Raw genomic sequence first — 57,671 nt, 5'->3', positions numbered from 1 at the left:
TCCTGGCCTTCGCCAGTTGCCAGCTAAACGAAACCGGTTTCCTCTAACCCACTCAGAGACGGGCTTCCGCGTGACAACTCGGTATGGATCAAATAGCAGAGGCTGCGGCGCAGCTGCGCGATGGTTAGTGTGGGCCGTCGGGACGGCGCAGCGGGAAGGAAGGCGTCAGACAGGTAGGAGACCCGACGTTCGCCAGCGTGGATGAAAGATGATCGAACAACGTACGCATTCTTAAACGCTAACCACACGTCTTTGGAGTTTTTAAAAAAATGCTTCGGGGTCTCTTCAGACCACGTACCGCCGACCGCACTGCGCGAGCGCGAATCGTATTGCCATTCATAGGTGCGAACGGGCTCTTGCCAAAAGTCCAGCGGTATGTTAGTGGCGGCGTAATTCGCGAACGACTCAGCAAGCTTCAGGTGCCTGAGGTGGCGGTCACCTAGGAGCCGCTCGCGAATCGCAGCGGCCTGACCATGATCGAGATTGAGCTGTGCCATAAATTCGTCCCAGTCACTAGCGCCCGACCAATCAGACCACGCCTTTAATTTCTCCCCGAACCGCTGTGCCAGCGCCTCGATTCCGCCGACCAGAAGTGAGAACGCGCCGGAGACGTCGCTGGGTAAGAGCAAGGTCGCGCAATAGTGCATATGAATAGCAGCGCAAACCGTTTCCATATCTTTTTGACCGAGGCTGGTGATGCGCGCAGCTGCGTCAAGAAATTTGCGGTTCACTTGCCGCCAAGGTGGCAGCGGAGCATCGAGGATCGGGTCGATGCGTCCCCCGACGGGGACAGCCATGATCCCGCTTTCGACTTCAAGAAAGACCTCTGGGACAACCTGACATCGTCGATCAGTGGCGAAGGTGAGCAATGCACCGAGCAGGGCGTCGAACTCGGGCTGATCGAAGTTATCAACCTTTGTCGATGGACGTATTGCACGGACTAGAGTCACGCCGAGAGGGCTCGGAGACCCGGGATGATCGTGACGTGATTGCGCCTCCGCGGCGAGGAATCCGCTACCGTCGGCGGGTGTCAAGCCAGGATGTATCAAGCGCTGTGCCTCGAACCGTGGCTTCTTCTTGCGACTTTGCGTCCTTAACCCTTCCAGCCAAGCCTTGAGTAGCCTCGCGCCGGTAGGGTCATCAGCTTTGATCAACTATCCCGCCTGCCATAGTGGTCGCGGCCACTTTACCGAACTTGGAGAGTCGGCGCAGCCAGCTTTATCGGCACTACGCTTGGCGTCTCACTGCGACCCGTCGACCATCCCGTTGCCACCGGCGTCCCGCACGAGAACACACTGTCCTGGACGGCCGTGACTCCGGCGGGCCTGGCTTTGTAGCCGCCTTCCCCGCCGTACGACATGTCGCGGTTGGCGCCGTGCGCGCTCGTAGCCGCTGGTCGGGCGTCCGCCTCTGCAAAGTTCTTGCGAGCGCGGAGTACCTGGAAACGGCGCTGCCCCGACCTTCCATAGGGAGGCCGGGGCAGCGCTTATCGCGTACGTCAGCTGCAGCCGCTGGTGGAGCCGCAGCCCTCGCAGACGTAGCAGCTACCGGCGGGGCGCATCTTCGTACCGCAGGTGAAGCACAGCGGCGCGTCGGCGGCCTTGCCGATGACAGCCTCCAGCAGTTCGGTGCTGGAGCCCACGCTCGGAGCCGGCTTGGCAGCGGCCACGTCGGCCATCTCCTGGGCCGGCTGGGCGACGGCCTCCGGCTTGGTCGGAGCCTCCACCGGTGCGGACGACGCCATCGCGGTGAGCTCAGCGCCCGTGACGCCTGCTGCTTCCGCGTCGGCCTCGGCCCGCAGCTGGGCGGCCCGCTCGCTGGCGGTGAAGATGCCCAGCTCGGCGCGACGCTCGTAGGGCAGGAAGTCCAGCGCCAGGCGACGGAAGATGTAGTCCATCACCGACGCTGCCATGCGCACGTCCGGGTCGTCGGTCATGCCGGCCGGCTCGAAGCGCATGTTTGTGAACTTGCTGACGAACGTCTCCAGCGGCACGCCGTACTGCAGGCCGATGCTGATGGCCACCGAGAAGGCGTCCATCACGCCGGCCAGGGTCGAGCCCTGCTTGGACATCTTGAGGAAGACCTCACCGAGGCCGTCGTCCGGGTAGGACGACGCGGTGAGGTAACCCTCGGCGCCACCGACGGAGAAGCTGACCGTCTCGGAGGGGCGCTTCTTGGGCAGGCGCTTGCGCACCGGCCGGTACTCGACGACCTTCTCGACCACCGGCGCGGCGGCTGCGGTCTCGACGGCGGCCGGCTCGGTGGCCTTGTTGTTCTTCGCCACCGACAGGGGCTGGCCGACCTTGCAGTTGTCCCGGTAGATCGCCAGCGCCTTGAGGCCGAGCTTCCAGCCCTCGAAGTAGATCTTCTCGACGTCCTCGACGGTGGCAGCCTCCGGCATGTTGACCGTCTTGGAGATGGCGCCGGAGACGAACGGCTGGATGGCCGCCATCATCCGCACGTGGCCCATCGGGGCGATCGTCCGCTCCCCCATGGCGCAGTCGAAGACCGCGTAGTGCTCCGGCTTGAGGCCCGGGGCGTCCACCACGTGGCCGTTGTCGGCGATGTGCTCGACGATCGCCTCGACCTGCTCCTCGGGGTAGCCGAGGCTGCGCAGGGCACGCGGCACCGTCTGGTTGACGATCTGCATCGAGCCGCCGCCGACGAGCTTCTTGAACTTGACGAGCGCCAGGTCCGGCTCCACGCCTGTCGTGTCGCAGTCCATCATGAAGCCGATGGTGCCGGTCGGCGCGAGGACGCTCGCCTGCGCGTTGCGCCAGCCGAACTTGTCACCGATCTTGTTGCCCTGGGTCCACTGCTTGGTCGCCTCGCGGACGATAGCGGTGGCCACCGGGCTGGTGGGCTTGATCTCGTCGTTCGCGGCGGCGTGCTTGCGCATGACCCGCTTGTGCGGCTCGGCGTTGCGGGCGTAGCCGTCGTACGGGCCGACGACGCCTGCCAGCTCGGCCGAGCGGCGGTACGCGGTGCCGGTCATCAGCGAGGTGATCGACGCGGCGACCGAGCGGCCCTGCTCCGAGTCGTACGGCAGGCCGGAGGCCATCAGCAGGGCGCCCAGGTTGGCGTAGCCGATGCCGAGCTGCCGGTAGGCGCGGGACGTCTCACCGATCTTGTCGGTCGGGAAGTCGGCGAAGCAGATCGAGATGTCCATCGCGGTGATGACGAACTCGACGGACTTGACGAACTTCTCCACCTCGAAGCCACCGTCGGCGCGGAGGAACTTCATCAGGTTGAGCGAGGCGAGGTTGCACGAGGAGTTGTCCAGGTGCAGGTACTCCGAGCACGGGTTCGACGCGGTGATCCGGCCGGTCTCCGGGCAGGTGTGCCAGTCGTTGATCGTGTCGTCGTACTGAAGACCCGGGTCGGCGCACTCCCACGCGGCCTGCGAAATGGTGCGGAACAGCTTCTTGGCGTCGATGGTGTCGATCACCGAGCCGTCCAGCCGGCCGCGCAGGTCGAAGCCGCCGCCGTTCTGCACCGCCGTCATGAACTCGTCGGAGACCCGCACCGAGTTGTTGGCGTTCTGATACTGCACGCTCACGATGTCGGAGCCGCCGAGGTCCATGTCGAAGCCGGCGTCCCGCAGCGCGCGGATCTTGTCCTCCTCGCGCGCCTTCGTGATCACGAACTCCTCGATGTCCGGGTGGTCCACGTCGAGGATGACCATCTTGGCCGCCCGCCGGGTCGCGCCACCGGACTTGATGGTGCCGGCGGACGCGTCCGCACCGCGCATGAAGCTGACCGGGCCGGAGGCGGTGCCACCGGAGGAGAGCAGCTCACGGGACGAGCGGATCCGCGACAGGTTGACGCCGGAGCCGGAGCCGCCCTTGAAGATCAACCCCTCTTCCTTGTACCAGTCGAGGATCGAGTCCATCGAGTCGTCCACGGCGAGGATGAAGCACGCGCTCACCTGCTGCGGCGACGGCGTACCGACGTTGAACCACACCGGCGAGTTGAAGCTGAACACCTGGTTGAGAAGCATCCAGGTCAGCTCGTGGGCGAAGACCTCGGCGTCGGCCGGGCTGGCGAAGTAGCCGTACTCCTCACCGGCGGTGCGGTAGGTGGTGACCACCCGGTCGATCAGCTGCTTGAGCGACCACTCCCGCTCCGGGGTCCCCACCGCGCCCCGGAAGTACTTGGTGGTCACGATGTTCGCGGCGTTGACGCTCCACGACTCCGGGAACTCCACGCCGCGCTGCTCGAAGTTGATCGAGCCGTCCCGCCAGTTCGTCATCACGACGTCACGGCGCTCCCAGCTGACCTCGTCGTACGGGTGGACCCCCTCGGTCGTCCACACCCGCTCGATCTTCAGCCCGGCGCTCGCGTTGGCCTTGCTACGTGACCTGCTAGTCGTCACACCATCCCCCGGCATCTCATCCGCCCCCTCGTCCGCGCGGTCATCGCGCCGCACGTCGACCTGTCAAAACACAAACCTCAGTTGGTACGGCCGGCGGTCCCCGCCGCCCCGGCCTCCGCCGCGCCCGCACGGGCGCGGGCGGCGGCACGCAATGTCTCAATTTCCTGCTCGAAGTCGGCGAGCGAGTCGAAGGACCTGTAGACGCTTGCGAACCGCAGGTACGCCACCTCGTCCAGGTCCCGCAAAGGGCCCAGGATGGCCAGCCCCACGTCGTGGCTCGGGATCTCGGCCGCGCCCTTGGCCCGGACGGTCTCCTCGACCTTCTGGGCCAGCAGCGCGATCGAGTCCTCGTCGACCGGCCGGCCCTGGCACGCCTTGCGCACCCCGCCGATGATCTTCGTCCGGCTGAACGGCTCGGTCACTCCGCTGCGCTTGACGACCGCGAGGACCGCCTCCTCGACAGTGGTGAACCGCTTGCCGCACTCCGGGCAGGACCGTCGCCGTCGGATCAACTGGCCGTCGTCGGCCTCCCGTGAGTCGACCACCCGGGAGTCGGCGTGTCGGCAGTACGGACACCGCATCGCCTACCTCCTTAATCATGATCAACCACGGGCGTACCGGACACTTCCGGGCACGACTCGACACGGCGGCGCCACCTGGAACTGGCACCCGCCGTGGTCGGCGTATCGGAGTGCGGTCGGTAGTCGGACCCAACCTGTGGGCAACTTACGCCCATGTCACTACTACATCTAGGGGTTGACCGTATGTCGCCGGCGAACCCGGGTCAAGTTGGCCGGCGTGTCCGGCGCGTCACGGACCATCCGGTCATCCGCACCCGCCGCCCCCGCCGGAAGACCCAACGCCGCGGCCCCGGCCGAGTTACCGGCCACCCGGCCGAAGTCGCCCGGAAAACGGTCGCTGTTCGAACATCAGTGCTACCCGACGTACCATTTATCAGAACATCCGCACGACAGGAGTGGTTTTTCACTCCGACACGCCGGTGAGAGGTCGTACAGATGTTTGAAAATGACCGATCTCACCTATACGGTCAGGAACAGCCGGGCGCGTTGGATCTTCAGCACACCCGGCCCCGCAGCACCGTTTCGGCACCACCGCACGCACCACGAGCCGACGAGGCACCCAGCGCCGACCAGGGAGGACGGACGTGACCGAAGACCGGGCCAGCCGGCCGAAGAGCCCGCAACAGATCACCGAGGCGGGCCCGCCGGCCACCCGACGCCGCAGCGCCGCGCGCAGCCGGACGGGCCAGCCCGCCGTGCGCGCGGTCACCCCGGTGGTCAGCACCTTCCCCGACCCGGCGACGGTCGACCTGACCGCCCGCCAGCGGCGCATCCTGGAATTCATCCGCAACTGGGTGGAGCGACACGGCTATCCGCCGAGCGTCCGAGAGATCGGCGAGGCGGTCGGCCTGGTGTCGCCGTCAAGCGTCGCCTACCAGCTCAAGGAGCTGGAGAAGAAGGGCTTCCTGCGCCGCGACCCCAACCGGCCACGCGCCGTTGACGTCCGCGCCCCCAGCGAGGCCATCGACGACGAGTTGTCCCGCGCCCAGCGACCGACCCCGGCGTACGTGCCGATGCTCGGGCGGATCGCCGCCGGTGGGCCGATCCTCGCCGAGCAGGCTGTGGAGGACATCTTCCCGCTCCCCCGCGAGTTGGTGGGCGAGGGCGAGGTCTTCATGCTCCAGGTCAAGGGCGACTCGATGCTCGACGCGGCGATCTGCGACGGCGACTGGGTGGTCGTCCGCCAGCAGCCGACCGCCGACTCCGGCGAGATCGTGGCCGCCATGCTCGACGGCGAGGCGACAGTCAAGACCTACCGGCGACGCGACGGCCATGTCTGGCTGATGCCGCAGAACCCGGCCTTCGACCCGATCCCCGGTGACGACGCCACAATCATGGGCCGGGTCGTGGCGGTGCTGCGCCGGATCTGACCGGGCCGCGGGTGAGTGCCACCACGGCGCTCACCCGCGCGACCGATCGCGCGTTGCTCCCGGCTCCTATGGGTCAGTAGCGGTCGCCCCGGTGAGGGCCGCGACGACCCCCCGGATACTGCCCGTACGGGTCGACAGGCGCGTCCTCGTCACGTCTGCGAGGCGACCGCTGACCCCGATAGTCCGGGTCCTGCCCGCCGCGCCGAGGAGGCTCCGCCCGACCGCCGCCGGCCGGGCCACCGGAGGGCGGCTGGCCACCTCCGCCGTAGACGCCGCCGCCGGGCCGACCACCGCCGCCACCCGGAGGGCGACCGCCTCCGCCTGCCGGCCGGCCACCGCCACCACCAGCGCCCGGCGCACGACCGCCGCCGCCGTAGACGCCGCCACCGCCAGCACCGCCACCGGCTCCCGGCCGGGGAGCACCGTAGCCGCCGCCGTCAGCCGCTGCGGGCCGCCCGCCGCCGTACACCGCCCCGGCCGCCGGCGCCGGGCCACCACGGCCCGCGCCGGCCCCGTAGACCGCGCCGCCCGCCGGTGCGCCACCGCCGTAAACGCCGCCCCGACGATCATCGGCTGCCGGGCGGCCGTCAACGTTGCCACGACCCACCGGGTCGACGGGCTCGTCGTCCGGGTCCGACCGTTCGGACCCGGCGGTCGGCGGTCGGCGGCGGGCCCGCACGATGCCGAAGATGCCCGCGCCGACCAGCAGCAGGCCGACCACGCCGACGGCACCGACCAGGTAGGTGATCTCGTCGAAACTCAGCCCGTCGAACCAGGACCGCGAGGCGGCCGGCTTGGCGGCGGCATCGGCCGCGAGCGGCACAGCCGTCGAGGTGGACGGCTGGTAGCTGAGGATGTCCACCGGATCGTCCTCGCTGAACTGGCCGCCGTCGGAGACGGTGACGAAGCTCTTGCCGTCCGGGGTGTAGCTGATCGCCTCGCCGAACGGGTCCGCCAGCGGCGTCACCCGGGGCTTTCCGGTCGTGAGCGCGCCGACGATGTCGCCGCCGGCCACGTCGTACTCGAAGGCATCCGCATAGGTACGCAGGACGACCCGCGCGCCGTCCGGAGAGCGGGCCGCGCCGGTGATCGCGACCCGGCCGAACGTGTTGAGCGGGTTGTCGGTCTCCGTGGCGGGCAGTGCGATGTCGCCGACCTTGCGCATCGGCACCGGGTCGGTGTCGCCGGTCTTCAGGGCCGCCGCCGGGGTGTAGATCTCGGCCTTGCCGCTTGTCACCTTGGTGATGATCAACGGCTTGCCGTCGTCGCCGATGAGGAGCGCCTCGGCGTCGTGCGGCTTGCCCTCGGGGTACGAGAGCCTGTGCAACACGGGCTTGCTGGTGCCGGCCACCGGCATCGACCAGAGCGCCACCCGCTTGCGGCGTTCCTTAGCGGTAACGTTGTCACCGGTGTCAGCGATCCAGAGGGTTTTACCGTCTGGGGAGAGCGCCAGATCCTCGGTGTCGAAAGGGCCAGCGCCCGAATACTGGACGGGCTCCCTCGCGATCTTGCACTTGCTGTCCAGGAAGAAGACCCGCTTGCGCGCCGGGATCTCGGTGCTGTCGTTGATGACGATGTAGCCGCTCTTGGTCGCCACCAGCCCGGACAGCTCCCGCAGACGCTCGTCGGCGACCGTGCACAGCTTCTTGCCGGGGGTGACAGCGGGCGGCTCGGACTGCCCGGGAGCGGGAGCGGCAACGGCCACTCCGGCAAGCGCCACGGTTGCCCCAAGCAGGCCGAGGGCAACCGTGACCGAGGAAACGACGCGGCGCATTCGGCCAGTGTCGCATGCCGCACGTTTCGCGTGGATGACGCCGGGTCCGGTCAGGACCGCCCGACGGCTGCCTTGCCCTGCCTCTCGACGTCGAACGGCGCCAGTTCGGCGGCAAGCGCCGCACTGACCCGGACATGCAGCAGAGTGCCCTCCGCCAGGTGCGAGGTGCTGAGCACCTCACCCGTGCGGTGCACCCGGGACACCAGGTCACCCCGGTCGTACGGCAGGACCGCCCGGACCTCCACCGCGGGCTGCGGCAGCCGCTCCTCGATGGCCTCGCGCAGACCGTCGATGCCCCGCCCGGAGTGTGCCGAAACGAATATCGCGTCCGGCCAGAGCCGCTTGAGCCGCAGCAGCGTGTCCTCGTCGGCCGCGTCGGTCTTGTTGACCACCAGCAGCTCGGGAAGCCGGTCCGCGCCCACCTCGGCGAGCACCTCGTGGACAGCCCGGACCTGCTCCTCGGGATCCGGGTGGGTGCCGTCGACGACGTGCACCACCAGGTCGGCTTCCGCGACCTCCTCAAGCGTCGAGCGGAACGCCTCGACGATCTGGTGCGGCAGGTGCCGCACGAAGCCGACGGTGTCGGAGAGGGTGTAGACCCGCCCGTCGGAGGTGGTGGCCTTGCGGGTGGTCGGGTCCAGCGTGGCGAACAGCGCGTTCTCCACAAGCACACCCGCGTCGGTGAGCCGGTTGAGCAGGCTGGACTTGCCGGCATTGGTGTAGCCGGCGATTGCCACCGCGGGGATGGCGTTGCGGGAACGGCGGGCGCGCTTGGTCACGCGTACCGTGCGCATGCTCTTGATCTCGCGGCGCAGCCGGGAGATGCGGTGGCGGATGCGCCGCCTGTCGGTCTCCAGCTTGGTCTCACCGGGACCACGCACACCCACACCGCCGCCAGCGCCGCCGCCGCGACCGCTACCACCGGTCTGCCGGGACAGCGTCTCACCCCAACCACGCAGCCGGGGCAGCAGGTATTGCAGCTGGGCCAGCTCGACCTGCGCCTTGCCTTCCTTGCTCTTGGCGTGCTGGGCGAAGATGTCGAGGATCAGCGCCGTCCGGTCGACAACCTTGACCTTGGTGCGCTGCTCCAGGTTGCGCAGCTGCGACGGGGACAACTCGCCGTCGCAGATGACCGTGTCGGCACCTGTGGAGAGCACCACCGCGCCAAGATCCTCGACCTTGCCGCGGCCGATGTAGGTGGCCGGGTCGGGACGCGAGCGGCGCTGGATCAGCCCTTCGAGCACCTGCGAACCCGCGGTCTCGGCGAGCGCGGCCAGCTCGGTAAGCGAGTTTTCGGCATCGGTGACCGTGCCCTCGGTCCAGACGCCCACCAGGACGACCCGCTCCAGCCGCAGCTGGCGGTATTCCACCTCGGTGACGTCGGTGAGCTCGGTTGACAGGCCCGGGACGCGTCGGAGGGACTGCCGCTCCGACAGCTCCATCTCGCCGGTGGTGACGTCGTCGAGCTCGTCCTCGACCCCGACGAAGCTCTCCTGGTCTCGCAAGCGGTTCTCCTGTCCGTTTTGATAAGTAGAACGTAATCCTGACATGAGACAACAAGCGACGCACCTGCTATATGCCCGTGCTGAGGGTCGCCAAAAGTGGGGGCGACTGCCAGTCGACCTCGTCAACCCGGTAGAAATGCGGGGCGGCGACCGACCGGTCGCACAGCCGTGACGGAGGGACCCCGTGGCCATCACCCGACTGCCGAGCGCCGGATTTTCGATCACCATCCGGATCGCAGTGACCGCAGACGCCTCCTCGATCGGCCGACTCACCACCTCAGTCGGCGAGGCCGGGGCGATCGTCACAGCGCTGGACGTGGTGGACTCGGACCCGACCCACGTGATCGTCGACCTGACCTGCGACACCGCCGACGCCAGCCACGCCGACCAGGTGGTCCAGGCGCTCACGGCGCTGGACGGCGTGGACGTGCGCAAGGTGTCGGACCGGACGTTCCTGCTGCACCTCGGCGGCAAGATCGAAGTCACCTCCAAGGTCGCGCTGCGCAACCGTGACGAGTTGTCCCGGGCGTACACCCCTGGGGTTGCCCGGGTCTGCATGGCCATCGCCGAGAACCCGGCGGACGCCCGCCGGCTGACGATCAAGCGCAACACCGTCGCGGTCGTCAGCGACGGCTCGGCCGTGCTCGGCCTCGGTAACCTGGGCCCCGCCGCGTCGCTGCCGGTGATGGAGGGCAAGGCCGCCCTGTTCAAGCGCTTCGGCGGAGTGGACGCCTGGCCTGTGGTGCTCGACACCCAGGACACCGACGAGATCGTGCAGATCGTCAAGGCGATCGCGCCGGCCTACGGCGGGATCAACCTGGAGGACATCGCCGCGCCGCGCTGCTTCGAGATCGAGGCCCGGCTGCGCGAGGCGCTGGACATCCCGGTCTTCCACGACGACCAGCACGGCACCGCGATCTGCGTGCTGGCCGCGCTCACCAACGCGCTGCGGGTCGTGGGCAAGCAGCTCGCGGACGTCCGGGTGGTGGTCTCCGGAGCCGGCGCCGCCGGCACCGCGATCATGAAGCTGCTGCTGCGCCAGGGCGTCGGCGACATCATCGCGTACGACCGCGAGGGCGCCCTGCACCGCGGGCTGACCGGGCTCAACTCGGCCTGGCAGTGGCTGGCGGACAACACCAACAAGGAGAACTACGCGGGCGACCTGCCCGGCGCGATCCGTGGCGCCGACGTGTTCATCGGGGTCAGCGCGCCGAACCTGCTCACCGGCGAGGACATCGCCCAGATGGCCAAGGACTCGATCGTCTTCGCGCTGGCCAACCCGGACCCGGAGGTCGACCCGCGGGAGGCGCGCAAGTACGCCGCGGTGGTCGCCACCGGCCGCTCCGACCAGCCGAACCAGATCAACAACGTGCTCGCCTTCCCGGGAGTGTTCCGCGGCATGCTGGACGCGCACGCCGAGGAGTTCACCGAGGAGATGGCGCTCGCCGCCGCCCGGGCCATCGCCGACGTGGTCGGTGAGGACAAGATCAACCCGACGGTGATCGTGCCCAGCGTCTTCGACGCGCGGGTCGCCCCTGCGGTCGCCGCGGCCGTACGCGCCGCCGCGAACAACCCGAGCCCGCTCCCGGCCGCCGACCCCGGCCCCGCAGACCTCCCCGAGATCGCCGCAAACGCCAGCGCCACCCCCTGAGCAGTCGCGACGGCCGCCTGGAGGGGTCGTCGCGAGCCCTTTGCTCTGCTTCAACCACCGCAACGGTCGGTGTCCGGATATCGGACACCGGCCGTTGCGTCCGTTGAAGCAGAGCAAAGGAGGCACCTTGCCCCCCGACTGCGGCCAGGCAGATCAGCTTGCCCCCGACTGCGGCCAGGCAGATCAGCTTGCCCCCGACTGCGGCCAGGCAGATCAGCGCACACGGCGACCCGCCAGCGGCGCGCAGGGTCAGGCGGCGGTCGGGAGGGCGTCGAGGTCGACCTCGCCCGTGGCCACCAGCAGAGCCGGGCCGGCGAGCCAGCAGGAGTCGTCGGTGACGGTGACCGTGACCCGACCCCCCGGCACGTCGACCGCGACCACTCCGGTGTCCCGGCCTGCATCACGCAGGGCCACGGCGGCCACCGCGCAGGCACCGGTGCCGCACGACAGCGTCTCGGCGCTGCCACGCTCGTACACCCGCATGAGGGTGTGCTCGTCCACGCCGTCGACCGGCTCGCCGGCCACGATGAACTCCACGTTCACGCCGGCCGGAAAGACAGCCGCGTCGAAGTCGGGCGCGGTCGTGAGGTCCAACGCGCCCAACTCCAGGTCAGGCGGCAGGACGCAGACCAGGTGCGGGTTGCCCACATCCACGACCGTGCCGGACAGCGGCCGCCCGGCGAGGGTGGCGGTGGAGTCGTCGTACAGCCGGGGGCGGCGCATCTCGACCGCTACCGTTTCCCCCTCGATCAGCGCACGCACCACCCCGGCCCGGGTCGCCACCGGCAGCGGCGCGTCCGTCGGCGTCACCCACTTGTTGTCGATCAGGTAGCGGACGAAGACCCGCGAGCCGTTGCCGCACATCTCGGCGAACGAGCCGTCGGCGTTCCAGTAGTCCATGAACCACTCGGCCTCACCGGCCTGCCCGGCGCCATCCGGATGCTTTGCCGCGCGGACCACCCGCAACACCCCGTCCGCGCCGATGCCCCGCCGCCGGTCGCAGAGCGCCGCGACCAACTCCGGGGTCAGGTCGAGCTGACCGTCCGGGTCGGGAAGGAGGACGAAGTCGTTGCCGGTGCCGTGGCCCTTGGTGAACTCCACGCCCCCATCATCGCGCAGCGGCGGGGACCACACGCAGGGCAGCCTCGATCAGGTCCGGCGTCGACGAATCCAGCCACTGGATCCGCGGGTCGCGCCGGAACCAGGAGCGCTGACGGCGGACGAAACGCCTGGTGGCGCGGACCGTCTCGTCGTGCGCCTGCGCCTCGGTCAGCTCACCGGCTAGCAGCCGCAACACCTGCTGGTAGCCGAGCGCCCGGCTGGCTGTCCGACCCTCGGCCAGCCCTCGACCGAGCAGTCCTCGGGTCTCCGCCACCAGGCCGTCGGCCCACATCCGGTCCACGCGTACCGCGATCCGCTCGTCCAGCAGGCCGGTGTCGAGGTCGACGCCGAGCTGCACCGACGGGTAGTACGGCGTCGGCTTCGGCAGCGACGCGGCGAACGGCGCACCGGTCAACTCGATCACCTCGAGCGCCCGGACGATCCGACGGCCGTTACCGGGCAGGATGCTCTCGGCGGCGGCCGGGTCGGCGGCGCGCAGCCGCGCGTACAGGGGCGCAGGGCCCACCTCGGCCAACTCCCGTTCCAGCCGCTCGCGCAGCGCCGCGTCGGTGCCGGGGAACTCGAACCGCTCCAGCACCGCCCGCACGTACAGTCCTGACCCGCCGACCAGCAGCGGCACCCGGCCCCGGGACAGGATGTCGTCAACGGCCGCGCGGGCCAGCCGCTGATATTCCGCGACGCTTGCCGGCTCGGTGACCTCCCAGATGTCGAGCAGGTGATGCGGCACACCGTCCCGCTCGGCGAGGGTCAGCTTGGCGGTCCCGATGTCCATGCCCCGGTAGAGCTGCATCGAGTCGGCGTTGACCACCTCCCCGTCCAGCGCATGCGCCAGAGCGATGCTGAGCGCCGACTTGCCCGCCGCCGTCGGGCCAACCACCGCCACGACCGTGCCGCCGCTCACACCCGCTCCCAGGACGCCACGAAGTAGGCCACGCCGTACGGCGCCGAGTCGTGCAGCAGCTCACCGCGCCACCCGCCGCCGCTCGCCCGGGCCACGGCCGCGAGCACCTGCCACGACGCCCGGCCAGCGACCTTCAACTCCGCCGACAAACCCGGGTCGAGGTCGCGCAGACCGTCCAGGTCCGCCCCGGCCAGGGCCGCCGCAACCCCCTTGTCGTACGCGAGGGCACGCGGATCGTCGTACCCCGGGGACTTCTCGCCCCGGCAGGCCGACCCGTCGCCGAGCACCAGCAACGCGACCCGCTCACCGGCGGTGGCGACCTCCTCTGCGAGCGCGGTCAGCTCGGCGGGACCGGCGTCGGAGGTCACCTGCAGGGCGGTCACCGGCGCGGGGGTCGCCGGGGCGGGGGTCACCGGGGCCGCAGACGCCTGGTGGCGCGCGGCGTGGCGGCCCAGCAGCCAGGCTCCGATGGTCAGGCTCAGCGGCAGCACCGCACCCCGGTCCGGCTGACCGGGGACCAGTGGCACGTCCAGATCGAGGCCCCAGGGCTGCAGCGATCCGGTGGCCGGGGGCCGGATCAGGCCTGTCGTCGGGCCGGTGCCGATCAACACCACCGCGTCCGGTACGGCGGCGAACAGCCGACCGACGGCTGTGTCGCAGGCCGCACGCAGGTCGGCCAACTCGGGCGCCGCCGCTCCTGCCACCTCGGGCATGAGCAGGGGCGGATGCGGGCAGACTGCAGCGGCGACCAGTGGCACTCAATCACCGTAGCGGGAATCCCCGGTGGGTCTGCGCGCCGATCCGGTCAATCGGGCTCTAGGACACCGTATGGTCACGGTCGGCGATAGGCGCTCGACGCGGACCGGGGCGGACCTGTGACAATGCCGGAAGTAACTTGGCTGCGCCGTGGCGGCGACGAGGGGTGATTCCCTCGACGCCGGGAGAACGAGGATGGGCACATGAGCGACTGGACTGCCTTCGGACGGGTGGACGCGGACGGCACCGTCTACGTCAAAACCACCGAGGGCGAGCGGGTGGTCGGATCCTGGCAGGCGGGGGCACCGGAGGAGGGCCTGGCGCACTTCGCACGCCGCTTCGCCGACCTGGTCACCGAAGTGGACCTGACCGAGGCACGGCTCAACTCGGGCGCGGCGGACGCCGGGCACTCGTTGAGCACGATCCGGCGGATCCGCGCCTCGCTGCCCGAAGCCCACGTGGTCGGCGACATCGACGCCCTGGCCGCGCGACTGGACAAGCTGGCCACCCTCGCCGAGGAGAAGGCCGCCGAGGCGCGTGCCGCCCGGGACGCCGCCCGCGGTGAGGCCCTGGCCCGCAAGACCGCGCTTGTCGAGGAGGCGGAGAAGCTGGCCGCCGAGTCCACCGGCTGGAAAACCGCCGGGGACCGGCTCAAGGAGATCCTCGACGAGTGGAAGACCATTCGCGGGGTCGACAAGAAGGCCGACGGCGAGTTGTGGAAGCGGTTCGCCGCCGCCCGGGACGGCTTCACCAGGCGTCGGGGCGCCCACTTCGCCACCCTTGACTCGCAGCGCAAGCAGGCGCAGACCGCCAAGGAAGAGCTGGTCGCCGAAGCGGAGAAGCTCAAGGACTCCACCGAGTGGGCCGCCACGGCCAACCAACTCAAGGAGCTGATGACGCAGTGGAAGGCCGCGCCGCGCGCCTCGAAGGAGGCCGAACAGAAGCTCTGGGAACGGTTCCGGGCCGCGCAGGACGCCTTCTTCAGCCGGCGCAGCGAGGTCTTCTCCGCTCGGGACAACGAGCAGCGCGGCAACCTGGAGCGTAAGCAGGCCCTGCTGGCCGAGGCCGAGGCGTTGGACATCGACGGTGACCCGAAGGGCGCCCAGGCCAAGCTGCGGGAGATCCAGGCCCAGTGGCACGAGGCCGGCCGGGTGCCCCGCGAGGCCGCCACCGGGCTGGAGCGCCGACTGCGCGCCATCGACGACAAGGTCCGCGACGTGATGGACTCGGCGTGGCGTCGTACCACTAAGGAGGACAACCCGCTGCTCGCCCAGATGCGGGCCCAGGTGGCCGAGGCCGAGGAACGGCTGGCCCGGGCGCAGAGCGCCGGGGACACCCGCCGGATCAAGGAAGCCGAGCAGGCCCTCGCCTCGAAGCGCCAGTTCCTCCAGCTCGCCGAGCAGGCCGGCTGACCTAACGCGTTCCGGGAGCCCTCGACCCTCGACTGGGCCGGGGGCTCCCGCATGTCCGCGCCCCGCGCCCCGCGCCCCGCGCCCCGCGCCCCGCGCCCCGCGCCTCACGGCAAGATCAACACAACTTCAGGGAAGTTGCTGCCTCCGACGCGCGGGAAGCAGCAATATCCGCGATGTTGTGTGGATCTTGCCGTGAGGCGGGAGCGGGAGCGGGAGGTGGGCGTCCCGGTTGACGCATTGAGGTGGGCTGATGAGAATGGGCGACGGAGTCAGGTAGGGCCACCGGCACGAGGGCAACGACCGCGGGACACCGCAGTCACGGGTCGCCGGTGAGCTTCCGCGAGTGTCCCCGTCCGCGTGACATGGACCGTCGCGCACTGTCCGCGTACCCACATGGGAGCGTGACGTGCCGACGGCCGCTCGCCCGCGCCCGCCCTCGGCCGGCGTGGGCCTCCGAAGTGGAGCTCGCATGTTCCGTCCCAAAGCTCTCGGCGGTGCGCTGACCGCGCTCGCCACCGCCGCGGCCGGCGTCTTCATCGCCGCCGCGGTCAGCACCAGCCCGGCCGTCGCCGCTGGCACGGGTACCGGCTATCTGCACACGAACGGCAACAAGATCGTGGACAGCACCGGCACGACTGTCCGGTTGACGGGCATCAACTGGTTCGGCATGGAGACCGACAACAAGACTTTCCACGGGCTGTGGTCGAACAACCCGTGGCGGGGGCAGCTCGAAAAGATGGCCAGCCTGGGCTACAACACGTTGCGGGTGCCGTACTCGAATGACGCGCTGAAGCCGGGCGCGACCGCAAGTGGGGTCAACGACTTCGTCAACCCGGACCTGGTCGGGCTGTCGCCGTTGCAGATCCTGGACAAGGTGATCGACTACGCCGGCAGCAAGGGGATGCGGATCATCCTGGACCGGCACCGGCCGACGGCGGCCGGGCAGTCGCCGCTGTGGTACACGTCGACGGTCTCCGAGGCGACCTGGATCAACGACTGGAAGATGCTCGCCCAGCGGTACGCGGGCAATCCCACCGTGATCGGCGCGGACCTGCACAACGAGCCGCACGCCGAGGGCACCAACCCGGCGGCCACCGGCGCGTGTTGGGGCTGCGGCGACACCACCCGGGACTGGCGGCTGGCCGCCGAGCGGGCCGGTAACGCAATCCTCGGTGTCCAGCCCAACTGGTTGATCTTCGTGGAGGGGGTGAGCTGCCCCAGCGGTGGCCTCTCCAACGTGTGGGACAACGACCCGAGCAACGACGAGGACTGCGGCTGGTGGGGTGGCAACCTGTCGAAGGCCGGCCAGTTCCCGGTGCGGCTGAACGTCGCCAACCGGCTCGTCTACTCCCCGCATGAGTACGCCACGAGCGTCTACGAGCAGGAGTGGTTCAAGGCCGCCGACTACCCGGCAAACCTGCCGGCCATCTGGGACAAGTACTGGGGTTACCTGCACAAGCAGAACATCGCGCCGATCATGATGGGCGAGTTCGGCAGCACCCTTGCCGACCCTCGGGACAAGGTGTGGCTGGAGAAGTTGATGGCGTACACCGGGACGGGGGTGACCGGAATGTCCTTCACCTACTGGTCGTGGAACCCCAACTCCGGTGACACAGGTGGCATCGCGCTCGACGACTGGACGAACATCAACACCGCCAAGCAGGCGATCCTCCAGCCGTACCTGATCGCGCCTTCCGGTGGCGGCGGTCCGTCGTCGTCGCCGACGGCCACGGCGTCGCCCACAGGCGGTCCGAGCAACCCGCCGACAGGTGCCTGTACGGCCACCTACAAGCAGGTCAACGCCTGGCCGGGCGGCTTCCAGGGCGAGTTGACCGTGAAGAACACCGGCTCGGGCGCGGTGAATCCGTGGTCGGTGACCTGGAGTTGGCCGTCCGGGGTGACGCTGGGCAGCGGTTGGAACGCCACGGTCACGCAGACCGGCACGACGGTCACGGCTGCCGCACCGAGCCACGCCCCGTCGTTGCCGGCGGGCGCGTCGGTCACCGTGGGCTTCACCGCCAACGGCACCGCCACCGCCCCGGCGACTGTGAAGCTCAACGGCGCCAGCTGCTGAGACGGGCACGCAGGACGGCCGGTATCGCTTGACGGGTACCGGCCGTCCCGGCGATTTACATTCAATGACGTCTATGGTTCCATCGGGAAAGCGTTTGCCTGCTGGCAGGTGGGCGCGAGCGCGGGAGCCGCTTTCCTTCACGTACCTGAACTGGCGGGCCCGAGGACCGACAGGTCCCGGCCGATATCGCCGCCCACGGGCATGGGCGTCGCGACGGTGCGTCCGCCTCACCGAAAGGAAGCAGCATGCGCACAGCACAGCGTCGGATGACGCTGATCGCCACCACCGCCGCGGCCACCGCCACCCTGCTCACCGCAGGCCTCCTGACCGCCGTCTCGGCCCAGGCCGCCGCCGGCTGCCAGGTCGCCTACTCCGTCGCCAGCCAGTGGCCGGGCGGTTTCACCGGCAACGTCACAGTCACCAACCTCGGCGACCCCGTCTCCGGGTGGACGCTGCGCTGGTCGTACGGGGCCGGCCAGCAGGTCAGCCAGGCGTGGGGCGCCACCGTCTCGCAGAGCGGCAGCCAGGTGTCGGCGGCAAACGTCGACTACAACGGCACCCTGGCGACGAACGGCAGCGCCTCGTTCGGCTTCAACGCAAGCTGGAACAACTCCAGCAACCCGCTGCCGACCAGCTTCACCCTGAACAACGTGGCCTGCACCGGCGGCACCACGCCGACCACGCCCGCCAACCCGTCGCCCAGCACGCCGGCGCCGAGCAACCCGCTGCCCAGCGACCCGGTGCCGAGCATTCCGCCGCAGACCGGCCTCGTCGGCTGGGCCACCCAGAACGGCGGCACCACGGGCGGCGGTGGCGCGCCGACGACCACAGTCACCAACGCCTCAGCGCTGACGAGCGCGCTGAACGCCACAGGTTCCGCGGTGATCCGGGTGTCCGGGACGATCTCCTGCTCGGGCATGCTGCGGGTCCGGTCCAACAAGACGATCCTCGGCAACTCCGGCGCGACAATCGCCGGCTGCGGACTCAACATCAGCGGCGACCGCAACATCATCATCCGGAACCTGACCTTCCGGAACTGGAACGACGACGCGATAAACGTGCAGGAGTCGGCCACCAACATCTGGATCGACCACAACAGCTTCAGCAGCGGGTACGACGGCGCTGTCGACATCAAGCGCGGGTCGGACTTCGTCACCGTGTCGTGGAACCGGGTCTTCAACCACGACAAGACGATGCTGCTCGGCCACAGCGACGACAACGGCGGCGAGGACATCGGTCACCTGCGGGTGAGCTACCACCACAACTGGTTCGACGGCAGCAACCAGCGCAACCCCCGGGTGCGGTTCGGCAACCCGGTGCACGTGTTCAACAACTACTACCGGGCCAACGGTGGATATGGGGTGGCCTCCACGGAGAACGCGGGTGTGCTCGTCGAGGGCAATTACTTCGAGAACGTCCGCGACACGTACCACCTCGGTGAGGGCGACTCCGGCCCGGGCCGCATCGTCGCCCGCAACAACCACTTCGTCAACTCGCCCACCGGGCAGGCCGGCGGCAGCGTCGCCAGCATCCCGTACCCCTACCAACTGGACACGGCGAGCAACGTCAAGTCCATCGTGACGGCCGGCGCCGGCGCCGGACGGATCACTGTCTGAGCTATGGCCCCCTGTTAACGCCTGGCGTTTAACAGGGGGCCCTTCCTTGCACTAGTGGGTGGCGCAGCCCGCTGTGGGCGCGGGGGCGACCGCCGGAGCGCCGATCGTGGGCAGACCCAGCAACACCCCTGGGGTACGCGGGGAGCGGCCCGCCTCGGCGGCGTCGCCGGCCCGGGTGCGGCGGTGCGCCACCGGCGCGCCGTCGGCGTTGAGGTGGTGCGGCGCGGCGTACGTGATCGTGGTGTGCACGATGTCGCCCGGCCGGATCTGGCCGGCAAGCGACTCCGCGCCCGGAGCCTCGGTCGCGAAGTGCACGAGTCGACCGTCGCGGGCCCGGCCGGACATCCGCCCGGTCCGCTCGTCCTTACGACCCTCACCGACCGCGACGAGCACCTCGACGGTCTCCCCCACCAGGCGCTTGTTCTCCGCCCAGGTGATCTCCTCGACGGTGGCGATCAGCCGCTCGTAGCGCTCCTGCACGACAGCCTTGGGCAGTTGGCCGTCCATCGTCGCGGCCGGGGTGCCGGGGCGCTTCGAATACTGGAAGGTGAATGCCGACGAGAACCGGGCCTCGCGGACCACGTCCAGGGTGCGCTGGAAGTCGGCCTCGGTCTCGCCGGGGAAGCCGACGATGATGTCTGTGGTGATCGCCGCGTCCGGCATCGCCGCCCGGACCTTCTCGATGATCCCCAGGTAGCGCTCGGAGCGGTAGGACCGGCGCATCGCCCGGAGCACGTCGTCGGAGCCGGACTGCAACGGCATGTGCAGCGAGTGGCAGACGTTAGGCGTCTCGGCCATCGCCGCGATCACGTCGTCGGTGAAGTCCTTCGGGTGCGGGCTGGTGAACCGGACCCGCTCCAGGCCGTCGATGTCGCCGCACGCGCGCAGCAGCTTGCCGAACGCGTACCGGTCGCCGAACTCGGCGCCGTAGGAGTTGACGTTCTGCCCGAGCAGCGTCACCTCCAGCACGCCCTCGTCGACAAGCGCGCGCACCTCGGAGAGGATGTCGCCGGGGCGGCGGTCCTTCTCCTTGCCGCGCAGGGAGGGCACGATACAGAACGTGCAGGTGTTGTTGCAGCCCACCGAGATCGACACCCAGCCGGCGTACGTCGACTCGCGGCGGGTCGGCAGCGTGGACGGGAAGACGTCGAGGGATTCGAGGATCTCCACCTCGGCGGCGGCGTTGTGCCGGGCCCGCTCCAACAGCACCGGCAGCGAGCCGATGTTGTGCGTGCCGAACACGACGTCCACCCAGGGCGCCTTGCGGACGATCTCGCCGCGGTCCTTCTGCGCCAGGCAGCCACCGACGGCGATCTGCATGCCGGGGTGCTTGTCCTTCACGGGGCGCAGATGACCGAGGTTGCCGTAGAGGCGGTTGTCGGCGTTCTCCCGCACCGCGCAGGTGTTGAAGACGACGACGTCCGCGGTGTCGTCGGCCTGGGGCGCACGCACGTAGCCGGCCTGTTCGAGCAGGCCGGAAATGCGCTCGGAGTCGTGCACGTTCATCTGGCAGCCGTAGGTACGCACCTGATAGGTGCGCGGGCTGCCCGCCGCTGCGGTAGTCATGACCCGGACAGCGTATCCGGGTCGGCCGGATCCCCCGAACCGAGGAGCAACCGATATGTGTCGGAGCATCAAGACGTTGCGTGAGCCGTTCACCCCGCAGGTGACCGACGCGGACGTCGAGGCGGCGGCGTTGCAGTACGTCCGGAAGATCTCAGGCTTCCGGGCGCCCGCCGCGCACAACGCCGCCGCGTTCGACGCCGCCGTGGCCGCCGTCGCCGAGGCCACCCGCACCCTGCTCGACCAGTTGGTGGTCCGGGGCGCCGCACCGGCCGCCGTCGCCGACCAGCCGGCCGTCGCTCACGGCTGAGCGCCCACGACACCCGACGCCGGCCCGCACGAGGCGGGCCGCCCGGTCAGGCAGCGGCGAGCGCCGGTGCGACCGTGTCGGGCGCCCAACGCGAGCGGTGACACTGCGACCAGCCCCGGCAGCCCGGGTCGGCGACTGTGCAGAGCCGCTGGCGGCTGAGCACCTCACCGTCGTCGGTTTCCCGCACGTCGAAGTGCACCGGACGGACCGTGCCGTCCGGTGCGACGAGCAGGTGCCGGCCGGCGTCGAGCGTGTCGTCGCGCAGCAGGCAGTTGCGGTCCAGCAGACGGGCCAGCGCGGCGATGCTGGCGTGCTCGCCGAGCTGCTCGGGCACCCCGTAGCAGTCGACCACCGTCCCGAACTCGCCAGGCGTCTGCCAGACGTCGCACACCACCGCGTACGCCGGCAGCCGAGCCGGGTCGGCCACGGCCAACGGCATCACCACCCGACCGAGCGCCTCGGCCAGCGCCGGGTAGACCTCAACGGGTCGTGCCCGGTCGATTCTCCAGTTCCACAGCTCGGTCATTCCGCCTCCTCGCTGCGTTCGTCCCACCGGCCTCCGAATCGGGCCTTACACACGATGGTGGGGGGCATTTGACCCCAGCCGGGGGCAAGTTACCGGTCTGTGACCATTCCGGGCAAAATTTCCCTGCGATGCATTGCTCCGAGTAGCGGGAAGGTGACAGTTTATCGGGTATGGTGCGCGATCCCCACCACCGCCACCGCGTGTTCGACGACGGCCGCCGGGCGGGTCACCGCAGGACGACGAGGTGCGCGCTGCGGGGCAGCAACTCCCCCACCACGGGCGCGCCGGGCACCTCGCCGGCGACCAGCAGGCCACCGGAGGTCTGCGCGTCGGCCAGCAGCAACCGCTCGCTCTCGTCCACGCCACCGAAATCGGTCCACGGGGTGACCCACTCCAGGTTGCGCCGGCTGCCGCCGCTGACGTACCCGTCGCGCAGCGCCTCCCGGGCTCCGGCCAGGTAGGGCACCCGGGCCGTGTCGATGGCGACGGTGAGCTGGCTGGCGCGGGCCAACTTCGAGGCGTGCCCGAGCAGACCGAACCCGGTCACGTCGGTGCCGCAACGGATCCCTGCGGCGACAGCCGCCCGGGAGGCGTCCCGGTTGAGCGCGCTCATCGTCGCCACGGCCTCCGGGAAGCTCTCGCCGGTGTTCTTGTGCCTGGTGTTGAGCACGCCCACCCCGAGCGGCTTGGTCAGCGACAGCGGCATCCCAGCTCGCCCAGCGTCGAGAGTGATCAACTCCTCAGTGCGGACCGTGCCGGTGACCGCGAGGCCGTACTTCGGGCCGTCGTCGTCCACACTGTGCCCGCCGGCCAGGTGGCAGCCGGCCTCCCGGGCCACGTCCTGACCGCCGCGCAGCACCTCGCCGGCCAACTCCATCGGCAGCACGTCGCGCGGCCAGCAGAGCAGGTTGAGCGCGACGAGCGGGACACCGCCCATCGCGTACACGTCGGAGAGCGCGTTGGCCGCCGCGATCCGCCCCCAGTCGTAGGCGTCGTCGACGACAGGGGTGAAGAAGTCGGCGGTGCTGACCAGGCCGGTCCGCTCGTCCAGGCGGACCACCGCGGCATCGTCGCCGTGGTCCAGGCCGACAAGCAGTTCGGCGGTGCCGGTGGCCGGGCCGAGGCCCGCCACCATGATCTCCAGTTCGCCCGGGGGAATCTTGCAGGCGCAGCCCCCGCCGCGGGCGTAGCGGGTCAGCCTCACCGGTTCGGTCATCCTTCTATGATCTCGGTTACGATCGGTCGACGCCACCAAACACTGCTGTCGATGACCGAGGTTGAACCTCCGGCACGAGTTGGAACGGTGTTACCGCTCCGTGACCAACCGAGTTGCATTCCGCCACATGAGGCCGCCTACAGTTGCCCCAACCAGGGGGTCATCCGACCCCGATCCGGGAGACGACAGGGGACGGTGGACGACGTGACGACGGGCGAACCGCTCATCGTGCTGGATGCGGTCAACAAGTGGTTCGGGCCGCTGCACGTGCTGGACAACGTCTCGCTGTCGGTGGGTCGGGGTGAGGTCGTCGTGGTCATCGGCCCGTCCGGCTCCGGCAAGTCGACGCTGTGCCGCACCATCAACCGACTTGAGCCGATCAACTCCGGCACCATCATCTTCGACGGCCAGCCGCTGCCGGCCGAGGGCAAGCCGCTCGCGAAGCTGCGCAGCGAGGTGGGCATGGTCTTCCAGTCCTTCAACCTCTTCGCCCACAAGACCATCCTCGAGAACGTCACCCTCGGCCCGGTAAAGGTCCGCAAGGAGAAGCCGGCGGCCGCCCGCGAGCGCGGCCTGGCCCTGCTCGACCGGGTCGGCATCGCCAACCAGGCGGACAAGTTCCCGGCCCAGCTCTCCGGCGGCCAGCAGCAGCGGGTGGCAATCGCCCGAGCGCTGGCCATGCAGCCCAAGGCGATGCTCTTCGACGAGCCGACAAGCGCCCTGGACCCGGAGATGGTCGGTGAGGTGCTCGACGTGATGACCTCGCTGGCCAGCGACGGCATGACGATGGTCGTGGTCACCCACGAGATGGGCTTCGCCCGGCACGCCGCGAACCGGGTCATCTTCATGGCCGACGGTCAGCTGGTCGAGGACGCCCCGCCGGCGGAGTTCTTCGCCAACCCGCGCAGCGAGCGGGCCAAGGACTTCCTCTCCAAGATCCTCACGCACTAGGCGTCCGTAGTTGGAGCACGCCGCCCCCGGTGGTCGCTCCGTTGATGAAGGAGAAAAATATGCGTATCAAGCGCGTTGCGGCAATCGCCGCTGTCGCCGCTCTGGCGCTCGGCCTCACCGCCTGCGGTGGAGACGACGACGCGGAGGGCACCGGCTCCGGCAGCAAGTCCTTCGCCGCCGGCAGCACCATGGAGAAGCTGAACAAGGCCCAGAAGATCAAGATCGGCACCAAGTTCGACCAGCCCGGCTTCGGCCAGAAGGGCCTGTCGGGCAAGCCGGAGGGCTTCGACGTCGAGGTCGCCAAGATCATCGCCAAGGAGCTTGGCATCTCCGACGACAAGATCGAGTGGGTGGAAGCCCCCTCGAAGGTCCGCGAGGACGTGATCGTCAACGGCACCGTCGACCTGGTCGCCGCGACCTACACGATCAACGACAAGCGCAAGGAGCGCATCGCCTTCGCAGGCCCGTACTACGAGGCCGGCCAGAACATCATGGTCAAGAAGGACGAAGCCGCTATCACCGGTCCGGACTCCTTCAAGGACGGCACCAAGAAGGTCTGCTCGGTCACCGGCTCCACGCCGGCCGAGGAGATCAAGAAGTACGTCAAGGACGTCGGCTCGCAGCTGGTGCTCTTCGACACCTACGACAAGTGCCGCGACGCCCTCAAGGGCGGCCAGGTTGACGCCGTCACCACGGACAACGTGATCCTGCTCGGCTACATCGCCAAGGACGAGGCGTCCTTCAAGCTGGCCGGCGCCAACTTCACCAAGGAGCCGTACGGCATCGGTGTGAAGAAGGAAGACAACGACTTCCGCAGCTTCATCAACGACACGCTGGACAAGGCTGTCGCCGACGGTAGCTGGAAGAAGGCCTGGGACGACACCGCCGGCAAGTTCGGCGCCGAGCTGGGCTCCGCGCCCACCATCAACCGCTACTGATCCTTCGATCTGGAGGGTGGGGAGGAACACCGACCCGTGAACGTGCTCATCGACAAGTTCGACGTCTTTGCGGGTGGATTTTGGCTCACCCTCCAGATCTGCTTACTCGCCGCGATCGGCGCCCTCATCCTGGGCGCCATCGTGGCGGTACTCCGCATCTCCCCGGTGCCGCCGCTACGCGCACTCGGCACCAGCTATGTGAACATCTTCCGTAACCTGCCGCTGACCGTTGTGATGTTCTTCGCCGCCTTCGGTCTGCCGGCGCTCGGCTCCAACGCGGACTTCCTCCGCATCCCGGTGATCGACTCGCTGTTCACCCGACTCGGCACCGACCTGCCGTACTTCCGGTTCGCGCTTATCGCCCTGGTGCTCTACACCGCGGCGTTCGTCTGCGAGGCACTGCGGTCCGGCGTCAACGCGGTACCCCCCGGCCAGGCTGAGGCCGCGCGGTCGCTGGGCCTGACCTTCGGGCAGAACCTGCGGTTCGTGGTGCTGCCGCAGTCCTGGCAGGCCTCGGTGGTGCCGCTCGGCTCGGTGATCATCGCCATGATCAAGAACTCGGCGCTTGCCGGCTTCTTCGGTGTGGTCGGCGACCTGTCAGCGACAGCCGACCAGCTCACCGGCGCCGAGGGCTACGCCTTCATCCCGGTGGCAATCGGCATCTCGGTCGGTTACCTGATCATGACCGTGCCGCTCGGCACCCTGCTGGACCGGATCGAGAAGCGACAGGCGGTGGCCCGATGAGTCAGCAGACAAGCGTCCTCTACGACGTTCCCGGGCCCCGGCAGCGGCGAATCACGCTGATCAGCAGCATCGCCGCCGGGCTGGTCCTGCTCGTCGGCGCCTACTTCCTTGTCTACCGACCCCTGGACGAAAAAGGCCAGTTGTCGATGGACCTGTGGGGTCCGCTGATCGACCCCTCCAACGAGAACTTCACCCTCGTCTGGGAGCGGATCGGCATCGGCTTCAAGAACACCCTGATCGCGGCGGCGCTGGCCATCGTGGCCTCCCTGGTGGTCGGCACGCTGCTGGCGATGCTGCGGATCCAGCTCAAGAGCCTCACCGGCCGCAGGTTCACCGGGCTCGCCACGCCACTGTCCTACCTGCTGCGCGGGCTGAGCACGCTGCTCTCCGCGATCACCCGGGTCTGCGTCGAGGTGTTCCGCGGCCTGCCGGTGGTCATCACCATCTTCTTCGTGGCCCGCGGCTTCCCCGAGTTCGGCGTCACCTTCGACAACCTGTGGTATCTGGTCATCGGCCTCACCATCTACAACTCGGTGGTGATCGGCGAGATCCTGCGCTCCGGCATGGAGGGCCTGCCCGGCGGGCAGGGCGAGGCCGCAGCCGCGCTCGGTCTCTCACCGTTCCAGTCGACCCGAATGATCCTGCTGCCGCAGGCGTTCCGGATCATGCTGCCGGCGCTGATCAGCCAGCTCGTGGTCGTGCTCAAGGACACCTCGCTCGGCTTCATCATCAGCTACGAGGAGACCCTGAACATCGGCAAGCAGATCATCGGCGCACTGGGCAACCCCATCCAGGTGTACGTCGTGATCGCCGTCCTCTTCATCGCGGTCAACTACTCGCTGTCGAAGCTCGCGCAGTACGTCCAGCGCCGGCTCGCCCGGGGCCGCAAGACCGCCAACACCCCGGCACAGGCCCCGCCCCCCGCGGCACTGATGTCCCAGGCCGAGGGCGCCGGCGGCGTCTGACCCACACCCCGCACGCAGTGCAGAAGGGCCAGCCCGGCATCCGGGCTGGCCCTTCTCGCTTCTCCTCGACAGGGGTCGAGGACCCGGATCAGCGGGCGATCTCGGTGACCCGGGACTCGCGGACCACCGTGACCCGGATCTGACCCGGATAGGTCAGCTCCTCCTCGATCTGCTTGGCCACGTCCCGGGCCAGCACGGCCGCCCCGATGTCGTCCACGTCGTCCGGCTTGACCATCACCCGGATCTCCCGGCCGGCCTGCATGGCGAAGACCTTGTCCACGCCGATCTTGCCGGCGGCGATCTCCTCGATCCGCTCCAGCCGCTTGACGTACGCCTCAAGACTTTCCCGGCGCGCACCCGGCCGACCACCCGAGCAGGCGTCGGACGCCTGGGTGAGCACGGCCTCGATGGTCTGCGGCGGCACCTCGTTGTGGTGCGCCTCGATGGCGTGCACCACGTCCTCGTGCTCGCCGTACTTGCGAGCCAGGTCGGCGCCGATGATGGCGTGGCTGCCCTCCACCTCGTGGGTGAGCGCCTTGCCGATGTCGTGCAGGAACGCCGACCGCTTGATTGTCGGCACGTCCAGCCGCAGCTCGGCCGCCATGATGCCGGCGATGTGTGCGGTCTCGACCAGGTGCTTGAGGACGTTCTGCCCGTACGACGTGCGGTAACGCAATCGGCCCAGCAGGGTGACCAACTCCGGGTGGATCTCGGTGATGCCGACCTCGACCAGGGCGTCCTCGGCGGCACGGAGGCAGAGCTGCTCCACCTCCTGGCGGGCCAGGTCGTAGACCTCCTCGATCCGGTGCGGGTGGATCCGCCCATCCAGCACGAGCTTCTCCAGGGTGAGCCGGCCGACCTCCCGGCGCACCGGGTCGAAGCAGGAGAGCAGCACCGCCTCGGGGGTGTCGTCGATGATCAGGTTGACACCTGTCACCGACTCGAAGGCGCGGATGTTGCGCCCCTCCCGACCGATGATCCGACCCTTCATCTCGTCACCGGGCAGGTGCAGGACACTTACCACGCTCTCGGCGGTCTGCTCGCTTGCCACCCGCTGGATCGCGTCCACGACGATGTGCCGGGCCCGCTGCTCGGCGGTGTTGCGGGCGTCGGACTCGATGTCCCGCACCAGCAGCGCCGCCTCCCGCTTGGCAGACGTCTCGATCGCCTCGATCAGCTCCAGCCGGGCCGCGTCGGCCGTGAGGCCGGCCACCCGTTCCAGCTCACGGCGGCGCAGCTCCTCCGCCTCGGCCAGCTCGGCCTCGCGCTGGGCGACAGCCGACTCCCGCGCCGCGAGGGCGGCGCTCGCCGCGGTGAGCTGCCGCTCCCGCTCGGCGAACCGCTCCACCTCCTCGGTGTGCAGCCGCTCCCGCTCGTCCATCCGCGCCGCCCGGCGCTCCACCTCGGCAGCCTGCTCCCGAGTGGTGGCGGCGAGGACCGCGACCTCCCGCTCGCCGCTGCGGCGGGCCGTCGTACGCAGTTGCTCGGCGTCCGCCTCGGCCTGCTTGTGCGCCCGTTCCAGCACGGTGTCCGCCTCGGCGCGGGCGTCGTCGAGCATCCGCCGGGCCTCGGCCCGCGCCGCTTTCGCCTCGGCCGTCGCGGCCGCCGCCTCGGTACGCGCGGCGGCAGCCGCCGACTTCGCCACGTCGATCGTGCTGTTCGCCTGGTCCGCCGCGTTGCGCAGGGCGGCCAGCGACTGCTCCTGACGGTCCTTCTCGGCGATGAAGGCCGGATCCTCCGGGGCCGGTGCCGCACCCATCCGGCGCAACGTCCGCACGCCGACCAGCACCGCCACGACCACCACCACGGCGAGGATCAGGACGGCCGCGAGGAGCACGACGTCGAGGGCATTCATGCCGGGACCCCGCTGGGTCTACCGGTGAACCTGTGCCGCCGCCCCGCCATGGCCGCCTCCCCTGAACGTCAAGACCGCAGCGACTGTGCCATAGGCACACTCCTGCGGCTGTGGACGCCCGACCGGAGCGGCTGGCCGTGGGTAGCTCTCTCCGCCGGCGGTGCCCGCAGGCAACGTCGGCGACCGGGTGCAGTTGTCGCGGCGTTCCGGACCGGCCAGTCCGGAGCTGCCACCAAAGGCCGCGGAGTCGGCCAAAGTGATGCTGTTCTGTTACGCGATCTATGTTGTGGACTTAGCCTGCGTTGGTCGGGCAATGTGAGCCTGTATGGCGAGGCTAGGTCGCCGGGGGTGGTCTGGTCAAGAAGTCATGATCAAACCCCCCGAACGGAGAGAAGTTGCAGGGTCACGGAGAGCCAACATTTGCCCGGACACTGCTGGACAAATCTCGCCACAGCCCGGCCAGCCATCGGTGATCGCCACTGCTAGCGGGGGTCCAGACGCGGGTTCAGCTCAGGCCGTCGGGGCCGCCGGGCACCCTCGCCGCCCGGACCGCCAACACCGACGGTGACTGTCCTCGATCTTCCACTCAATGGTCAAGCAGTCGCGGTGGACTGCGGATGACCCCGGCGCCGACGGGTGCCGGCAGGGGTGTCGGCGGATGACATCAGGTCAGCGGGCACCGGCGGCGAGCGCGGCGGCGACCAGCGCCGCGTTGTCGGGCGCGGGGGTGCCGTCGGGCAACTGAAGGGTGTCTTCGAGGCCGATCCGCGTGTGCAGGCCCCTTCGGACCGCCTCGGCGAGCACCGGCCAGGTGCCCGGCCCCTCGGCGTGCAACAGCACCGGCACAGCGGCAGGGCTACCGGCCACCCCGCGCGCGGCGTCTCGGTGCCCGACCTCCCCGCGCGCGGCGTCTCGGTGCCCGGCCGGTAGTGCGGTGAGCATTCGCGCCGCGTCGGCAAGCGCCACGTCAGGCTGCTCGGCCATGCACTCGACGAGGATCCGGCCGACCGGCACCCGCCAGCCCCGGTACGCGGCGACCGCCTCGACCGTCCAGAGCCCCACCTCCACCATGACGCCCCGCTCGTGCAGCGCCGCCGCGACCGCTTCGGCGCCCTCCTCGTGGGCGTTGACCGAGGCGAAGTCCGGCAGCACCTGCCAGGCCCGGACCGCCGCCACCCGGGCGGCCGGGTCCGGCTCGATCCAGGCGCCGGTGCTCACCCCGACGGGCAGCCCGGGGCGGGTCGTCCGGATCGCGGCCAGCGCCTCGGCTATCGCGTCGGGGTGGAGCGACTCGATACCGGCCGAGTCCCGTGGATGCACGTGCACAGCCGCCACACCGAGTGCTGCACAGCGGGCCGCGTCGGCGGCCAGCTCGGCCGGGGCGATCGGCACGGCCGGGTGCTCCGCACTACCTCGGCCACCGTTGAGGCACGCCTTCAGCATCAGCACCACCCGCCATCGGAGCCGCTGACCAAGAAGACCCACCGACGCGTCGACATCGTCGTAGTCTTCCCCAACCGGCAGTGGGTCATCCGCCCTCCTGGCGCGGCGCTGGCCGGGCCACACCGACGACAGAACCGCGAGCCGCAGCCACCTATCGTGCAATGAATGTGCAGCGACAGCCGCGCCGCCGCGTCAATTCGCGTGCGATGTCAATTGGCTGAGGCGTGCTCCAATCAGAACTTGAAGAGGTTGCGAAGGCTCGACAAATGTGCCGATGACCGAACCGCCGGTGGCGCAAATCAGCCCTAATCCGATTTCGGCCACCAACGAACCTCCGGCGGCTAAACGGTCCCTCGACCCGGCCGGGTGGTCCGCCGAGGACATCGGCCGAGGACCTTCCATCAGGCCGGCGATCAGCCCCTGGGCGCATGTCCGAAACCTTGGCCGCTGTCCACACCGACGGCGCCACGCCGATAATCGACACCACCCAGGAGGAAAAGGGCCCGTCGGGTTTACCGATCCGAAATCGTGGCGTGAATCCAACAGACGCCGAACTTCAGTGGTGGTAAACCCCTCGAAGGGCTGGACACTCGACGGAATACATCTGCGGTGCTTGACCTGAAAAAACGCCCCTTGTTTGAATGATCACCTCGCATGACCTTCCTCATAGGAAGGTCGCAGCCAGGCCAGCGACGAACACGGTGGGGTCGCAACGATGCCTGGCTGAACTCTGCCGCGACATTCCCAGAAGGGACGTCACCTTGCGTACACCGCGCCGCCGTTACCTCACCCTGATGGCCGCCTTACTGCTCGCCCCCACGATCGCGCCAGGGCTGGCCAACGCCAACGGCCCGTTCGTCCCGCCGGGTCAGGAGACCGTCAACCGCTCCTCGATGCTCAGCGCCGCAGAGGTCTCGGCTGAACTCCGCTCGCTGGCAGCCCGCAGCAAGGGCGCCCTCCGCGTGGAGGAGATCGGCCGCAGCGGGCAGGGTCGCCCGCTGGAGGTTGCCTACATCGGCACCGGGAGCACCCGGGTCTGGATCCAGGGCCGAATCCACGGCAACGAGCCCTACGGCGCCGAAGCCTCGCTGGACTTCCTGAAGACCCTGGTGTCCGGCGGCAAGCACGCGCGGGACGTTCTGAAGCAGATCAGCTTCGCGATCATCCCGCTCTACAACCCCGACGGCTCTGAGGCCTTCCGGCGGCAGGACAGCATCAACAACATCGACCTCAACCGCGACTGGGGGGTCGACCGGCGGATCTTCGACCAGCTCAACGCCGTGCGCGTCAGTCTTGGTCAGGCCCCGCTGCCCGAGCGGAACTTCACCAGCTACACCCGGCACCGCGCCGTCGAATCTCAGGCCTTCTGGTACGCCTGGGCGAGCTTCAAGCCGCACCACATCATCGACCTGCACCACCAGGGCACCTACTACGTCGGTGACACCGACGAGATGACCACGTTCTCCGTCGGCATCTCGCTCGACCCCGGCATGCTCACCACCGACCAGTGGAACACGACTCGCCGGATGGGCGTGGTGGCCGCGGACGCCGCGGGTAAGAGTGGCGTCGTCAACGTGACCCGCTACCCGTACCTCAACGTCCCGGAGGGCGTGACCTCGGCCTCGATGCTCAACGGGCCGGGCCCGCAGGGCGAGTACGCCAACTGGCGCAGCAACGCGATGTTCTTCGAGTCGCGCGGTGGCATCGGCCAGAAGAGCAGTGGCTACATCATCAAGCAGAACGTCAACGGGCTGTGGGCCATCGTCGACGCGATGAGCGACGGCTCGCTCGCGAGCGTGGACGCCAGCCGCTGGGACAACATCCCGCCGCGGGGCGCCACGATCACCACCTGCGACAAGTTCCCCAACCAGTGTGACTTCTGACGCTAGCTGACCGTGGCGGCGGTTCCTCCTCCGAATCCGGGAGAGGAACCGCCGCCACCTGCTCGGCCGGGGCCTGACCCTTCCCGGGCACCGTCGAGACCCGCCTGCGGCACCGGCACCCCTGCTGGGCACGCGAGCGCATCACCGGCCGGTCAGTCGACCGATCTGCTGTCGCGGTCGAGGTCACCCTCGGCGTCGGCGAGGGCGTCGGCGTCGATCTGCTCGGCGAACTCGGCCGCCTCGGCGCTCTGCGCGGCGAGCGCGTCCTTCACTGCCCGGATCGCCACACCGGGCGGGTAGCCCTTGCGGGCCAGCATCCCCACCAGCCGACGAAAGACCGCGTCGGGCTCACCTCGGGCGGTGCGCAGCTTGCGCTCCACGAGGGTGCGGGCGGTGTCAGCCTCGGTCTCCTCGTCCAGCTCACCGAGCGCCTCGGTGGCCACCTCGCCGTCCACACCCTTGCGGCGCAGCTCGTTGGCGAGCGCCCGGCGAGCCAGGCCACGCCCGGTGTGCCGACTGGACACCCAGGCGCGAGCGAAGGCGGCGTCGTCGATGATGCCGACGTCGTCGTATCTGTCGAGGACCTCGGCCGACACCTGCTCGGAGATGCCCCGCTTGGCCAGCACCCCGGCCAGCTCGGCCCGAGTGCGGGGCCGGACGGCGAGCTGGCGCAGGCAGATCTCCCGGGCCACCTCAGACTCGTCGCGCGGCGGGGACTCCGGTTTGGCCGCCGGCGGCTCGGCCTGGCGGCCCCGTCGAGGACGGGGTGGGTCACTGGCATCGCCCGTACGGGGTGGGCTGGCATCCCAGCCCCGCCCCGTACGGGCGCGTCGTCCTGCCATGGGTCAGCGACCGATCAGAAGTCGACAGGCGGCAGCTCCGGGCCACCGGCGGCGTCACCCGCGCCGACCCCGACGCCGAGCTTCTCCAGGATCTTCTTCTCGATCTCGGCGGCCACGTCCGGGTTCTCCTTCAGGAACTCCCGAGCCTTTTCCTTGCCCTGGCCGAGCTGGTCGCCGTCGTACGTGTACCACGCGCCGGACTTGCGGATGATCGCCTGCTCCACGCCGACGTCGATCAGCGAGCCCTCACGCGAGATGCCCTTGCCGTACATGATGTCGAACTCGGCCTGCTTGAACGGTGCGGCGACCTTGTTCTTCACGACCTTGACCCGGGTGCGGTTGCCGACCACGTCGGTGCCGTCCTTGAGGCTCTCGATGCGTCGCACGTCGAGCCGGACCGAGGCGTAGAACTTCAGCGCCCGACCACCGGTGGTGGTCTCCGGGCTGCCGAACATGACGCCGATCTTTTCCCGCAGCTGGTTGATGAAGATCGCCGTGGTGCCGGTGTTGCTGAGCACACCTGTGATCTTCCGGAGTGCCTGGCTCATCAGCCGGGCCTGGAGGCCCACGTGGCTGTCGCCCATCTCGCCCTCGATCTCGGCGCGCGGCACCAGGGCCGCCACCGAGTCGATCACGATGATGTCGATCGCGCCGGAGCGGATCAGCATGTCCGCGATCTCCAACGCCTGCTCACCGGTGTCCGGCTGGGAGACGAGCATCGCGTCGGTGTCGACCCCGAGGGCCTTCGCGTACTCCGGGTCGAGCGCGTGCTCGGCGTCGATGAAGGCGGCGATGCCGCCGAGCCGCTGCGCGCTGGCCACCGAGTGCAGCGCCACCGTGGTCTTACCGCTGGACTCAGGACCATAGATCTCGACCACCCGGCCCCGGGGCAGGCCGCCGATGCCGAGGGCAACGTCGAGCGCGATGGAGCCGGTCGGAATGATTGCGGTCTGGACGACCGGCCGGTCACCCAGCCGCATCACCGAGCCCTTGCCGAATTGCTTGTCAATCTGAGCGAGAGCAAGGTCGAGTGCCTTCTCCCGGTCAGGCCCTGCTGCCATGGTTGCCACCCCTGCCTTCGCCGGCGTCTTTGCTGAGCTTCGCGTCACGCGGACACGCTAGGCGCTAGGTCCGACAGAAAACCAGCCGACGGGCCGCGAGCTGTGGACGAGCACCCCGCTGTGGACAATAGCCGAACAGGTGTACGACTCGACAAGCGACACGCGGAAGGGGCGAAAAGGCTGCTCAGCGTAGTCGGGCGGGCACGCGGTCGGGGTACGCGGCGCAGACCGCCCGCCACACCACATGCGTCTGCTGCCCCGACGCCAGTGCCTGCTCGATGGTCCGCCCATCGAGCTGCGACAGCACCTGGTCGCGAGCGATGCTTGCCGCGTAGCCAGGCCCGAACGCCTCTTCCAAGCGCGCCCAGAAGTCGGTCAGCCGCACGTGATCAACCCTCCTCGCCCGGTGCCCCGGTCGGCACCGGGCGCAACGCTAGCGCCACCAGGGGCACTGTCGCGACCGCCGCGAGCAGGGTGAGGACCGGATAACCGGCGACCTGCATGACAAACCCGCTCACCACTGCGGCGGCGGCCCCGGCCAATCCCATGATCAGGTCGGAGAACCCCTGGACGCTCGGCCGCACGCCTGCCGACACCGACTCGGACAGCAGCGTCGAGCCGGCCACCATCGTCCCCGACCAGCCCAGCCCGAGCAGGACCAGACCGACCGAGAGCCGGGGCGTGTGGTGCCCAGCGGTGCCGGCGACCGCGCAGGCTGCCAGCAGCAGCCCGACCCCACCGAGGATCACCGCCCGCCGACCGAGCCGGTCGGTGAGCCAGCCGACCACCGGGGAGAACGCGTACATGCCGGCGATGTGCAGACTCAACACGATGCCGACCAGCCGCAGCACATCGGCGTCGGCGTGCGACTCACCGAGCCGGACCGGTGTCATCGCCATCACCGCCACCATCACCAGGTGACCCACCGCCACGGCGGCGATGCCGAGCCGGGCAGCGGGCTGCCCGCGTACCACCGACCAGGCCAACCGCATCCCGGCGGCGCGCGGCGCGGGCACCCCGACCGGCGCGGCGGCCGCGCCGTCGACCGGGCCGCCGGCCGCCGGGGCCTCAGCCACCACGGCGGCGGGCGGCGCAGCGGCGGCAGCGGGCGGCACGTCGGCGGCGGCCGCGAGACGGCGCGCGGTGAGCAGTGGGTCGGGCCGGAGCAATCCGAGGAGTACGCCACCAGCCAGCACGAACGCCGCCGCGCTGAACGCGAACGGACCGGCAAGCGGCGGCAGCCCCCAGCCGGTGGTGACGCGGTCGGCGAGCGCGGCGAAGTTCGGCGCGGCCACCGCGCCGATCGTGGTGGCCCAGATGATCACGGAGAGCTGCCGCCCTCGCCGGGCCGGCTCGGCGAGGTCCACCGCCGTATAGCGGGCCTGTAGGTTCGCGGCGGTGCCACCACCGAAGAGCAGCATGCCGAGAAAGAGCAGCGGCACCGACCGGGTGACCGCGGCAAGCACCACGAGCACGCCGCCGACGGCACCTGTCGCGTACGCCACAACCAGACCCGGTCGACGGCCGTGCCGGGCCATGATCCGGGTGACCGGGATGGCGAGCAGCGCCGCACCGACGACGCCCGCGCTCTGCGCGATGCCGGCCACCGCGGTGCCGGCGATCCGGGCGGCGAGCAACGCGCCGACGGCGATGCCGATGGTCACGCCGACGCCGCCGATGATCTGGGTGCCGAAGAGCAGGCGCAGAGTCCGCCGCTGGATCGACGCGACGTCGGGCCGGGCGGTACGCGGCGCAGTCAGGTCGGTGGCCATCGGCGCTCCTCGGGACGGGGGTGACCCATCCTCGCGCACCCGCGCCGACAAGCGGCAGTGGGTTTCGCCGCCCGGCTCGCTACAGGGCGCGGGCGGCGACGGTGAGGTCGGCGACCAGACCCTCGTAGGCCTTGTCCTGGTCGTCGGCGCGCAGCACCGCCGACGGGTGGATGGTGGCCAACAGGCGGGCCGGCGGGGCGTCGGCCCGTTTTCCGGCGTCGTCCACCGGCACCCGCTGGAAGTCCTCCGGGTGCTGGGCCGACGCGGGCCAGGGCAGCAACTCTCCCCGCTGCCGGGTGACCCGGAAGGACGGGCCGAGCAGCGCCTTGGCGGCTGTCGCGCCGAGGACGACAACGATCTCCGGACGCAACCGGGCGAACTCGGCGACCAGCCAGGGCCGGCAGGCGGTGATGTGCACCTGGTCGGGGGTCTGGTGGATCCGCCGCTTGCCGCGCACCTCGAAGCGGAAGTGCTTTACGGCATTTGTCAGGTAGAGCTGTGCGGGATCCAGCGCGGCGTCGTCGACAGCCCTGCGCAACAGCCGACCGGCGGGGCCGACGAAGGGCAGACCCTTCTGATCTTCCATGTCGCCGGGCTGCTCACCGACCAGCACCACCCGAGCACTCTCGTCGCCTCGACCGAAGACCGTCTGCGAGGCGTCCCGATACAGCTCACAGCCCCGACAGCCGCCAGCCGCGGTGCGCAGCTCGTCGATGGTGTCGGCGTCAGGTGGGATGAACCGCTGGGCGCCCGGGGCGCTGCGGGTCTGCTCGGCCATGCCGACTGTTATATACCCGTTCGATGCCGACGACCGGGACGCCCACCGCCCCCACGTCAGTAACCGCCGCCACCGCCATCGCCGCCACCTGAAGCCATCGCGATAAGCACGATGACGATGATGACCACCACCACCGCCACCGCGATCCAGACTCCCTTACGCGCTCCACTCGAAGCCATAACCCCACCTCCCGGCGCCGCATACCCGCCCCGCCCGCCCTGAACCGCCCCGATCTTGCACTTCCTGCCCCGACAAACACCGCATAAGACGCATATCCGCGACACAAAGTGCAAGATCGCGGGGGTGGGAAGGGTGGTCAGGGGTCAGGTTGGGAAGCCGGGGGGTGGGGTGGGGTTTGTTGCTCGGGTTAGGGCGGTGGCTAGGGGGATCAGGTCGTTTGTTGTTAGAGGGCTGACGGTTATGCGGAGGGCCGGTGGGGCGGCGATTCGGTAGAGGGCGCCGGGGGCCACCGCCCAACCCGCGTCGCGCAGGGCGGTGACCGCGCTCGTCTCGTCCGCCACCGGCAGCCAGACGTTGATGCCGGTGCGGCCGTGCGCGACCAGGCCGTGCTCGGCCAGCGCGGCAAGCAGCCCTTCGCGCCGCAGCTCGTAGCTCTGCGCCGCCCGCTCCACCAACTCGGTGACCGCCGGATCCCGCCAGAGGGCCAGGACCAGCCGTTGCAGCACCGTGGAGACCCACCCGGCACCGACCCGCGTGCGGCCGGCCACCCGGGCCACGGTGGTCTCGTCACCGGCAAGCACCGCCAGTCGCAGGTCCGGGCCGAAGGGCTTGCTCACCGAGCGCACGAAGGCCCAACTCGCTGTCGCACCGGCGAGCGGGTGCAGGGGTACGCGGGCCAGCTCGGCAGCGTGGTCGTCCTCGACGAGCAGCAGGTCCCGTCGACCGGCGAGCAGCGCCCGCAGCTCCTCGGCGCGGGCGGCGGAGACGGCAGCGCCTGTCGGGTTCTGCGCACGGCTGGTCACCACGAGCGCGCGGGCGCCGGCGGCCAGTGCGGCGGCCACCCCCGCAGCCAGTGGCCCCTCGTCGTCAAGCGGTACGCCGATCGGGCGCAACCCCAGGGCGGCGATCAGGTCGAGCAGGTTGGCCCAGCCCGGGTCCTCCACCGCCACCGCGTCACCGGGGCGCAGGTGGGCGCCGAGCAGCCGCTCGATGCCGTCCAGCGCGCCTCCCGTGAGGGTGATCTCCGAGGCTGGCACGCCGTCGGCGTTCAGCCGGGCGCGGGCCGCCTCGGCCAGTTCGGGGAGCACCCCGGCGTGGGAGTAGCCGACCGGCGGGCCGGCGTCGGCGGCGAGCGCCGCGAGGTGCGGGCCGAGCGCGGGCAGCAGCAGGGGGTCGGGCTCGCCCCGGGAGAGATCACGGGCACCGGGCGGCGGCGCGGGGCGCAGTGCGGAGCGGCGGGCGGCCACTGGCGGGCGGGAGCGGACCCGGGTGCCGTGCCGTCCGGCGGTGGCGAGGAGTCCACGCTGGCGCAGCTCCTGGTAGGTGCGGGCGACGGTGGCCGGGCTGACACCCAGCTCGGCGGCGAGCCCCCGCACCGGGGGCAGGGCGGCGCCCGGCGGCAGGGCACCGGTGCGGATGCCCGACTCGATGCTCGCCGAAATCGCGGCGGCCGTCGTTCCGGTGAACTGATAGCGTGCTGGCACAAATAAGAGATTGTACTAGAACAAAGGGGTGACCATGTACCCACCCACCGCCCGGACCACCCCCAGCCGTTCCCGCGACCGGATGAGCTACGACCGGGCCGCCGCACACGCCGTACTCGACGAGGCGTACCACTGCGCGCTCGGGTTCACCGTCGACGGCCAGCCACGGGTGCTGCCCACCCTGCACGTCCGCATCGGCGACACGCTCTACCTGCACGGCTCCACCGGCAGCCGGCCACTGCTCGCCGCCCGGGGCGACGGGCTGCCGGTCTGCGTCGCGGTGACAGTGCTCGACGGATTGGTCTACGGCCGGTCCCAGTTCCACCACAGCGCCAACTACCGCTCGGTGGTGGCGCTCGGCACCGCCCGGCTGGTCACCGACGAGCACGAGAAGAGCGCCATGCTCACGGCTCTCGTCGAAAAGGTCGGCACCGGCCGCAGCGGCGACAGCCGCCCACCCACACGCCGCGAGCTGGCCGAGACCGCGGTGCTGGCGTTGCCACTCCGCGAGGTGTCGGTCCGCGCCCGCACCGGCGGCGTCCGCGACGACGAGGCAGACCTGCACCTGCCGCACTGGGCCGGCGTGCTGCCGCTGCGGCTGACCGCGGGGCAGCCCGAGCCGGACGCCGGGGTCACCGCGCCGCTGCCGGCGTACCTGCGGGAGGCCCGCACGCCCTGGCACGACCCGGTGCCGCTGCACGGCGAGCACGTCCGGCTGGAGCCGCTGGACCTGGCGCACGCCGACGAACTGCACACCGCCACCGCCGACGACGAGGTCTGGCGACACCTCGGCGTCGCGCGGCCCACCGAGCCCGCAGGGACCACCGCGGTGGTCGCCGCCGCCCTTGCCGCACAGCAGCGCGGCGAGCGGGTGGCCTGGGTGCAGCGCTGCGCGGTGACCGGGGCGGTGGTCGGCACCACTTCCTACTACGAGATCGACACACAGCGGCGGTCGGTGGCGATCGGATACACGTTCCTGGGCCGGCCGTGGTGGCGCACCGGGATCAACACCGAGGCGAAGCTACTGCTGCTGGGCCGAGCCTTCAACGAGCTGGGCGCGGTCCGGGTGGCCTGGCACACCGACATCCGCAACGTCCGCTCACAGGCCGCGATCGAACGGCTCGGCGCCACCCGCGAGGGCGTGCTGCGGATGCACCGGCAGCGCGCGGACGGCTCCTGGCGGGACACCGTGCAGTACGCGATGACAGTCGACGAGTGGTCGAACGCACAAACCAGGCTGCGGGAAAGACTTCGCCGGACGGCACCTGTGGCGTGATGATGACGGGCGTGCTGGGGATCACCGACATCTGGACGTACGTACTGGGCACCGTGGCCATCGTTCTGCTGCCCGGACCCAACTCGCTATTCGTGCTCTCCACCGCCGCCAAGCGGGGCGTCAGCACCGGTTACCGGGCCGCGGCGGGGGTGTTCGTCGGCGACAGTGTGCTGATGTTCCTCTCCGCCGCCGGTGTGGCGTCGCTGCTCAAGGCGTACCCGCCGGTGTTCCTGGTGATCAAGTACGCCGGTGCCGCGTACCTCGCCTATGTCGGGGTGACAATGCTGCGCGGCGCCTGGCGGCGCTGGCGCGACCGCAACGACCCGACCACGCCGCGGCTCATCGACGCCGCGAAGCCGGCGGAGATGCGCAGCCCGTTCCGCAAGGCGCTGGTGATCAGCCTGCTGAACCCGAAGGCGATCCTGTTCTTCATCTCGTTCTTCATCCAGTTCGTCGACCCGAACTACGCCTGGCCGGCACTGTCGTTCCTGCTGCTCGGGATCATCGCCCAAGTGGCAAGCGTGCTCTACCTGACCGCGTTGATCTTCGCGGGCACCTTCCTGGCCACCCAGTTCCGCCAACGCCGCCGACTGGCCGCCGGTGGCACCACAGCCATCGCCGCGCTGTTCCTCGCCTTCAGCCTCAAACTCGCCACGGCCAGCGCCGGCTGAGCCCCGCGTCAGGTGCCGTCCCCGCCACCGCCACCGCCACCACCGATGCCGGCGCCGCCCGCGGTGCCGCCGAGTCCGTAGCCGGGGCGGACCGGCTCGTCCGGGTGACGGCTGACATGCGGCGACCCGGTGATCCGCGCCGACCAGTCGGCGTGGGCGGCCGCGGCGGCGTGCCTGTTGATCGCCTGGCGCAGCCAGCCGTCCACTGTCGCCACCCAGTCCCGCTGCTCGGCGTCCGCGTGCCAGATCCGGAACCTGCTGATGCTCTGGTGCGTGATCCCGGCCAACGACAGCCGGCGGTCCATCCAGAGGATCACCTCCAGACCCGCCGAGTTGGTCACGAAGATCACCTCCAGCTCGGTGATCGGACCGGCGTAGAGCGGGGCCACCCAGAAGCCCCAGCGCTGGTGCAACGGCAGGGTGTGCTCCACCCCGGGCAGCCCGCCCTCCTGCAACCCGGCCTGACGGATGGCGAAGCCCAGCGTGTCAAGCGCCGCGAACACGTGCTGCTGGGTGGGGATCGGGTGCACGAACACCGGCACCATGGCGCCCTGATCGAGATCCGGGTCGACGGACACCTCGGTTCGCAAACCCATCCGCAGGCTCAGCAGCGGCACGCCACCGAATGTGGTCACCGGCGTCTCCCACGGCAACGGCAACGCGAAGTCCACAGCCCGCCGCCGACCAGCGGGTACGACGAACCGCCCGGCGATCGGCAGTTGGTGGAACTGCACAAGGCGCCGGGCGGCCTCCGGATCGTTCGGCTCGACAGTGGTGACCAGGCCGAGCCGGATGTGCCGCACCAGCACGTCGTCCGGCCCGGCCGCGAGCATCACCCGGCCCGGCAGGCGCAGCCCCGGACGGGTGCTCGGATTGGGCAGCGTGGTCCGCACGGACAGCCCGGTCCAGCCGGACCCCCGAGACACCCCCGTCAGCCGCACCGCGCCCCCACCAGGCCACCCCCGCCGTCGGCGAGGTCACCTCAAGGTTCGCGGACCCGGGGGGTGGTCACCTCGACTTCGGCGAAGAGTGACCACCCCTCCGGTTTCAGCGCATACGTCGCCCTCGTGGCACCGTGTCGGTTTCGTCGTCGAACTCGCCGATGACCTCCTCCAGGAGGTCCTCCAGCGCGACGAAGCCGATCGGACGGGCCGGGCCACCACCGTTGCGCACCAACGCGAGCTGGGACTGCCGCGCCCGCATCGCGGCCACCGCCTCGGTGACCGAGGACGTCGACGGCAGGGTGAACGCGGGAGTCATCAGCTCCCCGGCGGTGGCGACGCGGCCGGTGGTCACCACCCGCACCGCCTCCCGGACGTGCACCAGGCCGCAGACCTCGCCGGCGGCGTCCAGCACCGCCATCCGAGACCGGCCGCTGTCCCGGCTGACCTGCTCGATCCGCTCGGCCGGGTCGTCCCGACCGACGGTGACCATCGTGGCGAACGGCTCCATCACCTGCGCCACAGACGTGCCCTGCAACTCCAACATGCTGGTGAGCAGCTCGTGCTGCTCGGCGCCGAGCAGCCCGTGTTCGCGGGACTGCTCCAGCAGCATCCGCAGCTCGTCCGGGCCGTGCACCTGGGCCAACTGATCCTGCTGGTCGACCCCGAACAGGCGCAGGATCGCGTTGGCCAGCGCGTTCAACGCCGACAGCACCGGCCGGGCCACCCGGGCGAACGCGCGGAACGGCAACGCGAGCAGCGTCGCCGACCGCTCCGCGTCGGTGATCGCCCACGACTTCGGCGCCATCTCCCCCACCACCAGGTGCAGGAAGGTGACCAAGCCGAGAGCGAAGACCAGGGCGATCACGTGACTGGCGGCGTCCGGCACACCCACCACGTGCAGCAGCGGGCTGACCAGATGCTCGATCGCCGGCTCGGCAAGCGCGCCCAGCCCCAGGGTGCACAGCGTGATGCCCAACTGCGCCCCGGCCAGCATCAGCGACAACTCGCGGACACCGTCGAGCGCGGCTCGGGCCGCACGGCCACCATTGGCCGCCGCCTGCTCCAGGCGGTACCGCTTGCTGGCCACAAGCGCGAACTCGGCGGCCACGAAGAACCCGTTGAGTGCCAGCAGCACCACCGAGGTCAGCAGCGCGACTCCGGGGCTCATGCGATCACCCCCGGCGTGGTCAACTGCAACCGCACCGAGTCGGCCACGTGCCGGTCCACGGCCAGCACCTCGACGAGCGCCCGCGGCTCCGCGCCGTGGTCCTCGCCGTCCGCACCCTCGGACGCCAGGCTGATCTCCAGCCGGTCACCGACCTCCGGCACCCGGCCCAACTCCCGCATCACCAACCCGGAGAGAGTGTCGTACTCCGGGGCCTCGGGCAACGCGATGCCCGTGCTGTTGGCGACCTCGTCGATCCGCCAGCGGGCCGGCACCACCCAGGACCCGTCGTCCTGTCGGGCGGGCGCCCGGTCTGGTGGATCGTCCTCGTCCCGGATCGGGCCGACCAGTTCCTCCGCGATGTCCTCAAGCGTGATCACACCGGCGAAGCCGCCGTACTCGTCGACCACGCAGGCCATCTGCCGGTGCCCGGACCGCAGGCGGTCGAGCACCGTGGGCAGCGGCAACGTCTCCGGTACGAGCAACGGCGGCCCCGCCACCGCGCTCACCGGAGTGGTGGCCCGCTCCCCCGGGGGTACGCCGAGAACGTCGGCGATGCCGACGATGCCGATCAGGTCGTCGACGCCCTCCGCGCCGCGCACCGGGAACCGGGAGTGGCCGGTGTCCAGCAACTCAACGACCCGGCTCAGCGGCTCGTGAGCCCGTACGGTGTGCACGTCGACCCGCGGCACCATGGCCTCGCCCGCGGTCAGCTCGCGGAAGTCGAGCCCCCGGTCGAGCAGCGTGGACATCTCGGGGTCCAGGCTGCCCTCCTGCCGGGACTCGGCGATGATCTGTTCCAGGTCGGCAGGGGTGGCGCCGCTGGGCAGCTCCTCGATCGGCTCGATGCCGAAGCGCCGCAGCAGGCGCACCGACGCCCGGTCGAAGAGCCGGATCAGGGGCCCGGCGACGGTCAGATAGATGAGGGTGGACCGGCTCAACGCCCGGGCCAGCGACTCGGCCCGGACGATGGCCAGGTTCTTCGGAGCCAGCTCGCCGAGGACCATCTGCACGACTGTGGCGATGACAAGGGCAAGCGCCACCGACAGCGGCAGGCTCACCGACTTGCTGACGCCGGCCACGCCGAGCAGCTCGGCGAGGCCACCACCGAGGTACGGCTCGGCGACGTAACCGACGAGCAGGGCGGTGACGGTGATGCCGAGCTGCGCACCGGAGAGCATGAAGGAGAGCCGGCTGGTGACGAGCAGCGCCCGGGCGGCGGCCTGGTCGCCGTCGTCGGCGAGCTGGCGCAGCTTGCCCCGGTCCACGGCGACGTAGCCGAACTCCTGCGCTACGAAGTAGCCGGTGGCGGCGGTGAGCACGGTGATCAGAAGAAGACCAACGACGATCAACACGGGTCGCTCAGGGCTCCCGGGGTCGTCGGGGCGGGAATATGCCGGGCACAACCCGGCTGGCTACTGCTGCCCTCCTGGGCAGTCGAGTCGATCATGCCGTCATTTTATCGGCGCTCGCTGGGACTCCGCTGAGGGTGGGCCGAAGGCGCTCATCGTCCGGTTCACCGCGCCGACCGTCACCCCAGTTGCCCGCCGCTCGGCTCGCGCTCGGCCAACTCGTCGGCGTCGAGCAGGTTTCGGTCCAGACGCCCCGAGCGGTAGGCGGCCCGGCCGATCATCTGCGCCGCCACCGGCGCGGTGGCCAGCTGGAACACGCCCACCAACAGGACCATGCCGATGTCGGACGGTGACCGCAGCCGCAGGGCGATGCCGAGCAGCAACAGGAGCACCCCCAGCACCTGGGGCTTCGTGGCGGCGTGCATCCGGGACAGGGTGTCCGGGAAGCGCAGCACACCGATCCCGGCGGCGAGCGCCAGCAGGGCACCCGCCACCAGGCAGGCCGCGCCGACCCAGTCGGCGACCACGCCGATCACGCCTGCTCCCGTACGGCGAAGCGGACAAGCGACACCGAGCCGACGAAGCCGAGCAGCGAGAGCACCACAAGCACGGGCAGCGTGGTGGAGTGCCTGTTGATCGCCGCCTCCGCACCCACCGCGCCGATCATGGTGGCGAGCAGCATGTCCGCGGCGATGACCCGGTCCAGCAGTGACGGGCCCCGGTAGAGCCGGATCAACGCGAGCAGCGCGGTCACCGACAACAGTGCGGTGAGGACAGCGGCCACGATCAAGATCACGGGTTGCATCCCTTCTCGGCGGTATCGGGCTCGACGCAGCGCACCTCGGCCGCGCTGCCGACCGCCCGGACGATCCGCCGCTCCAGCGCGTGGGTGCGTTCCCGGGCGAGGGTCAGGTCCTCCGGGCCGTGGGTGTCCAGCACGTGCAGGTAGAGCGTCGCGGCGTTCCGGTCCACCTCGAGGATCAGCGTGCCGGGCACCAGCGAGACCGCCTCGGCGGTGAGGGCCATGTTGAGGTCGGTCGGCACCCGCAGCCGCACCCCGATGATCGCCCCGCGCGGCCGGTATCCGGGCTGCACGGCGATCCGGGCGACGTGCAGGCTCGCGCTGACCAACTCCATGAGGAACCGGCCCACGAACACCAGCAGCGGCCAGATCCGCAGCCGGCCACCGAAGGTGACCGGGGGCAGCGGGAAGAACACAAGCACCGCGCCGCCCACGAGCAGACCACCGATCACGTTTGCCCAACTGATCTCGCCCCAGAGCAGACACCAGACCACCACCAGCCAGCCCAGGGCGACTGCCTGGTCCCGCCAGCGCCCGAGCCGGCCCCGCGGCGGCGTGGACGGCTCGGGGGTGGACGACGGGTTCGTTGCGCGCGGCTCGGTCACGGCGCACCACCCGGCAGCACGGCCCGCACGTACGGGGTGCGCGACAGCAGGTCGGCGGCCGCGTCGGCGGTGACGTCGAAGAGCGGACCGGCGAGCACGGTAAGCGCCAGCCCGAACACGACGAGGGCGACTGTGGCGCCGACCATCAGGTTGGGCAGCCGGACGACCGGCTCGCTGGTGGCCAGTTGAGGTGACCGCCAGAACGCGATGTTCCAGACCCGGGAGGCGACATAGAGGGTGAGCAGGCTGGTCAACGTGCCGGCCGCCACAAGCGCCCACGGCAGCGCCCCGCCGGCCGCCGCCCCGGCCTGGAGCAGACCGAGTTTGCCGAGGAAGCCCGAGAACGGTGGCACCCCGGCGAGGTTCATCGCCGGAACGAAGAACAGCACGCCGAGCAGGGGCGCCACCCGGGCCAATCCGCCGAGACGGCGCAGGTCGGTGCTGCCTGCCCGCTCCTCGACCAGCCCGGCGACCAGGAACAGCGTGGTCTGGATGGTGATGTGGTGCACCACGTAGAAGATCGCGCCGGAGAGCCCGGCGATCGTGCTCAGCGCCACCCCGAAGATCATGTAGCCGATGTGGCTGACCAGTGTGAACGACAGAAGTCTCTTCATGTCGGACTGCGCCACCGCACCGAGGATGCCGACCACCATTGTCAACCCGGCGACGACCATGAGCAGGCCGCTTACCTGCCCACCGGGGAAGAGCAAGGTCTCGGTGCGGATGATCGCGTAGACGCCCACCTTGGTGAGCAACCCCGCGAACACCGCCGTCACCGGAGCCGGCGCGGTCGGGTAGCTGTCCGGTAGCCAGGCCGACAGCGGGAAGACCGCCGCCTTGATCGAGAACGCGAGCAGCAGCATCAACTGGAGCGTCAACCGGACGTTGTCGGGTAGTTCGTCGAGCCGCTGCGCGAGCTGCGCCAGGTTGAGCGTGCCGGTGGCGGAGTACACCAGACCCACAGCGGCCAGGAAGATCATGGAGGAGAGGATGCTCACCACCACGTACGTCGACCCGGTGCGGATCCGGGCCTCGGTGCCGCCAAGCGTGATCAGCACGAAGCTCGCCGCCAGCAGGATCTCGAAGCCGACGAACAGGTTGAACAGGTCACCGGCGAGGAACGCGTTTGTCACACCCGCGGTGAGCACCAGGTACGTCGGGTGGAAGATCACCACAGGCGTGGTCTCGGCCGTCTCGCTGCGGCCCTGGCCAATCGAGTACAGCAGCACGCACAGGGTGACAGCCGAGGACACCACCACCATCAGCGCGGCGAGCTGATCGGCGACGAGCACGATGCCGACCGGCGCCGGCCACCCACCGATCGCCAACACCACAGGCCCGAACCGGTACGCCTGCACCAGCAGCACCACCGCGACGACGAACGTGCTCGACAGACACAGCACGGTCACCGAACGCTGGATCCGGGGCCGGCTCGCCAGCAGCAGGGTCAGCGCCGCACCCAGCAACGGCACCACCACCGGCAGCGGCAACAGCCTGTTCATCGAATCCCCCACGTCGTCCCGGTCATCCCGGCTCGCCCTCGTGGCGCAGCCGACGGCGCGCCGGCTCCGGATCGACCTGCTCCAGGTCCCCGTCCGGGCCCTCTCCGCCGTGGTCGACGGCACCCACCTCGTTGCGCTCGGCCTGGCGGATGATCTGCCGGTCCTCCAGGTCGTCGGGCACCTCGTCGTCCCCGGTGAGATACCAACTGCGGTACGCCACGGCGAGGAGGAACGCCGACAACCCGAACGTGATCACGATGGCGGTCAACACCATTGCCTGCGACAGCGGATCACTCATCTCTTCCACCGGGCCGGTGCCCACGACCGGCGCCCCACCGGGTCGCCCACCCAGCAGGATCAGCAGGTTGACCCCGTTGCCGGCAAGGATCACGCCGAGCAGGATCCGGGTCAGGCTGCGCTCCAGCATCAGGACCACGCCGGAGCCGACAAGCACCGCGACGGCGAGCACCAACACCACAGTCGGCCCAGCGTTACCTGCCGTCATGACGCACCGCGCTTCGCGACTGGCCGCGCTCGCAGACTCACACTCATGGCCGGTCTCCCTTGTCGACGGCCAGTCCGCCCGATCCGGTTCCGGTCGCCTCGATGTGCCGGTCCACCTCGGCACCGAGGCTGCGCAGGATGTCCAGCACCAGCCCGATCACGATCAGGTACACACCGATGTCGAAGAACAGCGAGGTCACCAGATGGATATCGCCGATCAGGGGTAACGACGCGTCGATCTTGGCGCTCTGCAGCAGCGATCCACCGGCCAGCATCGCCACGACGCCGCTGCCCACCACCACTGCCAACCCGGCGCCGAGGATCAGGCCCGCGCCCACCGGCGCCGCCTCGGTCAGCTCGTACCGGCCGCCGGCCAGGTAGCGGACCACCAGGGCGAGGCCGGCCACCAGACCACCGGCGAAGCCGCCGCCCGGCGCGTTGTGCCCGGAGAAGAGCAGGAACAGGGAGAACAACACCACCGTGTGGAAGATCAGCCGGGTGATCACCTCCAGCACGATCGAGCGCCGCTCCTCGTGCAGGGTGGGCCCGCCGCGCAGCCACACCCGCCGGCCGTACCGCGCCGTGCGGGGAACCGGCTCCGGCCGACGCGGGCGCGGTCCGGTGCGGGACCGCTCGAAGATCAGGCTGGCCACCCCCGTCGCGGCCACCACAAGCACCGACACCTCGCCCATGGTGTCCCAGGCCCGGATGTCGACAAGTGTCACGTTTACCACATTGCGGCCGTACCCCTCGTCCACCGCCAGGCTGGGGAAGGCGGCGGAGATGTCCGGCGCCCGGCGAGCGCCGGCCGCGACGAGGGCGAGCCCACCGGCCACCACGCCCACGGCCACGCCGATCGCCCGGCGGGTCCATCGGCTGCGGCGCAGCGGGCGGGCCGAGAACCGTTGCGGCAGGCGGCGCAGCACCAGCACGAATACCGCGATGGTCGCGGTCTCCACCAAGAACTGCGTGAGCGCGAGGTCGGGCGCGCCGTGCAGGATGAAGAGCATCGCGGTGCCGTAGCCGGTCACCCCCACCAGCAGCATCGCCGTCAGCCGTCGGCGGGCGCCGACCGCGAGCAGCGCGGCCACCGCGATCACCACCACGACCACCGGTTGCAGGGGGTTGTCCCAGAGTGGAATGCGGGTTCGCCACGGGCCGGCGGCGAGCATCGCGCCGCCGGGCAGCACCACAAGGGTGACCAAGATGATGCCCAGGTACTGCGGGAGGGAGCCCCGCTGGGTCGCCCCTGTCACATCGGTGGCGAGCCGGTCGAACCGACTCACGACCCACTCGTACCCCTGGTTGCCGCTCACCGGCGAGCGGAGGCGTGCCAGCACCGGCGCGAGGGGTCCGCGCATGGCGAAGAGCAGACCGCCGCCGGCGAGCGCCAGCACGGACAGGCCGAGCGCCGGGGTGACGCCGGGCCAGAGCGCCAGGTGCGCGTCGACCGCGCCGAACAGCTCGGCGTACGGGCTCAGCAGGCCGTCCAGCACTGCGGCGGCGGGGCCGGCGAGCAGCCCGATGCTTGCGAGCACGGCCGGCGGGACGAGCATCGACGCGGCGATCGGGGCCGGTGCGACAGGTTCCACGCCCTCCCGGTCTGCGAACGCGCCCCACAGGAACCGGGCGCTGTACGCGACGGTGAACACCGTCCCGACGACCAGCCCGGCGAGGAGCAGTGGCTGGTCGGTGAAGGCCGCGAACACCGCCTCCTTGGCCACGAAGCCGACAAGCGGCGGCACGCCTGCCATCGACGCCGCAGCCAGGATCGCGACCAGGAACAACGGCCGGGACCAGCGCCGCAGGCCTGACAACTGACGCAGGTCGCGGGTGCCGGCGCCGTGGTCGATGATGCCGACGACCAGGAACAGCGCCGCTTTGAACAGCGCGTGTGCCAGCAGCATTGCCGTGCCCGCCAGAGCGGCGGCCGGGGTGCCCGCGCCGGTCACCGCGATCAGCAGGCCGAGCTGACTGACCGTCCCGTACGCCAGCAGCAGCTTCAGGTCGGTCTGCCGCAGGGCCGCCCAACCACCGACGAGCATTGTGGCCACGCCCGCGATCTGCACCACGGGCCGCCACGGGTCGACAGTGGCGAGCACCGGCGCGAGCAACCCGACCAGGTAGACGCCGGCCTTGACCATCGCGGCGGCGTGCAGGTACGCGCTCACCGGCGTGGGTGCCGCCATCGCTGCCGGCAGCCAGGAACTGAACGGCAACACCGCCGACTTGGACAGCGCACCGGCCAGGATCAGCAGCACCGCCACGATCAGGTACCCGCCGCCGGGCAGCGGCTGTGCGGCGATCTCGGACCAGCGGTAGGTGCCGGCGTGCTCGCCGAGCATGATGAACCCGATGAGCATGGCCAGCCCGCCAAGCGTGGTCACGGTCAGCGCCTGCGCCGCCGCCCACCGGCTGGACCGCCGTTCGGTGCTGTGGCCGATCATCAGGTACGAGAAGACAGTCGTCAGCTCCCAGCCGACGTAGAGCAGCAGCAGGTCGTCGGAGAAGACAAGCAGGAGCATCGCGCCGGCGAAGGCGACCAGGACCCCGGCGAACTGCGCCAGCCCCGCCGAGCCTGCTTTGAAGTATCTGGCGCAGTAGACAAGCACCAGCGCGCCGACGCCGCCGATCAACAGGGTCATCAGCCAGGACAGGGTGGTGACCCGCAACGCGATGTCGAGGTGCAGCTCCTGGATCCACGGGTACGTCTCGACAACCGCGCCGCCGTCGGCGACGGCCGGGGTGCGGGCCAGTGCCCAACAGAACGCGGCGGCCGGTGCCAGCGCCAGCGGATAGAACGCTCGCGGACCCCACCAGCGGACGAGCAGCGGCGCGGCGAGGGCGGCCACGAGGTGGAGGATGAGTAGTACCAGCACCCGCACTCCCGATCGTGGTCCCGATGCCCCCGCAGCGGTGACGCCTAGCAGCGATCAGACGCCAGTTCGTCAGCGCTCGGGCGCAATTGCCATAATTCGCCCTTAATGAGCGGGCCGGCGGGCCGGTGGCGGCAAACGCCAGCCACAGGGCACAGAAACGTCCTCAATGGCCGGCTGACCAGGACGGCCGCCGGCGGTCAGCGTAGCAGGGCGTCACGGATGGGCTGCGCGTCGTCCACGTCGGCGCCGCCCTTGCGCAACTCGGCAAGGAGGTCGGCCCGGCCCAGTTGTCGGGCGACCTTACTGACCACCCGCTCAGCGACGGCGAGGGACCGCATCGACAGCAGGCGGCCCCGGCTCTCCCGGCGCAACACGAAATAGTGGACGGCGACACGGACCTGGCCGCGGTCGGCGGCGCTGGCCTGAGCGGTGGAGATCACCAGCTCCCGCAGGCAGTGGGCGAGGCGCTCGGCGAGCGCCAGCTCGGGCCCGTGCAGACCGCCGCGGAGCGTGGCGAGGTGACTGTCGACCTTGCGGATCAGCACGTCGGTGCCGGATTCGACGTGTCGCGGCTCACCGGCCATTCCATCGCCTCCCCCGGTTCGCGTTGCGGGTGAAGTTACTTTATGTTGCTGCTCACAAGCAAGCAGTTAAGTGAGACTTAACGTACTAACGGTGCATCCCGGCGCTTTTCCCGTGCAGTCGGGAACGTTCCGCCGGGACGCTCGTGGTTGTCGTACCGGCGGGGCACGATTGAGCGATGACCGGGGCGGATGTGGATACGGGCGGGGCACTCGACGGGTTCGGCCCGGCCACCCGCGCCTGGTTCGACGCCGCCTTCGCCGCACCCACCGCCGCCCAGGCCGGCGCCTGGCGGTCGGTCGCCGCCGGCCGCAACGCCCTCGTCGTGGCGCCCACCGGCTCCGGCAAGACGCTCGCGGCCTTCCTCTGGTCACTGGACCGGCTGGCCCGCGAGCCCGCACCCGCCGAGACCCGGCAGCGGTGCCGTGTGCTCTACGTCAGCCCGCTCAAGGCTCTCGCCGTCGACGTCGAGCGCAACCTGCGCGCCCCGCTTGCCGGCATCCGGCAGGCCGCGACCCGCCTCGGCGTCGCCCCGCCCGACATCACCGTCGGCATGCGCACCGGCGACACCCCGGCAGACGAGCGACGCGCCTTCGCCCGCACCCCTCCCGACATCCTCATCACCACGCCCGAGTCGCTATTCCTGCTGCTCACCTCCGCAGCTCGGGACTCGCTGCGCGGTGTCCAGACGGTGATCGTCGACGAGGTGCACGCGGTGGCCGGCAGCAAGCGCGGGGCGCACCTGGCCCTGTCGCTGGAACGCCTCGACGAGTTGCTGCCCGCGCCGGCGCAACGGATCGGCCTCTCCGCCACCGTCCGGCCGATCGACGCCTGCGCCCGATTCCTCGGCGGAGCCCGCCCGGTCGACGTCGTGCAGCCGGCAACGCCGAAGACCATCGAGGTAAGCGTGCAGGTCCCGGTGGAGGACATGACCCGCCTCGACGAGCAGGACCAGCCACCGGAGGACGACCTCGGTGGCCCCGGGCCGCGCCGCGCCTCGATTTGGCCGGCAGTGGAGGAGCGGGTCTTCACCCTCATCCGGCAACACCGCTCGACGATCGTCTTCACCAACTCCCGCCGCAGCGCCGAGCGCCTCTGCGCACGCCTCAACGAGCTGGCCGCCGAGAGTCTGGCCGCCGAAGGGCTGGCCGCCGCGTCGGGTGACGGCGCTGCCGGCGTACCCCAGGGGTTGCCGGCGAACGACGGCCCGGCTGCCGACGGCGGCGGTCCGGCGGCAGGCGGCGGCGGTCCGGCTGCCGACGGCGGCGGTCCGGCGGCGGGCGGGCAGCGGTGGGGTGACCCGGCCGGGCCGTTCCGCAACCGGCCGCCGGCCGCTGTGATGGCGCAGTCCGGCGCGGCCACCGGCGCGACGCCCGTGATCGCCCGCGCCCACCACGGCAGCGTCTCGCGCGAGGAGCGCAAGCACATCGAGGAGGCGCTCAAATCCGGGCAGCTCCCGGCGGTGGTGGCCACCTCCAGCCTGGAGCTGGGCATCGACATGGGCGCGGTCGACCTGGTGGTGCAGATCGAGGCACCGCCAAGCGTGGCCGCCGGCCTGCAACGGGTCGGTCGGGCCGGGCACCAGGTGGGCGCTGTCTCGCGCGGGGTGGTCTTTCCCAAGCATCGCGGCGACCTGCTCTCCTGCGCTGTGGTCGCCGAGCGGATGGCCGAGGGCGCGATCGAGGAGCTGCACTACCCGCGCAATCCCCTCGACGTGCTGGCCCAGCAGATCGTCGCGATGGTGGCACTGGAGCCGTGGCCGCTCGGCGACCTGGCCGTGCTGGTCCGCCGCGCCGCTCCCTTCGCCGAGCTGCCCGACTCCGCGCTGCACGCAGTTCTGGACATGCTCTCCGGCCGCTACCCGTCCACCGCCTTCGCCGAGCTGCGCCCCCGGCTGGTCTGGGACCGGGCCACCGACCTGCTCACCGGCCGCCCCGGCGCACAGCGGCTCGCGGTGACAAGCGGCGGCACCATCCCCGACCGGGGCCTGTTCGGGGTCTTCCTGGCCGGCGCCGAGCGGGCCGCCCGCGTCGGCGAGCTGGACGAGGAGATGGTCTACGAGTCGCGGGTAGGTGACGTCTTCCTGCTCGGCTCGTCCTCCTGGCGCATCGAGGACATCACCCCCGACCGGGTGCTGGTCTCGCCGGCCCCCGGGCAGGCCGCCCGGATGCCGTTCTGGAAGGGCGACCAGCTGGGCCGGCCGGTGGAGCTGGGCCGGGCCATCGGCGCCCGGGTGCGCACCCTGCTGCGGCAGAGCGACGAGGCGGCGCTGGCCGCGCTGCGTTCCGGCGGGCTGGACGACTGGGCCGCCGCCAACCTGATGGCCTATCTGCGCGAGCAGCGGGAGGCCACCCGCTCGCTGCCCGACGACCGCACAATCGTCGTCGAACGGTTCCGCGACGAGCTCGGCGACTGGCGACTGGCCGTGCACAGCGTCCTCGGCGCGCGGGTCAACGGGCCGTGGGCCCTCGCCATCGGCCGCCGGCTCGCCGAGCGGTACGGCGTGGACGCGCAGGTCATGCCCTCCGACGACGGCATCGTGGTGCGCCTGCCGGACACCGCCGACGAGCCGCCCGGCGCCGACGTGGTGGTGTTCGAGCCCGACGAGATCGCCCAACTTGTGGAGGAGTCGGTAGGCACCTCGGCGCTCTTCGCCGCCCGGTTCCGGGAGTGCGCCGCCCGGTCGCTGCTGCTGCCGCGCCGCGACCCGCGCCGCCGCCAACCGCTCTGGCAGCAGCGGCAACGCGCCGCACAGCTGCTCGACGTCGCCCGCGAGTACGCCGACTTCCCGGTCACTCTGGAGGCCGCCCGGGAGTGCCTGCAGGACGTCTTCGACCAGCCAGCGCTGGCCGGGTTGATGCGTGACCTGGCGGCCCGCAAGGTCCGGCTCGTCGACGTGGAGACAAGTGCGCCGTCCCCGTTCGCCAGGTCGCTGCTCTTCGGCTACGTCGGTGCATTCCTCTACGAGGGCGACGCCCCGCTCGCCGAGCGGCGCGCCGCCGCGCTCGCGCTGGATTCCACGCTGCTCGGCGAACTGCTCGGCCGGGTCGACCTGCGCGAGCTGCTGGACCCGGCTGTCCTCGCCGAGACCGACAGGCAACTGCGCTGGCTGACCGAGCAGCGCCGCCCGCGCGACGCGGAGGACGTGGTCGAGCTGCTGCGGGTGCTCGGCGACCTGAGCACTGCCGAGCTGACCGAGCGGGGGGCGCCGGAGGCCTGGCTGACCGAGCTGGAGGCCACCCGCCGGGTGCTGCGCGTCCGGATCGCCGGCGAGCAGCGCTGGGTGGGCGTCGAGGACGCCGCCCGCCTGCGGGACGCGCTGGGCGTGGCGCTGCCGGTGGGGGTTGCCGAGGCGTACCTCACCCCGGTGGCCGACCCGCTCGGCGACCTGGTGGCCCGTTACGCCCGCACCCACGGCCCGTTCGCCGCGGCGAGCTGTGCGGCTCGCTTCGGGCTCGGGGTGTTCGTCGTCGAGCAGGTCCTACGCCGGCTCGCCTCCACCGGGCGGGTCGTCTCCGGGGAGTTCACACCCGATTCGGCAGGTGCCCAGTGGTGCGACGCCGAGGTCCTTCGGATGCTGCGCCGCCGCTCGCTCGCGGCGCTGCGCCGGGAGATCGAGCCGGTGCCGCCCCGGGCGCTGGCGGCCTTCCTGCCGCGCTGGCAGCAGGTCGGCGCGTCGGCCCGAGGCGTGGAGGCGCTCGCCGCCACCGTGGAGCAGTTGCAGGGCGCGGCGGTGCCCGCCTCCGCGTTGGAGCGGCTCGTGCTGCCCGGCCGCGTCGCGGACTACTCCCCCGCCCAACTCGACGAGCTGTGCGCCAGCGGTGAGGTGCTCTGGGCGGGTTCGGGTGCCATCTCCGGCGGCGACGGCTGGGTCACCCTGGCGTACGCGGACGCCGCGCCGCTGCTCCTCGCGCCCCCCGACGACGCGTTGACCCGCACCCCACTGCACGACGCGGTGCTCGACGCGCTCGGCGACGGGCAGGCGCTGTTCTTCCGGCCGCTTGCCGACCGGGTCGGCTCGACCGACGACGCCACGCTGACCGGGGTGATCTGGGACCTGGTCTGGGCCGGGCACCTCACCAACGACACCCTCGCCCCGCTACGGGCGGTGCTCGGCGCCGGTGGGGCGCACCGCTCCCGGCCGTCCGCGCCAAGCACCCGCTACCGGCGGCCCGGTCGGGTGGCGCTGCCCACCCGTGGCGGCCCGCCGACGGTTGCCGGCCGCTGGTCACGGCTGCCGGAGCGGGACCTCGATCCGACCCGACGTGCCGCAGCCCTCGCCGACGTTCTGCTGGAGCGACACGGGGTGGTCACCCGCGGCGCGGTGATGGCCGAGCAGGTGGTCGGCGGGTTCTCGGCGGTCTACCCGGTGCTGTCGGCGTTGGAGGAGCGCGGCGCGGCCCGCCGCGGTTACTTCGTCGAGGGCCTCGGCGCGGCGCAGTTCGCGGTGCCCGGGGCGGTGGACCGGCTGCGCGCGTTGGCCGAGACCGCCGACGGCACCCGGGGCAGGGGCGGGCCGGCGATGGTGCTCGCCGCCACCGACCCGGCCAACCCGTACGGCGCGGCGCTGCCCTGGCCGGAGCGCGTGGTCGACTCGGGCGACGGAGCCGCCCCGGCGACCGGGCACCGGGCCGGCCGCAAGGCGGGCGCCCTTGTGGTGACAGTCGGCGGCGACCTGGTGCTCTACGTGGAACGCGGCGGCCGGACGCTGCTCTCCTTCACCGACGACGCCGACACGCTCGCCGCGGCCGGCAAGGCGCTCGCCGACGCCGTCCACTCGGGAGCGTTGGGCGCGATATCCGTGGAACGCGCCGACGGTGAGGCGGTGCACTCCTCACCGTTGCGTGACGCGCTGACCGCCGCCGGCTTCCGGGCCACCCCGCGCGGCCTACGCCTACGCGGCTGACCCACCCTCTGCCCACGAGCGGACGCTGAGCGTGATCGCCCCACGACTCGTCGTGCGGCGCGCCGCCATGCCCTCAGGCAGGCGGCGCCGCTCGACCTCACCTGTGAGCGTGATTCCGCTGTGGCATCTTGATGCCACAGCGGAATCACGCTCACGGGGACGTCCGCCCGGTCGCCGGCAACCAAGCACCAGCGCACGGCACCACCGCACGGCCCCACCGCACTGCCGCCGCGCTGGGGCTCCCGCTCAGCGGAGGTCGTTGAGGGCCTTCTCGTAGCGCGGGCGGTCGGCGGCCGGGGTCTTCGCCGCCAGGTAGTTGAGCACCACGGCGCCGCGCCGGTACGACTGGCCGCTCCACGTTTCCGCGATGTCGCTGGCACTTGTCTCGTCGGGGAACACGTAGACCGTCACGGCATCGGTAGCGATGATCTCGGAGCAGCCCAGGCCGAGGCCGTCCGGGCCGCAGTCCACAGACCGGTCCTTCGGCCGCGGCACCTTCAGGCCGGCGGCCCGGAACGCGGCGACGACCTGCTGGGCGCTGGGCGCGCCGGCGGGGCGCTTGGGAAGCACCACAGGTGGTGGGCTCGCCGGACGCTCGATCGTCCCCTGCTGCGGCGGCGGCCCGGCCGGCTGGCCCGGGGTGGCCGGGGTGGCCGGGGTGGCGGCACCGCCGGACGAACTCTCCGACGGCGGTGGGGCGCCGGGCAGCGCTGTGGCCTCCTGGCTGGGGAGGGACGAGGCGGGCGGGGCCGCGCTCAGCCGGTCGGCGTCGTCGCTGCCGCAGCCGGCCGTGAGAGCGACGGCGACCAGGAGAACACCGACAGCGGGCAGGCTCCGATTTGTCACCAGGGCAGTCTGCCGGTCGACGCCCGACGACGGGAGGGCCAGTCGGCCACTGCGCTGTGTCCCATTTCCGCCAATCGTCGGTCGGCCACGTGACCCGGGTGCACCCCAGGGCTGGCACCGGCGCCGAGCGCTAACCTGCGGGGATGGTCGCCACGCCCTGGATCTCGCTGACCACCGACTATGGCCTCACCGACGGCTTCGTGGCCGCCTGCCACGGGGTGATCGCCCGGATCGCGCCGGCCGCCCGGATCATCGACGTGACCCACCTGGTGCCGCCGGCCGACGTCCGGCGGGGCGCCGCCGTGCTGGCGCAGACGGTGCCGTACCTGCCGGTGGGCGTACACATGGCGGTGGTCGACCCCGGGGTGGGGACCACCCGGCGGGGTGTCGCGCTGGCCACGCCGGGCGGACTGCTTGTCGGCCCGGACAACGGTCTGCTGCCGGAGGCCGCCGCCGCGCTCGGCGGGGTGACCGCCGCGGTGGAGCTCACCGAGCCCCGCTGGCTGGCCACCCGGGTGTCCGGCACGTTCCACGGCCGGGACGTCTTCGCGCCGGTGGCGGCCCGGCTGGCGCTCGGCGCGCCGCTGGCCGAGGCGGGCCCGGCCATCGACCCGGCCGGGCTGGTCCGGCTGCCGCCGCCGATCGTGGCCGCCGACGTCGACGGGTTCACCGCCGAGGTGCTGACCGTCGACCACTTCGGCAACGTCCAACTGGCCGCACCGGCCGAACACCTCGACCCGCCTGCGGCCACCGTCCGGGTGGGACCGCCGGGGCCGACACCGGGCTGGACCGCGGTGCGCGGACGGACCTTCGGTGACGCACCCGACGGCGGCCTCGTGGTGTACGCCGATTCGGCCGAACTGGTGGCGATAGCGGTAAACGGTGGGCGCGCGGTGGACCTCCTCGGGGTGGGCCCGGGTGATCTTTTGCGGGTGGCCTGGTGACATTCAACTGTGGAATGCTGCCTCGGTGGGTGAACACGTAGTTCCCGTGGGCTGTCCCTGTTGCGCCTCTCGCACCGGCGGCGGGACCTGCCCGGTCTGCTTCTGGACCGACGACGGGCAGACAGACGCCGACGCCGACGCGGTGCGGGGTGGCGCAAACGGCGACCTGAGCCTGTCGTACGCCCGACTCAACTACGCCGTCTACGGGGCCAGCCATCCGCGTTACCAGGACATGGTGCGCCCAGCCCGCCCCGACGAGCGCCCCTGACGGCGCCCGACGGGGCGAGACCCGGTCAGCAGACCGGAACGGTGCCGCCGTACACGGCGGAGATGTACGCGTGGCTGACGTACTGCCCGGCCGCCAGGCGGTTCCACCTGGTGGTGGTGCGGTAGGGGCCGGTCACCGACTGACCTGTGACGTAGCACTGGATCGGCACGTTGGCGTACTGGGCGGCGAGCCCACGGACCGCGTACGACGTGCTGGCCCCGCTGCGGATGTTGAGCGGGCCGTCGCCGACGACACCGCGCGACCCGCCGCCGGTCCACAGGTAGGCGACGTCCACCCAACTGTTCGTGGTGAGTTTCAGGCCGTCCCAGAAGGTGCCGTCGGCCAGGTCGATGCCCGCCGGGTTGAGCACGGTACGCCCGAACTGGTCCCGCCCGCCGTTGTAACCCGACTGGTAGGCGGCCTGCGCCTCGGGTCGGCCCTGTGGCAGGTTCTTCCAGTTCTCCCGCACGGCCGCAGGGTTCCAGTAGTCGTCGCGTGTGTTCCACGGCCCGACGTCCCAGACCGGCGCGTACTCGCAGCGGGAGCCCGTGGTGGTGCAGACCCGCACCGTGTAGTCGCCCGTGTTGAGCGGGGACAGGCCGCGCCGTGACGGCAGGGCCGCGAAGTGGTCGCGTGGCTGCACGGTGCGGCCGTTGGCGGTCACCTCCCCGACCAGCCCGATACGTGTGGCGTACACCCGGTAGGTGCGGCCGGGCGTGGCTGCGGCGACGGCGGCTGTCGCGTCGGCGGTGAGCTGGACGCCGCGTACCGTCGCGG

The 57,671-nt window shown here is 70.7% G+C and carries 48 protein-coding genes (1 of these 48 only partly in view); 16 read left to right on the top strand and 32 right to left on the bottom strand.

The features are described from left to right. Nucleotides 1–23: 23 nt before the first annotated feature. The 3 genes from ACFY2Q_RS14435 to nrdR form a co-directional block, all read right to left on the bottom strand. Nucleotides 24–1,154 carry a hypothetical protein gene (locus ACFY2Q_RS14435; RefSeq protein ID WP_387130215.1) on the bottom strand — a complete coding sequence of 377 codons (1,131 nt, stop codon included), beginning with the start codon at nucleotides 1,152–1,154 and terminating at the stop codon, nucleotides 24–26. Nucleotides 1,155–1,498: 344 nt separating this feature from the next. Continuing rightward, entirely contained in the window at nucleotides 1,499–4,390 is a 2,892-nt protein-coding gene (locus ACFY2Q_RS14430) for a vitamin B12-dependent ribonucleotide reductase (RefSeq protein WP_387130213.1), read from the bottom strand. A gap of 62 nt (nucleotides 4,391–4,452) precedes the next feature. Continuing rightward, entirely contained in the window at nucleotides 4,453–4,956 is a 504-nt protein-coding gene (gene nrdR, locus ACFY2Q_RS14425; protein WP_053657503.1) for a transcriptional regulator NrdR, read from the bottom strand. Between the two features lie 584 nt (nucleotides 4,957–5,540). Between nrdR and lexA the strand changes: the two genes are divergently transcribed. Beyond that, entirely contained in the window at nucleotides 5,541–6,326 is a 786-nt protein-coding gene (gene lexA / locus ACFY2Q_RS14420) for a transcriptional repressor LexA (protein WP_112586701.1), read from the top strand. 73 nt (nucleotides 6,327–6,399) lie between these two features. Here lexA and ACFY2Q_RS14415 read toward each other — a convergent pair whose 3' ends face one another. Together ACFY2Q_RS14415 and hflX are read right to left on the bottom strand one after the other, a co-directional pair. Then, complete coding sequence (locus ACFY2Q_RS14415; protein ID WP_387130211.1) at nucleotides 6,400–8,100, bottom strand: hypothetical protein; 1,701 nt, start codon at nucleotides 8,098–8,100, stop codon at nucleotides 6,400–6,402. Nucleotides 8,101–8,150: 50 nt separating this feature from the next. After that, a complete protein-coding gene (gene hflX / locus ACFY2Q_RS14410) occupies nucleotides 8,151–9,605 on the bottom strand; it encodes a GTPase HflX (protein ID WP_387130209.1) in 1,455 nt (484 codons plus the stop codon). A gap of 184 nt (nucleotides 9,606–9,789) precedes the next feature. Between hflX and ACFY2Q_RS14405 the strand changes: the two genes are divergently transcribed. Beyond that, the gene (locus ACFY2Q_RS14405; RefSeq protein WP_387130208.1) at nucleotides 9,790–11,256 is read left to right on the top strand and encodes an NAD-dependent malic enzyme; all 1,467 of its coding nucleotides are present in this window, start codon (nucleotides 9,790–9,792) and stop codon (nucleotides 11,254–11,256) included. A gap of 249 nt (nucleotides 11,257–11,505) precedes the next feature. Here ACFY2Q_RS14405 and dapF read toward each other — a convergent pair whose 3' ends face one another. Genes dapF through ACFY2Q_RS14390 form a run of 3 tightly spaced genes read right to left on the bottom strand, consistent with a single transcriptional unit; the run spans nucleotide 11,506 to nucleotide 13,992 of the window. Next, on the bottom strand, nucleotides 11,506–12,357 hold the full coding sequence (gene dapF / locus ACFY2Q_RS14400) for a diaminopimelate epimerase (protein WP_387130206.1): 852 nt from the start codon (nucleotides 12,355–12,357) through the stop codon (nucleotides 11,506–11,508). Nucleotides 12,358–12,364: 7 nt separating this feature from the next. Continuing rightward, on the bottom strand, nucleotides 12,365–13,291 hold the full coding sequence (gene miaA, locus ACFY2Q_RS14395) for a tRNA (adenosine(37)-N6)-dimethylallyltransferase MiaA (protein WP_387130379.1): 927 nt from the start codon (nucleotides 13,289–13,291) through the stop codon (nucleotides 12,365–12,367). Further along, nucleotides 13,276–13,992 (bottom strand): hypothetical protein, encoded by a 717-nt coding sequence (locus ACFY2Q_RS14390; protein WP_387130377.1) that lies wholly within the window; start codon nucleotides 13,990–13,992, stop codon nucleotides 13,276–13,278. Before ACFY2Q_RS14390 ends, miaA begins: the two co-directional genes overlap by 16 nt. Nucleotides 13,993–14,238: 246 nt before the next feature. Here ACFY2Q_RS14390 and ACFY2Q_RS14385 point away from each other — a divergent pair, with 246 nt between their 5' ends. The 3 genes from ACFY2Q_RS14385 (at nucleotide 14,239) to ACFY2Q_RS14375 (ending at nucleotide 19,137) form a co-directional block, all read left to right on the top strand. Continuing rightward, entirely contained in the window at nucleotides 14,239–15,447 is a 1,209-nt protein-coding gene (locus tag ACFY2Q_RS14385; RefSeq protein WP_387130205.1) for a DUF349 domain-containing protein, read from the top strand. A gap of 469 nt (nucleotides 15,448–15,916) precedes the next feature. Beyond that, a complete protein-coding gene (locus tag ACFY2Q_RS14380) occupies nucleotides 15,917–17,521 on the top strand; it encodes a cellulase family glycosylhydrolase (RefSeq protein WP_387130204.1) in 1,605 nt (534 codons plus the stop codon). Between the two features lie 245 nt (nucleotides 17,522–17,766). Further along, nucleotides 17,767–19,137 carry a cellulose binding domain-containing protein gene (locus tag ACFY2Q_RS14375; RefSeq protein WP_387130202.1) on the top strand — a complete coding sequence of 457 codons (1,371 nt, stop codon included), beginning with the start codon at nucleotides 17,767–17,769 and terminating at the stop codon, nucleotides 19,135–19,137. Nucleotides 19,138–19,188: 51 nt separating this feature from the next. Here ACFY2Q_RS14375 and miaB read toward each other — a convergent pair whose 3' ends face one another. Then, nucleotides 19,189–20,703 (bottom strand): tRNA (N6-isopentenyl adenosine(37)-C2)-methylthiotransferase MiaB, encoded by a 1,515-nt coding sequence (miaB, locus tag ACFY2Q_RS14370; RefSeq protein ID WP_387130200.1) that lies wholly within the window; start codon nucleotides 20,701–20,703, stop codon nucleotides 19,189–19,191. Nucleotides 20,704–20,758: 55 nt separating this feature from the next. Here miaB and ACFY2Q_RS14365 point away from each other — a divergent pair, with 55 nt between their 5' ends. Then, complete coding sequence (locus tag ACFY2Q_RS14365; RefSeq protein WP_387130198.1) at nucleotides 20,759–21,010, top strand: DUF2277 family protein; 252 nt, start codon at nucleotides 20,759–20,761, stop codon at nucleotides 21,008–21,010. Between the two features lie 46 nt (nucleotides 21,011–21,056). On the opposite strand, the gene ACFY2Q_RS14360 is transcribed toward ACFY2Q_RS14365, so the two are convergent. Together ACFY2Q_RS14360 and selD are read right to left on the bottom strand one after the other, a co-directional pair. Then, complete coding sequence (locus ACFY2Q_RS14360; protein ID WP_387130196.1) at nucleotides 21,057–21,536, bottom strand: hypothetical protein; 480 nt, start codon at nucleotides 21,534–21,536, stop codon at nucleotides 21,057–21,059. 226 nt (nucleotides 21,537–21,762) lie between these two features. Further along, nucleotides 21,763–22,752 (bottom strand): selenide, water dikinase SelD, encoded by a 990-nt coding sequence (gene selD, locus ACFY2Q_RS14355; RefSeq protein ID WP_387130195.1) that lies wholly within the window; start codon nucleotides 22,750–22,752, stop codon nucleotides 21,763–21,765. 195 nt (nucleotides 22,753–22,947) lie between these two features. Between selD and ACFY2Q_RS14350 the strand changes: the two genes are divergently transcribed. From ACFY2Q_RS14350 to ACFY2Q_RS14335, 4 genes are read left to right on the top strand one after another with little or no spacing between them, the layout of a single operon-like run. Beyond that, nucleotides 22,948–23,703 (top strand): amino acid ABC transporter ATP-binding protein, encoded by a 756-nt coding sequence (locus tag ACFY2Q_RS14350; RefSeq protein WP_357012236.1) that lies wholly within the window; start codon nucleotides 22,948–22,950, stop codon nucleotides 23,701–23,703. Between the two features lie 59 nt (nucleotides 23,704–23,762). Continuing rightward, a complete protein-coding gene (locus ACFY2Q_RS14345; RefSeq protein WP_387130193.1) occupies nucleotides 23,763–24,641 on the top strand; it encodes a glutamate ABC transporter substrate-binding protein in 879 nt (292 codons plus the stop codon). Between the two features lie 36 nt (nucleotides 24,642–24,677). After that, nucleotides 24,678–25,385: an amino acid ABC transporter permease gene (locus ACFY2Q_RS14340; RefSeq protein WP_387130192.1), complete on the top strand. Its 708-nt coding sequence runs from the start codon at nucleotides 24,678–24,680 to the stop codon at nucleotides 25,383–25,385. Beyond that, nucleotides 25,382–26,350, top strand: a complete 969-nt coding sequence (locus tag ACFY2Q_RS14335; protein WP_387130191.1) for an amino acid ABC transporter permease — start codon at nucleotides 25,382–25,384, stop codon at nucleotides 26,348–26,350. Before ACFY2Q_RS14340 ends, ACFY2Q_RS14335 begins: the two co-directional genes overlap by 4 nt. An 88-nt stretch (nucleotides 26,351–26,438) precedes the next feature. Here the strand turns inward: ACFY2Q_RS14335 and rny are convergent, their stop codons facing one another. Both rny and ACFY2Q_RS14325 read right to left on the bottom strand, forming a co-directional pair. After that, nucleotides 26,439–28,205, bottom strand: coding sequence for a ribonuclease Y (gene rny, locus ACFY2Q_RS14330; RefSeq protein ID WP_387130189.1), 1,767 nt, complete (start codon nucleotides 28,203–28,205; stop codon nucleotides 26,439–26,441). Nucleotides 28,206–28,874: 669 nt separating this feature from the next. Continuing rightward, nucleotides 28,875–29,648, bottom strand: a complete 774-nt coding sequence (locus tag ACFY2Q_RS14325) for a 3-keto-5-aminohexanoate cleavage protein (RefSeq protein WP_387130187.1) — start codon at nucleotides 29,646–29,648, stop codon at nucleotides 28,875–28,877. 761 nt (nucleotides 29,649–30,409) lie between these two features. On the opposite strand from ACFY2Q_RS14325, the gene ACFY2Q_RS14320 reads away from it, so the two are divergent. After that, complete coding sequence (locus ACFY2Q_RS14320; protein WP_387130185.1) at nucleotides 30,410–31,531, top strand: M14 family zinc carboxypeptidase; 1,122 nt, start codon at nucleotides 30,410–30,412, stop codon at nucleotides 31,529–31,531. A gap of 152 nt (nucleotides 31,532–31,683) precedes the next feature. On the opposite strand, the gene ACFY2Q_RS14315 is transcribed toward ACFY2Q_RS14320, so the two are convergent. The 7 genes from ACFY2Q_RS14315 to ACFY2Q_RS14285 all read right to left on the bottom strand — a co-directional run bounded on the left by ACFY2Q_RS14315 (nucleotide 31,684) and on the right by ACFY2Q_RS14285 (nucleotide 37,648). After that, nucleotides 31,684–32,373, bottom strand: coding sequence for a regulatory protein RecX (locus tag ACFY2Q_RS14315; protein WP_387130183.1), 690 nt, complete (start codon nucleotides 32,371–32,373; stop codon nucleotides 31,684–31,686). A gap of 14 nt (nucleotides 32,374–32,387) precedes the next feature. Beyond that, entirely contained in the window at nucleotides 32,388–33,434 is a 1,047-nt protein-coding gene (gene recA / locus ACFY2Q_RS14310; protein WP_053656326.1) for a recombinase RecA, read from the bottom strand. Between the two features lie 184 nt (nucleotides 33,435–33,618). Beyond that, on the bottom strand, nucleotides 33,619–33,819 hold the full coding sequence (locus ACFY2Q_RS14305) for a DUF3046 domain-containing protein (protein ID WP_355167865.1): 201 nt from the start codon (nucleotides 33,817–33,819) through the stop codon (nucleotides 33,619–33,621). A 4-nt stretch (nucleotides 33,820–33,823) separates the two neighbouring features. After that, nucleotides 33,824–35,206 carry an MFS transporter gene (locus ACFY2Q_RS14300; protein WP_387130180.1) on the bottom strand — a complete coding sequence of 461 codons (1,383 nt, stop codon included), beginning with the start codon at nucleotides 35,204–35,206 and terminating at the stop codon, nucleotides 33,824–33,826. Nucleotides 35,207–35,285: 79 nt separating this feature from the next. Continuing rightward, nucleotides 35,286–35,984, bottom strand: coding sequence for a UdgX family uracil-DNA binding protein (locus tag ACFY2Q_RS14295; protein ID WP_387130178.1), 699 nt, complete (start codon nucleotides 35,982–35,984; stop codon nucleotides 35,286–35,288). A gap of 56 nt (nucleotides 35,985–36,040) precedes the next feature. After that, nucleotides 36,041–36,163 carry a hypothetical protein gene (locus ACFY2Q_RS14290; RefSeq protein ID WP_387130176.1) on the bottom strand — a complete coding sequence of 41 codons (123 nt, stop codon included), beginning with the start codon at nucleotides 36,161–36,163 and terminating at the stop codon, nucleotides 36,041–36,043. A gap of 144 nt (nucleotides 36,164–36,307) precedes the next feature. After that, the gene (locus ACFY2Q_RS14285; protein WP_387130174.1) at nucleotides 36,308–37,648 is read right to left on the bottom strand and encodes an aminotransferase class I/II-fold pyridoxal phosphate-dependent enzyme; all 1,341 of its coding nucleotides are present in this window, start codon (nucleotides 37,646–37,648) and stop codon (nucleotides 36,308–36,310) included. A 34-nt stretch (nucleotides 37,649–37,682) separates the two neighbouring features. Here ACFY2Q_RS14285 and ACFY2Q_RS14280 point away from each other — a divergent pair, with 34 nt between their 5' ends. Both ACFY2Q_RS14280 and leuE read left to right on the top strand, forming a co-directional pair. After that, nucleotides 37,683–38,924 (top strand): bifunctional pyridoxamine 5'-phosphate oxidase family protein/GNAT family N-acetyltransferase, encoded by a 1,242-nt coding sequence (locus ACFY2Q_RS14280; protein WP_387130375.1) that lies wholly within the window; start codon nucleotides 37,683–37,685, stop codon nucleotides 38,922–38,924. After that, complete coding sequence (gene leuE / locus ACFY2Q_RS14275; protein ID WP_387130173.1) at nucleotides 38,924–39,595, top strand: leucine efflux protein LeuE; 672 nt, start codon at nucleotides 38,924–38,926, stop codon at nucleotides 39,593–39,595. Before ACFY2Q_RS14280 ends, leuE begins: the two co-directional genes overlap by 1 nt. 8 nt (nucleotides 39,596–39,603) lie before the next feature. Here leuE and ACFY2Q_RS14270 read toward each other — a convergent pair whose 3' ends face one another. The 10 genes from ACFY2Q_RS14270 to ACFY2Q_RS14225 form a co-directional block, all read right to left on the bottom strand. Then, a complete protein-coding gene (locus ACFY2Q_RS14270; RefSeq protein ID WP_387130172.1) occupies nucleotides 39,604–40,536 on the bottom strand; it encodes a sporulation protein in 933 nt (310 codons plus the stop codon). Nucleotides 40,537–40,642: 106 nt separating this feature from the next. Then, nucleotides 40,643–41,707 (bottom strand): hemolysin family protein, encoded by a 1,065-nt coding sequence (locus ACFY2Q_RS14265; RefSeq protein ID WP_387130170.1) that lies wholly within the window; start codon nucleotides 41,705–41,707, stop codon nucleotides 40,643–40,645. After that, nucleotides 41,704–43,059: a hemolysin family protein gene (locus ACFY2Q_RS14260; RefSeq protein WP_387130169.1), complete on the bottom strand. Its 1,356-nt coding sequence runs from the start codon at nucleotides 43,057–43,059 to the stop codon at nucleotides 41,704–41,706. Before ACFY2Q_RS14260 ends, ACFY2Q_RS14265 begins: the two co-directional genes overlap by 4 nt. A gap of 176 nt (nucleotides 43,060–43,235) precedes the next feature. Beyond that, the gene (gene mnhG / locus ACFY2Q_RS14255) at nucleotides 43,236–43,589 is read right to left on the bottom strand and encodes a monovalent cation/H(+) antiporter subunit G (protein ID WP_387130372.1); all 354 of its coding nucleotides are present in this window, start codon (nucleotides 43,587–43,589) and stop codon (nucleotides 43,236–43,238) included. Then, a complete protein-coding gene (locus tag ACFY2Q_RS14250) occupies nucleotides 43,589–43,852 on the bottom strand; it encodes a monovalent cation/H+ antiporter complex subunit F (protein WP_387130167.1) in 264 nt (87 codons plus the stop codon). Before ACFY2Q_RS14250 ends, mnhG begins: the two co-directional genes overlap by 1 nt. Further along, a complete protein-coding gene (locus ACFY2Q_RS14245) occupies nucleotides 43,849–44,463 on the bottom strand; it encodes a Na+/H+ antiporter subunit E (RefSeq protein ID WP_387130166.1) in 615 nt (204 codons plus the stop codon). Before ACFY2Q_RS14245 ends, ACFY2Q_RS14250 begins: the two co-directional genes overlap by 4 nt. Continuing rightward, entirely contained in the window at nucleotides 44,460–45,965 is a 1,506-nt protein-coding gene (locus ACFY2Q_RS14240; protein WP_387130165.1) for a Na+/H+ antiporter subunit D, read from the bottom strand. Before ACFY2Q_RS14240 ends, ACFY2Q_RS14245 begins: the two co-directional genes overlap by 4 nt. 22 nt (nucleotides 45,966–45,987) lie before the next feature. Continuing rightward, nucleotides 45,988–46,470 (bottom strand): Na(+)/H(+) antiporter subunit C, encoded by a 483-nt coding sequence (locus tag ACFY2Q_RS14235; RefSeq protein ID WP_387130164.1) that lies wholly within the window; start codon nucleotides 46,468–46,470, stop codon nucleotides 45,988–45,990. A gap of 43 nt (nucleotides 46,471–46,513) precedes the next feature. Continuing rightward, a complete protein-coding gene (locus ACFY2Q_RS14230) occupies nucleotides 46,514–49,348 on the bottom strand; it encodes a Na+/H+ antiporter subunit A (protein ID WP_387130163.1) in 2,835 nt (944 codons plus the stop codon). Nucleotides 49,349–49,545: 197 nt separating this feature from the next. Continuing rightward, entirely contained in the window at nucleotides 49,546–49,932 is a 387-nt protein-coding gene (locus tag ACFY2Q_RS14225; RefSeq protein ID WP_387130161.1) for a hypothetical protein, read from the bottom strand. Nucleotides 49,933–50,108: 176 nt separating this feature from the next. Here ACFY2Q_RS14225 and ACFY2Q_RS14220 point away from each other — a divergent pair, with 176 nt between their 5' ends. After that, on the top strand, nucleotides 50,109–54,836 hold the full coding sequence (locus tag ACFY2Q_RS14220; RefSeq protein WP_387130160.1) for a DEAD/DEAH box helicase: 4,728 nt from the start codon (nucleotides 50,109–50,111) through the stop codon (nucleotides 54,834–54,836). Between the two features lie 246 nt (nucleotides 54,837–55,082). Here ACFY2Q_RS14220 and ACFY2Q_RS14215 read toward each other — a convergent pair whose 3' ends face one another. After that, nucleotides 55,083–55,682, bottom strand: a complete 600-nt coding sequence (locus tag ACFY2Q_RS14215) for a hypothetical protein (RefSeq protein ID WP_387130159.1) — start codon at nucleotides 55,680–55,682, stop codon at nucleotides 55,083–55,085. Between the two features lie 143 nt (nucleotides 55,683–55,825). Between ACFY2Q_RS14215 and ACFY2Q_RS14210 the strand changes: the two genes are divergently transcribed. Together ACFY2Q_RS14210 and ACFY2Q_RS14205 are read left to right on the top strand one after the other, a co-directional pair. Then, on the top strand, nucleotides 55,826–56,626 hold the full coding sequence (locus ACFY2Q_RS14210; protein ID WP_387130158.1) for an S-adenosyl-l-methionine hydroxide adenosyltransferase family protein: 801 nt from the start codon (nucleotides 55,826–55,828) through the stop codon (nucleotides 56,624–56,626). 25 nt (nucleotides 56,627–56,651) lie between these two features. After that, nucleotides 56,652–56,894: a CPCC family cysteine-rich protein gene (locus ACFY2Q_RS14205; protein ID WP_387130157.1), complete on the top strand. Its 243-nt coding sequence runs from the start codon at nucleotides 56,652–56,654 to the stop codon at nucleotides 56,892–56,894. A gap of 25 nt (nucleotides 56,895–56,919) precedes the next feature. On the opposite strand, the gene ACFY2Q_RS14200 is transcribed toward ACFY2Q_RS14205, so the two are convergent. After that, nucleotides 56,920–57,671: the 3' portion of a hypothetical protein gene (locus tag ACFY2Q_RS14200; RefSeq protein ID WP_387130155.1), read on the bottom strand. It continues 517 nt past the right edge of the window; the window shows 752 of its 1,269 coding nt (coding positions 518–1,269); the start codon falls outside the window, past its right edge — the gene reads right to left on this strand; its stop codon occupies nucleotides 56,920–56,922.

This window comes from Micromonospora sp. NPDC000316, assembly GCF_042898885.1.
GTDB lineage: Bacteria > Actinomycetota > Actinomycetes > Mycobacteriales > Micromonosporaceae > Micromonospora.
This window is presented reverse-complemented; position numbering and strand designations above follow the sequence as displayed.

What these genes read in the sequence shown, in the direction of transcription:
- nrdR (WP_053657503.1), bottom strand. Translation starts at nt 4,956, where the DNA reads ATGCGGTGTCCGTACTGCCGACACGCCGACTCCCGGGTGGTCGACTCA.
- selD (WP_387130195.1), bottom strand. Translation starts at nt 22,752, where the DNA reads ATGACCGAACCGGTGAGGCTGACCCGCTACGCCCGCGGCGGGGGCTGC.
- ACFY2Q_RS14375 (WP_387130202.1), top strand. Translation starts at nt 17,767, where the DNA reads ATGCGCACAGCACAGCGTCGGATGACGCTGATCGCCACCACCGCCGCG.
- rny (WP_387130189.1), bottom strand. Translation starts at nt 28,205, where the DNA reads ATGAATGCCCTCGACGTCGTGCTCCTCGCGGCCGTCCTGATCCTCGCC.
- recA (WP_053656326.1), bottom strand. Translation starts at nt 33,434, where the DNA reads ATGGCAGCAGGGCCTGACCGGGAGAAGGCACTCGACCTTGCTCTCGCT.
- ACFY2Q_RS14335 (WP_387130191.1), top strand. Translation starts at nt 25,382, where the DNA reads ATGAGTCAGCAGACAAGCGTCCTCTACGACGTTCCCGGGCCCCGGCAG.
- ACFY2Q_RS14300 (WP_387130180.1), bottom strand. Translation starts at nt 35,206, where the DNA reads ATGGCCACCGACCTGACTGCGCCGCGTACCGCCCGGCCCGACGTCGCG.
- ACFY2Q_RS14345 (WP_387130193.1), top strand. Translation starts at nt 23,763, where the DNA reads ATGCGTATCAAGCGCGTTGCGGCAATCGCCGCTGTCGCCGCTCTGGCG.
- miaB (WP_387130200.1), bottom strand. Translation starts at nt 20,703, where the DNA reads ATGACTACCGCAGCGGCGGGCAGCCCGCGCACCTATCAGGTGCGTACC.
- ACFY2Q_RS14225 (WP_387130161.1), bottom strand. Translation starts at nt 49,932, where the DNA reads ATGGCCGGTGAGCCGCGACACGTCGAATCCGGCACCGACGTGCTGATC.
- ACFY2Q_RS14380 (WP_387130204.1), top strand. Translation starts at nt 15,917, where the DNA reads ATGTTCCGTCCCAAAGCTCTCGGCGGTGCGCTGACCGCGCTCGCCACC.
- ACFY2Q_RS14240 (WP_387130165.1), bottom strand. Translation starts at nt 45,965, where the DNA reads ATGAACAGGCTGTTGCCGCTGCCGGTGGTGGTGCCGTTGCTGGGTGCG.
- ACFY2Q_RS14365 (WP_387130198.1), top strand. Translation starts at nt 20,759, where the DNA reads ATGTGTCGGAGCATCAAGACGTTGCGTGAGCCGTTCACCCCGCAGGTG.
- ACFY2Q_RS14290 (WP_387130176.1), bottom strand. Translation starts at nt 36,163, where the DNA reads ATGGCTTCGAGTGGAGCGCGTAAGGGAGTCTGGATCGCGGTGGCGGTG.
- ACFY2Q_RS14325 (WP_387130187.1), bottom strand. Translation starts at nt 29,648, where the DNA reads ATGCTGAAGGCGTGCCTCAACGGTGGCCGAGGTAGTGCGGAGCACCCG.
- ACFY2Q_RS14430 (WP_387130213.1), bottom strand. Translation starts at nt 4,390, where the DNA reads ATGCCGGGGGATGGTGTGACGACTAGCAGGTCACGTAGCAAGGCCAAC.
- ACFY2Q_RS14415 (WP_387130211.1), bottom strand. Translation starts at nt 8,100, where the DNA reads ATGCGCCGCGTCGTTTCCTCGGTCACGGTTGCCCTCGGCCTGCTTGGG.
- ACFY2Q_RS14295 (WP_387130178.1), bottom strand. Translation starts at nt 35,984, where the DNA reads ATGGCCGAGCAGACCCGCAGCGCCCCGGGCGCCCAGCGGTTCATCCCA.
- ACFY2Q_RS14210 (WP_387130158.1), top strand. Translation starts at nt 55,826, where the DNA reads ATGGTCGCCACGCCCTGGATCTCGCTGACCACCGACTATGGCCTCACC.
- ACFY2Q_RS14360 (WP_387130196.1), bottom strand. Translation starts at nt 21,536, where the DNA reads ATGACCGAGCTGTGGAACTGGAGAATCGACCGGGCACGACCCGTTGAG.
- ACFY2Q_RS14220 (WP_387130160.1), top strand. Translation starts at nt 50,109, where the DNA reads ATGACCGGGGCGGATGTGGATACGGGCGGGGCACTCGACGGGTTCGGC.
- ACFY2Q_RS14265 (WP_387130170.1), bottom strand. Translation starts at nt 41,707, where the DNA reads ATGAGCCCCGGAGTCGCGCTGCTGACCTCGGTGGTGCTGCTGGCACTC.
- leuE (WP_387130173.1), top strand. Translation starts at nt 38,924, where the DNA reads ATGATGACGGGCGTGCTGGGGATCACCGACATCTGGACGTACGTACTG.
- ACFY2Q_RS14385 (WP_387130205.1), top strand. Translation starts at nt 14,239, where the DNA reads ATGAGCGACTGGACTGCCTTCGGACGGGTGGACGCGGACGGCACCGTC.
- ACFY2Q_RS14280 (WP_387130375.1), top strand. Translation starts at nt 37,683, where the DNA reads ATGTACCCACCCACCGCCCGGACCACCCCCAGCCGTTCCCGCGACCGG.
- ACFY2Q_RS14315 (WP_387130183.1), bottom strand. Translation starts at nt 32,373, where the DNA reads ATGGCAGGACGACGCGCCCGTACGGGGCGGGGCTGGGATGCCAGCCCA.
- ACFY2Q_RS14235 (WP_387130164.1), bottom strand. Translation starts at nt 46,470, where the DNA reads ATGACGGCAGGTAACGCTGGGCCGACTGTGGTGTTGGTGCTCGCCGTC.
- ACFY2Q_RS14390 (WP_387130377.1), bottom strand. Translation starts at nt 13,992, where the DNA reads ATGCCCGAGGTGGCAGGAGCGGCGGCGCCCGAGTTGGCCGACCTGCGT.